The sequence below is a fragment of the Neisseria sp. P0020.S005 genome, assembly GCF_051957055.1.
Classification (GTDB): Bacteria; Pseudomonadota; Gammaproteobacteria; order Burkholderiales; family Neisseriaceae; genus Neisseria; species Neisseria subflava_A.
On record NZ_JBQCWV010000002.1, the window covers coordinates 114,331 to 171,294 of the forward strand.

At 51.6% G+C, this 56,964-nt stretch carries 55 protein-coding genes, 1 tRNA gene and 1 riboswitch (2 of these 57 cut by a window edge); of the genes, 41 read left to right on the top strand and 15 right to left on the bottom strand.

From position 1 onward, the window contains the following. The 33 genes from ACTHTU_RS02580 to murJ form a co-directional block, all read left to right on the top strand. Positions 1-870 carry the 3' portion of an oligopeptide:H+ symporter gene (locus ACTHTU_RS02580; protein WP_440361677.1) on the top strand. The gene continues 588 nt to the left of window position 1, outside the view, so only the last 870 of its 1,458 coding nucleotides appear in the window; its start codon lies beyond the left edge, outside the window; the stop codon is at positions 868-870. A gap of 334 nt (positions 871-1,204) precedes the next feature. Further along, complete coding sequence (locus ACTHTU_RS02585; protein ID WP_003686600.1) at positions 1,205-1,561, top strand: NADH-quinone oxidoreductase subunit A; 357 nt, start codon at positions 1,205-1,207, stop codon at positions 1,559-1,561. Next, complete coding sequence (locus ACTHTU_RS02590) at positions 1,552-2,034, top strand: NuoB/complex I 20 kDa subunit family protein (protein WP_002215610.1); 483 nt, start codon at positions 1,552-1,554, stop codon at positions 2,032-2,034. The genes ACTHTU_RS02585 and ACTHTU_RS02590 overlap by 10 nt, the downstream gene beginning before the upstream one ends. Before the next feature lie 12 nt (positions 2,035-2,046). Next, complete coding sequence (locus ACTHTU_RS02595; RefSeq protein ID WP_049332999.1) at positions 2,047-2,640, top strand: NADH-quinone oxidoreductase subunit C; 594 nt, start codon at positions 2,047-2,049, stop codon at positions 2,638-2,640. Further along, positions 2,630-3,886, top strand: a complete 1,257-nt coding sequence (nuoD, locus tag ACTHTU_RS02600; protein ID WP_049332998.1) for an NADH dehydrogenase (quinone) subunit D — start codon at positions 2,630-2,632, stop codon at positions 3,884-3,886. The genes ACTHTU_RS02595 and nuoD overlap by 11 nt, the downstream gene beginning before the upstream one ends. Continuing rightward, complete coding sequence (gene nuoE / locus ACTHTU_RS02605; RefSeq protein WP_440361678.1) at positions 3,886-4,359, top strand: NADH-quinone oxidoreductase subunit NuoE; 474 nt, start codon at positions 3,886-3,888, stop codon at positions 4,357-4,359. Before nuoD ends, nuoE begins: the two co-directional genes overlap by 1 nt. A gap of 95 nt (positions 4,360-4,454) precedes the next feature. Then, positions 4,455-5,039, top strand: coding sequence for an excalibur calcium-binding domain-containing protein (locus ACTHTU_RS02610; protein WP_315093266.1), 585 nt, complete (start codon positions 4,455-4,457; stop codon positions 5,037-5,039). 183 nt (positions 5,040-5,222) lie between these two features. Further along, positions 5,223-6,524: an NADH-quinone oxidoreductase subunit NuoF gene (gene nuoF, locus ACTHTU_RS02615; RefSeq protein WP_440361679.1), complete on the top strand. Its 1,302-nt coding sequence runs from the start codon at positions 5,223-5,225 to the stop codon at positions 6,522-6,524. Then, positions 6,524-6,961 carry a hypothetical protein gene (locus ACTHTU_RS02620; RefSeq protein WP_440361680.1) on the top strand — a complete coding sequence of 146 codons (438 nt, stop codon included), beginning with the start codon at positions 6,524-6,526 and terminating at the stop codon, positions 6,959-6,961. Before nuoF ends, ACTHTU_RS02620 begins: the two co-directional genes overlap by 1 nt. Before the next feature lie 243 nt (positions 6,962-7,204). Continuing rightward, positions 7,205-7,516 carry a GIY-YIG nuclease family protein gene (locus ACTHTU_RS02625; RefSeq protein ID WP_285070903.1) on the top strand — a complete coding sequence of 104 codons (312 nt, stop codon included), beginning with the start codon at positions 7,205-7,207 and terminating at the stop codon, positions 7,514-7,516. Positions 7,517-7,826: 310 nt separating this feature from the next. Continuing rightward, complete coding sequence (nuoG, locus tag ACTHTU_RS02630) at positions 7,827-10,088, top strand: NADH-quinone oxidoreductase subunit NuoG (protein ID WP_440361681.1); 2,262 nt, start codon at positions 7,827-7,829, stop codon at positions 10,086-10,088. A 2-nt stretch (positions 10,089-10,090) separates the two neighbouring features. Beyond that, complete coding sequence (gene nuoH, locus ACTHTU_RS02635; RefSeq protein WP_002216340.1) at positions 10,091-11,167, top strand: NADH-quinone oxidoreductase subunit NuoH; 1,077 nt, start codon at positions 10,091-10,093, stop codon at positions 11,165-11,167. 75 nt (positions 11,168-11,242) lie between these two features. Next, positions 11,243-11,638, top strand: coding sequence for a GFA family protein (locus ACTHTU_RS02640; protein ID WP_440361682.1), 396 nt, complete (start codon positions 11,243-11,245; stop codon positions 11,636-11,638). Positions 11,639-11,693: 55 nt separating this feature from the next. Further along, a complete protein-coding gene (gene nuoI, locus ACTHTU_RS02645; protein ID WP_002216341.1) occupies positions 11,694-12,173 on the top strand; it encodes an NADH-quinone oxidoreductase subunit NuoI in 480 nt (159 codons plus the stop codon). A gap of 11 nt (positions 12,174-12,184) precedes the next feature. Continuing rightward, a complete protein-coding gene (locus tag ACTHTU_RS02650) occupies positions 12,185-12,856 on the top strand; it encodes an NADH-quinone oxidoreductase subunit J (RefSeq protein ID WP_070602272.1) in 672 nt (223 codons plus the stop codon). After that, the gene (nuoK, locus tag ACTHTU_RS02655; protein ID WP_002215628.1) at positions 12,853-13,158 is read left to right on the top strand and encodes an NADH-quinone oxidoreductase subunit NuoK; all 306 of its coding nucleotides are present in this window, start codon (positions 12,853-12,855) and stop codon (positions 13,156-13,158) included. The genes ACTHTU_RS02650 and nuoK overlap by 4 nt, the downstream gene beginning before the upstream one ends. Positions 13,159-13,160: 2 nt before the next feature. Then, positions 13,161-15,185 carry an NADH-quinone oxidoreductase subunit L gene (nuoL, locus tag ACTHTU_RS02660; protein WP_440361683.1) on the top strand — a complete coding sequence of 675 codons (2,025 nt, stop codon included), beginning with the start codon at positions 13,161-13,163 and terminating at the stop codon, positions 15,183-15,185. Between the two features lie 95 nt (positions 15,186-15,280). Next, the gene (locus ACTHTU_RS02665; RefSeq protein ID WP_440361684.1) at positions 15,281-16,777 is read left to right on the top strand and encodes an NADH-quinone oxidoreductase subunit M; all 1,497 of its coding nucleotides are present in this window, start codon (positions 15,281-15,283) and stop codon (positions 16,775-16,777) included. A 9-nt stretch (positions 16,778-16,786) separates the two neighbouring features. After that, on the top strand, positions 16,787-18,229 hold the full coding sequence (gene nuoN, locus ACTHTU_RS02670; protein ID WP_440361685.1) for an NADH-quinone oxidoreductase subunit NuoN: 1,443 nt from the start codon (positions 16,787-16,789) through the stop codon (positions 18,227-18,229). A 220-nt stretch (positions 18,230-18,449) separates the two neighbouring features. Beyond that, on the top strand, positions 18,450-18,749 hold the full coding sequence (locus tag ACTHTU_RS02675; protein ID WP_003686671.1) for a DUF2818 family protein: 300 nt from the start codon (positions 18,450-18,452) through the stop codon (positions 18,747-18,749). A 175-nt stretch (positions 18,750-18,924) separates the two neighbouring features. After that, the gene (frr, locus tag ACTHTU_RS02680) at positions 18,925-19,482 is read left to right on the top strand and encodes a ribosome recycling factor (RefSeq protein ID WP_049332978.1); all 558 of its coding nucleotides are present in this window, start codon (positions 18,925-18,927) and stop codon (positions 19,480-19,482) included. Between the two features lie 57 nt (positions 19,483-19,539). Next, complete coding sequence (locus tag ACTHTU_RS02685; protein ID WP_070712378.1) at positions 19,540-20,286, top strand: isoprenyl transferase; 747 nt, start codon at positions 19,540-19,542, stop codon at positions 20,284-20,286. A gap of 5 nt (positions 20,287-20,291) precedes the next feature. Continuing rightward, positions 20,292-21,086 carry a phosphatidate cytidylyltransferase gene (locus tag ACTHTU_RS02690; RefSeq protein ID WP_440361686.1) on the top strand — a complete coding sequence of 265 codons (795 nt, stop codon included), beginning with the start codon at positions 20,292-20,294 and terminating at the stop codon, positions 21,084-21,086. Between the two features lie 33 nt (positions 21,087-21,119). Further along, a complete protein-coding gene (locus ACTHTU_RS02695; RefSeq protein ID WP_003747899.1) occupies positions 21,120-21,869 on the top strand; it encodes an SIMPL domain-containing protein in 750 nt (249 codons plus the stop codon). Between the two features lie 117 nt (positions 21,870-21,986). Beyond that, positions 21,987-23,168 carry a 1-deoxy-D-xylulose-5-phosphate reductoisomerase gene (gene ispC, locus ACTHTU_RS02700; RefSeq protein ID WP_440361687.1) on the top strand — a complete coding sequence of 394 codons (1,182 nt, stop codon included), beginning with the start codon at positions 21,987-21,989 and terminating at the stop codon, positions 23,166-23,168. Between the two features lie 131 nt (positions 23,169-23,299). Further along, positions 23,300-24,640: an RIP metalloprotease RseP gene (gene rseP / locus ACTHTU_RS02705; RefSeq protein WP_440361688.1), complete on the top strand. Its 1,341-nt coding sequence runs from the start codon at positions 23,300-23,302 to the stop codon at positions 24,638-24,640. Positions 24,641-24,643: 3 nt separating this feature from the next. After that, complete coding sequence (gene bamA, locus ACTHTU_RS02710; RefSeq protein ID WP_440361689.1) at positions 24,644-27,046, top strand: outer membrane protein assembly factor BamA; 2,403 nt, start codon at positions 24,644-24,646, stop codon at positions 27,044-27,046. Between the two features lie 111 nt (positions 27,047-27,157). Next, positions 27,158-27,667, top strand: a complete 510-nt coding sequence (locus ACTHTU_RS02715; protein ID WP_440361690.1) for an OmpH family outer membrane protein — start codon at positions 27,158-27,160, stop codon at positions 27,665-27,667. A 101-nt stretch (positions 27,668-27,768) separates the two neighbouring features. Next, complete coding sequence (lpxD, locus tag ACTHTU_RS02720) at positions 27,769-28,809, top strand: UDP-3-O-(3-hydroxymyristoyl)glucosamine N-acyltransferase (protein ID WP_440361691.1); 1,041 nt, start codon at positions 27,769-27,771, stop codon at positions 28,807-28,809. Positions 28,810-28,882: 73 nt separating this feature from the next. Next, a complete protein-coding gene (gene fabZ / locus ACTHTU_RS02725; protein WP_003681704.1) occupies positions 28,883-29,332 on the top strand; it encodes a 3-hydroxyacyl-ACP dehydratase FabZ in 450 nt (149 codons plus the stop codon). A gap of 74 nt (positions 29,333-29,406) precedes the next feature. Then, a complete protein-coding gene (gene lpxA / locus ACTHTU_RS02730; RefSeq protein WP_440361692.1) occupies positions 29,407-30,183 on the top strand; it encodes an acyl-ACP--UDP-N-acetylglucosamine O-acyltransferase in 777 nt (258 codons plus the stop codon). A 162-nt stretch (positions 30,184-30,345) separates the two neighbouring features. Continuing rightward, the gene (gene lpxB, locus ACTHTU_RS02735; protein WP_440361693.1) at positions 30,346-31,521 is read left to right on the top strand and encodes a lipid-A-disaccharide synthase; all 1,176 of its coding nucleotides are present in this window, start codon (positions 30,346-30,348) and stop codon (positions 31,519-31,521) included. Positions 31,522-31,530: 9 nt separating this feature from the next. Then, positions 31,531-33,069 carry a murein biosynthesis integral membrane protein MurJ gene (gene murJ / locus ACTHTU_RS02740; RefSeq protein ID WP_440361694.1) on the top strand — a complete coding sequence of 513 codons (1,539 nt, stop codon included), beginning with the start codon at positions 31,531-31,533 and terminating at the stop codon, positions 33,067-33,069. A gap of 81 nt (positions 33,070-33,150) precedes the next feature. Here murJ and ACTHTU_RS02745 read toward each other — a convergent pair whose 3' ends face one another. Beyond that, complete coding sequence (locus ACTHTU_RS02745; protein WP_377073430.1) at positions 33,151-33,564, bottom strand: helix-turn-helix domain-containing protein; 414 nt, start codon at positions 33,562-33,564, stop codon at positions 33,151-33,153. A gap of 121 nt (positions 33,565-33,685) precedes the next feature. Here ACTHTU_RS02745 and ACTHTU_RS02750 point away from each other — a divergent pair, with 121 nt between their 5' ends. The 3 genes from ACTHTU_RS02750 to ACTHTU_RS02760 are packed head-to-tail and all read left to right on the top strand — an operon-like array spanning position 33,686 to position 35,587. Then, the gene (locus ACTHTU_RS02750) at positions 33,686-34,477 is read left to right on the top strand and encodes a M15 family metallopeptidase (protein WP_440345045.1); all 792 of its coding nucleotides are present in this window, start codon (positions 33,686-33,688) and stop codon (positions 34,475-34,477) included. Positions 34,478-34,487: 10 nt separating this feature from the next. Continuing rightward, positions 34,488-34,865 carry a hypothetical protein gene (locus ACTHTU_RS02755; protein WP_101755719.1) on the top strand — a complete coding sequence of 126 codons (378 nt, stop codon included), beginning with the start codon at positions 34,488-34,490 and terminating at the stop codon, positions 34,863-34,865. Continuing rightward, positions 34,865-35,587, top strand: a complete 723-nt coding sequence (locus ACTHTU_RS02760; protein WP_377073427.1) for a hypothetical protein — start codon at positions 34,865-34,867, stop codon at positions 35,585-35,587. Before ACTHTU_RS02755 ends, ACTHTU_RS02760 begins: the two co-directional genes overlap by 1 nt. Before the next feature lie 65 nt (positions 35,588-35,652). Here the strand turns inward: ACTHTU_RS02760 and thiC are convergent, their stop codons facing one another. Beyond that, entirely contained in the window at positions 35,653-37,542 is a 1,890-nt protein-coding gene (gene thiC, locus ACTHTU_RS02765; RefSeq protein WP_440345044.1) for a phosphomethylpyrimidine synthase ThiC, read from the bottom strand. Positions 37,543-37,635: 93 nt separating this feature from the next. Beyond that, positions 37,636-37,735, bottom strand: a riboswitch (TPP riboswitch). Positions 37,736-37,846: 111 nt separating this feature from the next. Here thiC and ACTHTU_RS02770 point away from each other — a divergent pair. Next, positions 37,847-37,923: transfer RNA gene (locus ACTHTU_RS02770), tRNA-Met, on the top strand. A gap of 183 nt (positions 37,924-38,106) precedes the next feature. Here the strand turns inward: ACTHTU_RS02770 and ACTHTU_RS02775 are convergent. Then, entirely contained in the window at positions 38,107-39,237 is a 1,131-nt protein-coding gene (locus ACTHTU_RS02775; RefSeq protein ID WP_440345043.1) for an FUSC family protein, read from the bottom strand. Positions 39,238-39,391: 154 nt separating this feature from the next. Between ACTHTU_RS02775 and rnhB the strand changes: the two genes are divergently transcribed. After that, positions 39,392-39,985, top strand: coding sequence for a ribonuclease HII (gene rnhB / locus ACTHTU_RS02780; RefSeq protein WP_440345048.1), 594 nt, complete (start codon positions 39,392-39,394; stop codon positions 39,983-39,985). Between the two features lie 57 nt (positions 39,986-40,042). On the opposite strand, the gene ACTHTU_RS02785 is transcribed toward rnhB, so the two are convergent. After that, on the bottom strand, positions 40,043-41,047 hold the full coding sequence (locus tag ACTHTU_RS02785; RefSeq protein WP_440345042.1) for a quinone-dependent dihydroorotate dehydrogenase: 1,005 nt from the start codon (positions 41,045-41,047) through the stop codon (positions 40,043-40,045). Between the two features lie 247 nt (positions 41,048-41,294). On the opposite strand from ACTHTU_RS02785, the gene ACTHTU_RS02790 reads away from it, so the two are divergent. Next, on the top strand, positions 41,295-43,304 hold the full coding sequence (locus tag ACTHTU_RS02790) for an OPT family oligopeptide transporter (protein WP_440361695.1): 2,010 nt from the start codon (positions 41,295-41,297) through the stop codon (positions 43,302-43,304). 347 nt (positions 43,305-43,651) lie between these two features. Here the strand turns inward: ACTHTU_RS02790 and waaA are convergent, their stop codons facing one another. The 10 genes from waaA to ACTHTU_RS02840 form a co-directional block, all read right to left on the bottom strand. Then, complete coding sequence (waaA, locus tag ACTHTU_RS02795) at positions 43,652-44,914, bottom strand: lipid IV(A) 3-deoxy-D-manno-octulosonic acid transferase (protein ID WP_440361696.1); 1,263 nt, start codon at positions 44,912-44,914, stop codon at positions 43,652-43,654. 138 nt (positions 44,915-45,052) lie between these two features. After that, positions 45,053-45,484: a plastocyanin/azurin family copper-binding protein gene (locus tag ACTHTU_RS02800; protein ID WP_314591531.1), complete on the bottom strand. Its 432-nt coding sequence runs from the start codon at positions 45,482-45,484 to the stop codon at positions 45,053-45,055. Positions 45,485-45,652: 168 nt separating this feature from the next. After that, the gene (locus tag ACTHTU_RS02805) at positions 45,653-46,420 is read right to left on the bottom strand and encodes an ABC transporter ATP-binding protein (RefSeq protein WP_440361697.1); all 768 of its coding nucleotides are present in this window, start codon (positions 46,418-46,420) and stop codon (positions 45,653-45,655) included. A gap of 10 nt (positions 46,421-46,430) precedes the next feature. Further along, positions 46,431-47,477, bottom strand: a complete 1,047-nt coding sequence (locus tag ACTHTU_RS02810) for a FecCD family ABC transporter permease (RefSeq protein ID WP_049332949.1) — start codon at positions 47,475-47,477, stop codon at positions 46,431-46,433. 117 nt (positions 47,478-47,594) lie between these two features. After that, on the bottom strand, positions 47,595-48,710 hold the full coding sequence (locus tag ACTHTU_RS02815; RefSeq protein WP_440361698.1) for an ABC transporter substrate-binding protein: 1,116 nt from the start codon (positions 48,708-48,710) through the stop codon (positions 47,595-47,597). Between the two features lie 526 nt (positions 48,711-49,236). Beyond that, a complete protein-coding gene (gene ptsP, locus ACTHTU_RS02820) occupies positions 49,237-51,000 on the bottom strand; it encodes a phosphoenolpyruvate--protein phosphotransferase (protein ID WP_440361699.1) in 1,764 nt (587 codons plus the stop codon). Then, a complete protein-coding gene (locus ACTHTU_RS02825) occupies positions 51,000-51,269 on the bottom strand; it encodes an HPr family phosphocarrier protein (RefSeq protein ID WP_004519098.1) in 270 nt (89 codons plus the stop codon). The genes ptsP and ACTHTU_RS02825 overlap by 1 nt, the downstream gene beginning before the upstream one ends. Before the next feature lie 49 nt (positions 51,270-51,318). Continuing rightward, the gene (locus ACTHTU_RS02830; RefSeq protein WP_049335776.1) at positions 51,319-51,747 is read right to left on the bottom strand and encodes a PTS sugar transporter subunit IIA; all 429 of its coding nucleotides are present in this window, start codon (positions 51,745-51,747) and stop codon (positions 51,319-51,321) included. 57 nt (positions 51,748-51,804) lie between these two features. Further along, positions 51,805-52,368 (bottom strand): hypoxanthine-guanine phosphoribosyltransferase, encoded by a 564-nt coding sequence (locus ACTHTU_RS02835; RefSeq protein ID WP_440361700.1) that lies wholly within the window; start codon positions 52,366-52,368, stop codon positions 51,805-51,807. Positions 52,369-52,482: 114 nt separating this feature from the next. Then, complete coding sequence (locus ACTHTU_RS02840) at positions 52,483-54,012, bottom strand: ABC transporter permease (protein WP_440361701.1); 1,530 nt, start codon at positions 54,010-54,012, stop codon at positions 52,483-52,485. Between the two features lie 233 nt (positions 54,013-54,245). Between ACTHTU_RS02840 and ACTHTU_RS02845 the strand changes: the two genes are divergently transcribed. Both ACTHTU_RS02845 and pdxA read left to right on the top strand, forming a co-directional pair. Then, a complete protein-coding gene (locus ACTHTU_RS02845; protein WP_440361702.1) occupies positions 54,246-54,776 on the top strand; it encodes a cytochrome b in 531 nt (176 codons plus the stop codon). Positions 54,777-54,934: 158 nt separating this feature from the next. Further along, positions 54,935-55,936 carry a 4-hydroxythreonine-4-phosphate dehydrogenase PdxA gene (pdxA, locus tag ACTHTU_RS02850; protein WP_440361703.1) on the top strand — a complete coding sequence of 334 codons (1,002 nt, stop codon included), beginning with the start codon at positions 54,935-54,937 and terminating at the stop codon, positions 55,934-55,936. Between the two features lie 191 nt (positions 55,937-56,127). Here the strand turns inward: pdxA and ACTHTU_RS02855 are convergent, their stop codons facing one another. Then, positions 56,128-56,964, bottom strand: partial view of a S49 family peptidase gene (locus ACTHTU_RS02855; RefSeq protein ID WP_440361704.1) — the 3' portion only. The gene runs 159 nt beyond the window's last position; the window shows 837 of its 996 coding nt (coding positions 160-996); its start codon lies off the right edge, out of view; the stop codon is at positions 56,128-56,130.

The window sequence follows — 56,964 nt, forward strand, 5'->3', positions numbered from 1 at the left end:
CTGCTGTGGTATTCGCGCGGCCGTAAAAACCTGCCGCATACGCCGGCTCCCAATCCGTTGCGCCCTGAAAAGGTACAGACTGCAATAGCTGTCGGTGTGTTGCTGGTTTTGGTGTTGAGCAGCGTGATTGCTTCCGGCGCGCTCAATCTTGAGAACTTTTCACGCTGGCTTTTGGGCGTGGTCATTATCACCGTTATCGCTTATTTTGCACGTTTGCTGGGCAGCAGCCAAGTTGAGGCAGCCAATAAACGTTACATCATGGCCTATATTCCGCTGTTTTTGACTATTTGTATGTTCTGGGCGGTTTGGTTTCAGGTGTACACCGTTGCAACGGTTTATTTTGACGAAACGGTTGACCGTACTTTCTTCGGCTTTACCGTGCCTGTTTCATGGAAAGATTCGATACAGGCCATGTGGGTGGTTCTCTTTTCCGGCGTGATGGCCACGGTGTGGACGAAAATGGGCAAACGCCAACCTAAAACACCGTTGAAGTTTGCACTGGCCATGTTGGTAACCGGCGCCTCTTATTTGTGTTTCATTCCGTATATTTCATCCGAGACCCCGATGCCGATTATCGTGTTTATGCTGATGTTGCTGGCAATTACGATAGGCGAGTTGATGCTGTCGCCGATTTCGCTGTCGTTTTCCACCAAAATCGCACCGAGCATGTTTAAAACACAAATGGTTGCGTTGAATTTCTTAGCATTGTCCATTGGCTTTACCTTGGGCGGAGTGTTGTTTAAAGACTACTACAATGCTCAGTCGCCATTGGATTTCTACTGGATGCTGGCCACCATCGGCGCAGTAACCTGCGGTATCCTGCTGGTACTCACCCCGGTATTGAACCGCATGCTCAAAGGTGTCGATTGATTTTTCTATTTAAAATAATGTGATGTACGCGGGCCGTCTGAAAAGAATCAGTTTTCAGACGGCCTGATGTTTTTATTGAGGTTTGGAAAAGGGTGGTTTTCCAGATTTTTGAAGTAAATTGGACAGGCAGAAAATCCAAATTAAATGATACATGATTAAACTGAAATTAAAATTTGGAAATATTAAATAAGAATAAGAATTGTTCTCATTATTTTATTGAATTTATTAGTGTTTTTTTGCTGATTTGCTGATATTTACCTTTAAATGGCTTTTGAAATTCGATAAAATGGTAATCTATTTTTAAGATTTGTCTGTCAACCAGTTAGGTACGACCATGTTGGCCAGTTACTTTCCCGTCCTCGTATTCATCCTCGTCGGCCTTGCGGCCGGCGTGCTGTTTATTCTGCTCGGCACAATTTTAGGCCCGAAACGTCACTATGCCGAAAAAGACGCGGCTTACGAATGCGGTTTTGAAGCCTTTGAAAACGCAAGGATGAAGTTCGACGTGCGCTATTACCTCGTCGCCATCCTCTTCATCCTGTTTGATTTGGAGGTCGCGTTCATGTTGCCGTGGGCTGTCGTGTTCAAAGATTTGGGCGCGTACGGCTTCTGGTCTATGCTGGTGTTTATCGTCGTTCTGACGGTGGGCTTTATTTACGAATGGAAAAAAGGTGCGCTGGAATGGGAATAGAAGGCGTTTTGAAAAAAGGTTTCATCACCACCAGCGCGGATACGGTGTTGAACTATATGCGTACCGGTTCATTGTGGCCGGTTACTTTCGGCTTGGCCTGCTGCGCCGTGGAAATGATGCATGCGGGTATGGCGCGTTATGACCTTGACCGCTTCGGCATCATTTTCCGTCCGTCCCCACGTCAGGCCGACCTGATGATTGTGGCAGGTACGCTGACCAACAAAATGGCGCCCGCCTTGCGCCGCGTATACGACCAGCTCGCCGAGCCGCGCTGGGTATTGTCTATGGGTTCGTGTGCCAACGGCGGTGGCTATTATCACTATTCTTATTCCGTTGTGCGCGGTGCTGACCGCGTCGTGCCGGTAGACGTTTATGTACCGGGTTGTCCGCCGACTGCGGAAGCCCTGATTTACGGCCTGATTCAGCTCCAGCAAAAAATCAAGCGCACTTCCACCATCGCGCGTGACGAGTAAGGAGAGGACGACATGGCAAGCATTCAAAACTTATACGAGACCGTCGTCGGCGTGCTTGGCGATCAGGCAAGCAAAGTCATTTCAGCTTTGGGCGAGATTACCGTCGAGTGTCTGCCCGAACATTATATTTCAGTCATGACCGCATTGCGCGACCATGAAGAGTTGCATTTCGAGCTTCTGGTTGACTTGTGCGGTGTCGATTACAGCACTTACAAAAACGAAGTATGGCAGGGCAAGCGCTTTGCCGTCGTCAGTCAGCTGCTTTCCGTTAAAAACAATCAACGCATCCGCGTACGAGTCTGGGTTTCAGACGACGACTTCCCCATAGTCGAATCCGTAGTCGATATTTACAACAGCGCGGATTGGTACGAACGCGAAGCCTTCGATATGTACGGCATCATGTTCAACAACCATCCGGACCTGCGCCGCATCCTGACCGATTACGGTTTCGTCGGACATCCGTTCCGCAAAGACTTCCCGATTTCCGGCTATGTGGAAATGCGTTACGACGAAGAGCAAAAACGCGTGATTTACCAACCTGTTACCATTGAGCCGCGCGAGATCACGCCGCGTATCGTCCGTGAGGAGAACTACGGTGGCCAATAAATTAAGAAACTACACCATCAACTTCGGCCCGCAACACCCTGCGGCGCACGGCGTATTGCGTATGATTTTGGAGTTGGAGGGCGAAACCATCGTCCGCGCCGACCCGCATATCGGCCTCCTTCACCGCGGTACTGAAAAACTGGCTGAAACCAAAACCTATCTGCAAGCCTTGCCCTATATGGACCGCTTGGACTACGTTTCCATGATGGTCAATGAGCAGGCGTATTGTTTGGCAGTAGAAAAACTTGCCGGTATCGATGTGCCTATCCGCGCCCAGTATATTCGCGTGATGTTTGCCGAAGTAACGCGCATCCTCAATCACTTGATGGGCATCGGTTCGCACGCCTTCGACATCGGCGCGATGACCGCCATCCTTTACGCCTTCCGCGACCGCGAAGAGCTGATGGACTTGTACGAAGCCGTTTCCGGCGCGCGTATGCACGCAGCCTACTTCCGTCCCGGCGGCGTTTACCGCGACCTGCCCGACTTCATGCCTAAATACGAGAGCAGCAAATTCCGCAACGCCAAAGTATTGAAGCAGCTCAACGAATCCCGTGAAGGCACCATGCTCGACTTTATCGACGCCTTCTGCGAACGTTTCCCGAAAAACATCGATACACTCGAAACCCTCCTGACCGACAACCGTATTTGGAAACAGCGTACCGTCGGCATCGGCGTTGTCACTCCTGAGCGCGCCATGCAAAAAGGTTTTACCGGCGTGATGTTGCGCGGTTCCGGCGTGGAATGGGACGTGCGTAAGACACAGCCTTACGAAGTGTACGACAAAATGGATTTCGACATCCCAGTCGGCGTCAACGGCGACTGCTACGACCGTTACCTCTGCCGTATGGAAGAAATGCGTCAATCCGTGCGCATCATCAAACAATGTTCCGAGTGGTTGCGTGTCAATCCGGGTCCGGTCATTACCACAAACCACAAATTTGCTCCGCCCAAACGTACCGAAATGAAAACAGGTATGGAAGACCTGATTCACCATTTCAAACTCTTTACCGAAGGTATGCACGTTCCTGAGGGCGAGACCTACACCGCTGTCGAACATCCGAAAGGCGAGTTCGGCGTTTACATCATTTCAGACGGCGCAAACAAACCCTACCGCCTGAAAATCCGCGCACCCGGCTTTGCCCACCTGCAAGGTATGGATGAAATGGCAAAAGGCCACATGCTGGCCGACGTCGTTGCCATCATTGGTACGCAGGACATCGTATTCGGGGAGGTTGACCGATAATGTTATCCGCAGAATCTTTAAAACAAATCGACATCGAGTTGGCAAAATATCCTGCCGACCAACGCCGCTCCGCCATTATGGGCGCATTGCGTATTGCCCAGGCCGAAAAGGGCTGGCTCGCTCCTGAGACCATCGCCTTTGTTGCAGACTATATCGGCATCTCGCCTGCACAAGCCTACGAAGTCGCTACTTTCTACAATATGTACGACCTTGAGCCTGTCGGCAAATACAAACTGACCGTTTGTACCAACCTACCCTGCGCCCTGCGCGGCGGTATGGCTACCGGCGAATACCTGAAGAAAAAACTCGGTATCGGCTACGGCGAAACCACCCCTGACGGCAAATTTACCCTTGTCGAAGGCGAATGCATGGGCGCATGTGGCGATGCACCGGTCATGCTGGTTAACAACCACAGCATGTGCAGTTTTATGACCGAAGAAGCGATTGAGAAAAAATTAGCAGAATTAGAATAGATCGTCTGAACATATTCGGTTTGTAATCAAACTTATTAGTTATTCCAAAATTTTAAATTGTGATTTAAAAGTAACAATAAAAAGGGAAGCGGTTAATGAAAGGGATAATTGTTAAGTGGGATGATGAAAAAGGTTATGGTTTTATACGGATAGATGGTAGTAAACAAGAAATTTTCTGCCATATTTCTGACTTTTCCCAAAGAAGCCCTCGTCCTGAACTTAATGAGGCGGTTGGCTTTGAAGTATCTGCTAACGGAAAAGGAAAAAATGTTGCTAAACAGATTCGTTACTTGAATCGTGAGGCAAGAGATTTTAAACGGAATCATAACCATCGTTCGAGTGCAAAGAAAAAATCATTTTTTGCCTTAGATTCGTCGTCTTCCATATTGACGAAATTGGTAGGGTTGGCACTTTTCGGGTTAATTGGTTATCAGATATATCAATTCGCCGCAGCAAAATTAGTCCCTAAACAAACTAATGCACCAGTAGAGCTTAATGATCCAGCTACGATACAAGCTAAAAAAAGCAATAGTAATAAATATCGTTGTGATGGCAGGCAATATTGTTCTCAGATGGTGTCATGCGAAGAGGCCAAATGGTTTTTACAGAATTGTTCTGATACCAAAATGGATGGTGATGGCGATGGGATTCCATGTGAAGATAAATGCGGTGGATGGTGATAACTTCAGCAAAGTAGACTAGGTCTATAACCATGAAAACGAAATACAAGGTCGTCTGAAATATCAACTTTAGTGAATCAACATATTTTATTTTAGACGGCATAGAGTCGATATACAAAGGTATATTAGGCCGTCTGAAAACAACGGCTGCAACCTATACGAAAACAAACAGGCACACCAAAAATGGCTATTTACCAATCAGGCGTGATTTTTGACCAAGTGGATACCGCCAATCCCGATTGCTGGACATTGGACGAATACGTCAAACGTGGCGGTTATACCGCCCTGCGTAAAATCCTGTCCGAAAACATCTCGCAAACCGATGTGATTGACGAAGTCAAAACCTCCGGTTTGCGCGGTCGTGGCGGTGCGGGCTTCCCGACCGGTTTGAAATGGAGCTTTATGCCCCGTTCCTTCCCGGGCGAAAAATATGTGGTTTGCAACACCGACGAAGGCGAGCCGGGTACATTTAAAGACCGCGACATCATCATGTTCAATCCTCATGCCCTGATTGAAGGCATGATTATTGCCGGTTACGCGATGGGTGCGAAAGCCGGCTACAACTACATCCACGGTGAAATTTTCGAAGGCTACCAACGCTTTGAGACCGCTTTGGAGCAGGCGCGTGCCGCAGGCTTTTTGGGTAAAAATATTTTGGGTTCGGATTTTGAATTTGAACTCTTCGCCCACCACGGCTACGGCGCATATATTTGTGGCGAAGAAACCGCATTGCTCGAATCGCTGGAAGGCAAAAAAGGCCAGCCGCGCTTTAAACCGCCATTCCCTGCTTCGTTCGGCCTGTACGGCAAACCGACTACCATCAACAATACCGAAACGTTCTCCTCCGTCCCCTTCATTATCCGTGACGGCGGACAGGCGTTTGCCGATAAAGGTATTCCGAATGCAGGCGGTACCAAATTATTCTGTATTTCCGGTCATGTCGAGCGTCCGGGCAACTATGAAGTGCCATTGGGTACGCCGTTTGCCGAAGTTCTGAAAATGGCGGGCGGTATGCGTGGCGGTAAAAAACTCAAGGCCGTTATTCCCGGCGGTTCGTCCGCGCCCGTGTTGCCTGCCGATATCATGATGCAGACTAATATGGACTATGACTCGATTTCCAAAGCAGGCTCAATGCTCGGTTCCGGCGCGATTATCGTGATGGACGAAGATGTGTGCATGGTGAAAGCCCTTGAGCGTCTGAGCTACTTCTACTACGACGAGTCTTGCGGCCAATGTACGCCTTGTCGAGAAGGTACGGGTTGGCTCTACCGCATCGTCCACCGCATCGTAGAAGGCAAAGGCCGCATGGAAGACTTGGATTTGCTGGATTCTATCGGTAACCAAATGGCAGGCCGCACCATCTGCGCCCTTGCCGATGCCGCCGTCTTCCCAGTCCGTAGCTTTACCAAGCATTTCCGTGATGAGTTTGTGCATTACATCGAACACGGCGGACCGATGAAGGAGCATAAGTGGGGAGGATGGTAATGGTGGAAGCTAAAATTTTTATTCTATACGGTGCAGCCAACAAAGGTAAGAGTACGGCACTCAATACGCTTTTTAATCAGATTTGTCGGAAATTTTCTAAATTTCTAGTCTTTTTTGAAAGACATGGAAACGGCTTAGATTTTGTTGCAGTATTTGATCATGAAGGTCAGAGGATTGGTTTTTATTCATCTGGTGATAATGAATACGAGGTTAGGAGAAATTTATACAAACTTTATTTGCATAATTGTGATTTTATTTTTGGCACGTCAAGGACACGGGGTGGTAGTTGCGATGCAGTAGGATGTTATGCAGAGTTATTGCATGGCGATGTAAATATAATTAATTGGTGTGAAAAGTTTGAGCCTACAGATGAAGACAATGAGCGTGCTGTTAAAGAGTTATTTAAGTCATTTAAAAATATAATAAATGAGTTATAGTTTTAGTTGGTTTTATATTGGTTAAAAGTAAAATGCTAAAAATTTAACTTTGCCGTCATTCCCGCGTAGGCGGGAATCCATAGTGGAATTTACAGAACTCTATATTTGAAAAGCAGTTGCCGAAATCCAAAAAATGGATTCCCGCCTACGCGGGAATGACGGCGGGAGTGGGCAGATATTTTCAGATGAAAACGGTTGTAAATGATATTAAAAAAGTTGTTGTTTATATTGCAGGAAAAATGAATGCGAAACCATCCGCTTGCTAGACAACCTGCCGTATATATTTTGGCAAACGGTAAAAACGGAACACTCTATATCGGTGTTACCATGAATTTGCCGGAAAGGGTTTGGCAGCACAAAAATCATGTCAATATTGATGGCTTTACTGCCCGATATGATGTGCATGATTTAGTTTGGTATGAGTTTTTTGAGAATATGCCTGAAGCAGTTGCCAAAGAAAAAACGATGAAAAAATGGCGACGTGAATGGAAGATTAAACTGATTGAAGAACAAAATCCCGAATGGTTGGACTTGTCGGGCGTGTTGTTTGTTTAGTTTTATTTCTGGAACTTTAAAAACTGTCGTTATTCCAGCCCCACCTACGCGAGAACAGGCTACGACGGGAATCAGCGTATAAAGTTAAGAAACCGATGTTTGAAAAACAGTTACCCAAACCAAGAATGGATTCCCGCCTGCGCGGGAATGACGGCAAAGTGGGGTAACGTAGCTGCCAACTAAACTCAAAAGGTCGTCTGAAAACAGCGGCCATAGAGCAAACGCAAATTCAAAAGGCCGTCTGAAACCCATTTTTCAGACGACCTCCAGAAAAGATTATTTATTAAATACCCGTAACTAGGAACGAACCATGTTACAAATCGAAATCGACGGCAAACAGGTATCTGTGGAGCAGGGCGCGACGGTGATTGAAGCCGCGCACAAGCTCGGTACTTATATCCCGCATTTCTGTTACCACAAAAAACTTTCCATCGCCGCCAACTGCCGTATGTGTTTGGTGGATGTGGAAAAAGCCCCCAAACCTCTGCCCGCCTGTGCCACGCCGGTTACAGACGGCATGATTGTGCGTACGCATTCGGCAAAAGCCCGAGAGGCGCAAGAAGGCGTGATGGAGTTCCTGCTCATCAACCATCCGCTTGATTGTCCGACCTGCGACCAAGGCGGCGAATGCCAATTGCAGGATTTGGCGATGGGCTACGGCAAAACCACCAGCCGTTATACCGAAGAAAAACGTTCTGTCGTCGGCAAAGACATGGGGCCTTTGGTTTCCGCCGAGGAAATGAGCCGTTGTATCCACTGTACCCGTTGCGTTCGTTTCACTGAAGAAATCGCCGGCGTGCAAGAAATTGCTATGGCTAATCGTGGCGAGCATTCCGAGATTATGCCTTTTATCGGCAAAGCAGTGGAAACCGAATTGTCAGGCAACGTCATTGATTTGTGTCCTGTCGGCGCATTGACCAGCAAACCGTTCCGTTTCAACGCGCGTACTTGGGAATTGAACCGCCGCAAATCCGTTTCCGCCCATGATGCTTTGGGCAGCAATCTGATTGTACAAACCAAAGACCATACCGTCCGCCGCGTGTTGCCGCTGGAAAACGAAGCGATTAACGAATGCTGGCTGTCCGACCGCGACCGTTTCGCCTACGAAGGCCTGTATCACGAAAGCCGTCTGAAAAACCCGAAAATCAAACAGGGCGGCGAGTGGATGGACGTAGATTGGAAAACCGCACTGGAATATGTCCTCAGCGCGATTGAATGTATCGCCAAAGACGGCAACCAAAACCAAGTCGGTGTTTGGGCCAATCCGATGAATACGGTTGAAGAGCTGTATCTGGCCAAAAAACTAGCCGACGGCTTGGGTGTTAAAAACTTTGCAACCCGTTTGCGCCAACAAGACAAACGTCTTTCAGACGGCCTTAAAGGTGCGCAATGGTTGGGACAAAGCATTGAATCTTTGGCTGACAACGATGCCGTATTGGTAGTCGGCGCGAATTTGCGCAAAGAACAGCCGCTCCTGACCGCCCGCCTGCGCCGCGCCGCCAAAGACCGTATGGCCTTGAGCGTATTGGCCAGCAGTAAAGAAGAATTGTTTATGCCGCTTCTGTCTCAAGAAGCCGCACATCCCGACGAGTGGGCAGGCCGTCTGAAAAACCTGTCTGCCAATGCGGAACATGCCGTTACCGCGAGCCTGAAAAACGCTGAAAAAGCAGCGGTGATTTTGGGTGCGGAAGTGCAAAACCATCCCGATTACGCCGCAATTTACGCCGTCGCGCAAGAGCTGGCGGACGCGACCGGCGCAGTGCTGGGCATTCTGCCGCAAGCGGCCAACAGCGTCGGTGCGGACGTATTGGGCGTGAACTCGGGCGATAGCGTTGCCGAAATGGCAAACGCGCCGAAACAGGCAGTCTTGCTGCTCAACGTCGAGCCGGAAATCGATACGGTTGACGGTGCAAAAGCCGTAGCCGCGTTGAAACAGGCGAAAAGCGTGATGGCGTTTACGCCGTTTGTCAGCGAAACGCTGCTGGACGTGTGCGACGTATTGTTGCCGATTGCGCCGTTTACCGAAACATCAGGCAGCTTCATCAATATGGAAGGCCGTCTGCAATCTTTCCACGGCGTGGTACAAGGCTTCGGCGATTCGCGTCCGCTGTGGAAAGTGTTGCGCGTATTGGGCAACCTGTTTGACCTGAAAGGTTTTGAATACCACGATACCGCTGCGATTCTGAAAGACGCGCTGGATGCGGAAAGTCTGCTGTCTAAACTGGATAACCGCAGCACATGGACAGGGGAGGGCGTTCAGACGGCCTCAGACCGTCTCGTCCGTGTCGGCGGCGTCGGTATTTATCACACTGATTCTATCGTGCGCCGTTCCGCACCGTTGCAAGAAACCAGCCATGCCGCCGTGCCTGCCGCGCGTGTAAATCCGAACACATTGGCACGCTTGGGTCTGCAAGACGGACAAACCGCTGTCGCCAAACAAAACGGCGCAAGCGTATCGGTTGCCGTCAAAGCCGATGCCGGTTTGCCTGAAAACGTGGTGCATCTGCCGCTGCATACTGAAAATGCCGCTCTGGGTGCGTTGATGGACACTATTGAACTGGCGGGAGCTTGATCATGCAAGAATGGTTCCAAAACCTCTTTGCCGCAACGCTCGGTCTGGGCGATTTGGGTATCACCGTAGGCTTGGTGGTATCCGTCATCGTCAAAATCGTGATTATCCTGATTCCGCTGATTCTGACCGTTGCCTACCTGACGTATTTCGAGCGTAAAGTCATCGGCTTTATGCAGCTTCGTGTCGGCCCGAACGTGACCGGCCCGTGGGGTCTGATTCAGCCGTTTGCCGACGTGTTCAAACTCTTGTTTAAAGAGGTAACCCGTCCGAAGCTGTCAAACAAAGCCTTATTCTATATCGGCCCGATTATGTCACTCGCCCCGTCTTTTGCGGCGTGGGCAGTGATTCCGTTCAACGAAGAATGGGTGTTGACCAACATCAATATCGGCCTTTTGTACATCCTGATGATTACCTCGCTGTCGGTTTACGGCGTGATCATTGCGGGCTGGGCTTCCAACTCCAAATATTCGTTCTTGGGCGCAATGCGTGCTTCCGCGCAAAGCATTTCCTACGAGATTGCCATGAGCGCCGCATTGGTGTGCGTCGTGATGGTGTCGGGCAGCATGAACTTCTCCGACATCGTTGCCGCACAAGCCAAAGGTATTGCCGGTGGTTCGGTATTCTCTTGGAACTGGCTGCCGCTCTTCCCCATCTTCATCGTCTATCTGATTTCCGCCGTTGCCGAAACCAACCGCGCGCCGTTTGACGTGGCAGAGGGTGAATCCGAAATCGTTGCCGGTCACCACGTTGAATACTCCGGCTTCGCATTCGCGCTGTTCTTCCTTGCCGAATACATTTTCATGATTCTGATTGCCGCGCTGACATCGCTGATGTTCCTCGGCGGCTGGTTGTCTCCGTTCCCGCAAAGTTGGGGCTTTATCGGTACGCCTTCCGCATTCTGGATGTTCGTAAAAATGGCGGCGGTTCTGTACTGGTACCTGTGGATCCGTGCAACCTTCCCACGCTACCGTTACGACCAAATCATGCGTTTGGGCTGGAAAGTGCTGATTCCGATCGGCTTCGCCTACATCGTGATTTTGGGCGTGTGGATGATTTCACCGCTGAATTTGTGGAAATAGGGCAGGGAGGCCGTCTGAAAGTTTTCAGGTAGCCTGAACCCCAAATTTTTAACCGTTTCAAACCGAGAGAAACCGATGAAAGCTCAATGCCTGTGCGGCGCAGTATCACTGGAAACCGCCGAAAACCGCGAACTCCACGCCTGCCATTGCGGGAAATGCCGCACATGGGGCAGCGGCGCGTCTTTTACTTTGGCCGCCCGGTCGCCCGAAATCACAGGCAGCGAGCACATCGCGCATTATCAGTCGTCCGAATGGGCGCAACGCTGTTTTTGCAAACACTGCGGCACACACCTGTTTGTGCAGGTTGGCAACGATTATTACATGAACGCCGGGCTGTTTGCCGACAACGCGGGCTTTGAAACTACCTCACAAATCTTTATTGATTGCAAAGCTCCGTATTATGACTTGGCCAACGATACCCCGAAGCTGACCGAAGCCGAGTTTTTAGAAATGGTGGGCGCGGCAGGTTAAAAAAACCGCTTTCAGACGGCCTGTAAACAGAACAATCCGAAAAGAGCATCCGAAAATGGCTAATTTAGTAAAAACCTTCCTGCTGGGCGAATTGGTGAAAGGCATGGGCGTAACGCTCAAAAACTTCTTCGCCCGCAAAGACACGATTTACTTCCCCGAAGAAAAAACGCCGCAATCCGTGCGTTTCCGCGGCCTGCACGCGCAACGCCGTTATCCGAACGGCGAAGAGCGCTGTATTGCGTGTAAATTGTGCGAGGCAGTTTGTCCGGCAATGGCGATCAACATCGAATCGGAAGAACGCGAAGACGGCACCCGCCGCACCAAGCGTTACGACATTGACCTGACCAAGTGCATCTTCTGCGGTTTCTGCGAAGAGGCCTGCCCGACCGATGCGATTGTGGAAACCCATATTTTTGAATACCACGGCGAGAAAAAAGGCGACTTGCACATGACCAAGCCGATTCTTTTGGCCATTGGCGATAAATACGAAGCTGAAATCGCCAAACGCAAAGCCGCCGACGCGCCGTATCGTTAAGGAGCAGACGAATGACTTTTTCCGCGATTCTGTTCTATATTCTTGCCGCCATCGTTTTGTACGGTGCGGTTCGTACCGTCACCGCTAAAAACCCTGTTCACGCCGCTTTGCATCTGGTGCTGACCTTCTGCGTGAGTGCAATGATTTGGATGCTGATGCAGGCCGAGTTTTTGGGCGTGACTCTGGTGGTGGTTTACGTTGGCGCCGTGATGGTGTTGTTCCTGTTCGTCGTGATGATGTTGAACATCGACATTGAAGAAATGCGCGCCGGTTTCTGGCGTCATGCGCCTGTTGCCGGTGTGGTCGGCACATTGTTGGCGGTTGCCCTGATTCTGATTCTGGTCAACCCGAAAACCGACCTGGCCGCATTTGGTCTGATGAAAGACATTCCGGCCGATTACAACAATATCCGCGATTTGGGCAGCCGTATTTATACCGACTACCTGTTGCCGTTTGAATTGGCGGCGGTATTGCTGCTGTTGGGTATGGTGGCCGCGATTGCGCTGGTTCACCGTAAAACCACCAATCCGAAACGCATGGATCCTGCCGATCAAGTTAAAGTACGTGCCGACCAAGGCCGTATGCGTCTGGTGAAAATGGAAGCCGTGAAACCACAAACCGAATCTGCGGAAGAAAACGAAGTTTCAGACGACCTCAAGCCGAAAGAGGAGGGCAAAGCATGATTACCTTGACGCATTATTTGGTATTGGGCGCGCTCCTGTTCGGTATCAGCGCGATGGGCATCTTTATGAACCGCAAAAACGTGCTGGTATTGTTGATGTCCATCGAGCTGATGCTTTTGGCGGTAAACTTCAACTTTATCGCCTTCTCGCAACATTTGGGCGATACCGCCGGACAAATTTTCGTATTCTTCGTATTGACCGTTGCCGCTGCCGAATCTGCCATCGGTTTGGCGATTATGGTATTGGTGTACCGCAACCGACAAACAATCAACGTTGCCGATTTGGATGAGTTGAAAGGGTAATCATGAACGACATGACTTTATATTTGGTAATTGCCCTTGTGCCTTTGGCAGGCTCGTTGATTGCGGGTTTGTTCGGCAACAAAATCGGACGTGCCGGCGCGCATACGGTTACGATACTCGGCGTAGCGGTGTCTGCCGTGCTGTCGGCTTATGTGCTGTGGGGATTCCTCAATGGCAGCCGCGCCAAGTTTGACGAAAACGTCTATACCTGGCTGACAATGGGCGGTTTGGATTTCTCCGTCGGCTTCTTGGTCGATACGATGACGGCGATGATGATGGTCGTGGTCACCGGCGTATCGCTGATGGTGCATATCTATACCATTGGCTATATGCACGATGAAAAAGTCGGCTACCAACGCTTCTTCAGCTATATTTCTTTGTTTACTTTCAGCATGTTGATGCTGATTATGAGCAACAACTTCATCCAGCTCTTCTTCGGCTGGGAGGCTGTGGGCTTGGTGTCGTATCTCTTGATCGGTTTCTATTTCAAACGTCCAAGCGCAACATTTGCCAACCTGAAAGCCTTTTTGATCAACCGTGTCGGCGACTTCGGCTTTTTGCTCGGTATCGGTTTGGTGCTTGCCTATTTCGGCGGCAGCCTGCGCTATCAAGATGTATTCGCTTATCTGCCTAATGTTCAGACGGCCACTATCCAACTGTTCCCCGGTGTGGAATGGTCTTTGATTACTGTAACCTGTTTACTCCTGTTTGTCGGTGCGATGGGTAAATCTGCACAATTCCCGCTGCACGTCTGGCTGCCTGATTCGATGGAAGGCCCGACACCGATTTCTGCATTGATTCACGCCGCAACCATGGTTACCGCCGGTCTGTTCATGGTATCGCGTATGTCGCCGATTTATGAGATGAGCAGCACTGCGTTGTCTGTCATCATGGTAATCGGTGCGATTACTGCCCTGTTTATGGGTTTCTTGGGCGTGATTCAAAACGACATCAAACGTGTGGTTGCGTATTCCACCCTGTCGCAACTGGGCTACATGACCGTGGCTCTGGGCGCGTCTGCCTATTCCGTGGCGATGTTCCATGTGATGACTCACGCTTTCTTTAAAGCCTTGTTGTTCTTGGCCGCAGGTAGCGCGATTATCGGTATGCACCATGACCAAGACATGCGCCACATGGGCAATCTGAAAAAATACATGCCGATTACTTGGCTGACCATGCTGATCGGTAACTTGTCGCTGATCGGTACGCCGTTCTTCTCCGGCTTCTATTCCAAAGATTCGATTATCGAAGCAGCGAAATACAGCACCCTGCCGGGTAGCGGATTTGCTTATTTCGCCGTCCTCGCCAGTGTGTTCGTTACCGCGTTTTACGCGTTCCGCCAATACTTTATGGTATTCCACGGTGAAGAAAAATGGCGCAGCCTGCCTGAGCATCATGACGATCATCATGGCGAAGAGCATCACGGCTTGGGCAAAAACGACAATCCGCACGAAAGCCCGCTGGTTGTTACCCTGCCTTTAATTTTGCTTGCCATTCCATCCGTCATCATCGGCTACATTGCCATCGAACCCATGCTTTACGGTGATTTCTTCAAAGACGTGATTTTCGTCAACGCCGACGCGCATCCGACTATGCACATCATGAAAGAAGAATTCCACGGCGCATTGGCAATGGTGTCGCACAGCCTGCATTCGCCTGTACTCTACCTTGCTATTGCAGGTGTCTTAAGCGCATGGCTTTTGTACGTCAAACTGCCGCACCTGCCTGCGAAAATTGCACAGGCGTTCCGTCCGGTTTACGTTTTGTTTGAAAACAAATACTACCTCGACGCCCTGTATTTCAACGTTTTCGCCAAAGGCACACGCGCATTGGGTACCTTCTTCTGGAAAGTCGGCGATACCGCCATTATCGACAACGGTATTGTCAACGGCTCCGCCAAACTGGTCGACGCGATTGCTGCGCAAGTGCGTAAAGCCCAAACCGGCTTTATCTACACCTACGCCGCTGCTATGGTATTCGGCGTATTGGTACTGCTCGGCATGACCTTCTGGGGATTGTTCCGATAAGAATAAGGTTTCAGACGGTCTTAAACCTTCAGGCCGTCTGAAACGAAGAAATATCCACATAAACACATTTTTATTTTAACCACAGGTTAACCACTATGTTTTCCAACTACCTACTCAGCTTGGCAATATGGATACCCATCGCCGCAGGTGTGCTGGTTCTGGCGACCGGTAAAGACAGCCGTGCGCCGCTGGCGCGTGTGCTTGCCTTCATGGGTGCGCTTGCCGGTTTCTTGGTAACGCTGCCCCTGTTTACCGGTTTCGACCGTTTGAGCGGCGGCTATCAGTTTACCGAGTTCCACGAGTGGATTCCGCTTCTGAAAATCAACTACGCATTGGGTGTGGATGGTATTTCAGTGCTCTTTATCATCTTGAATGCGTTTATTACGCTGTTGGTGGTATTGGCCGGTTGGGAAGTCATTCAGAAACGTCCGGCGCAGTATATGGCCGCTTTCCTGATTATGTCGGGTTTGATTAACGGCGCGTTTGCCGCGCAGGATGCGATTCTGTTTTATGTGTTCTTCGAGGGTATGCTGATTCCGCTGTACCTGATTATCGGTGTATGGGGCGGCCCGCGCCGCGTCTATGCGTCAGTCAAGCTGTTCCTCTATACGCTGATGGGTTCGCTCTTGATGCTGGTTGCCATGGTTTACCTGTACTATCAAACAGGCAGCTTCTCTATTGTCGATTTCCAAAACATCAAACAGATTCCGTTGGGCGTGCAACAGCTTTTGTTTGTGGCGTTCTTCCTGTCATTTGCCGTAAAAGTGCCGATGTTCCCTGTGCACACTTGGTTGCCGGATGCCCACGTTGAAGCGCCGACCGGCGGTTCGATGGTGTTGGCGGCGATTACGCTGAAACTGGGTGCGTATGGTTTCTTGCGCTTTATCTTGCCGATTATGCCGGATGCGGCACGCTATTTTGCCCCTGTGATCATCGTGTTGAGCCTGATTGCCGTGATTTACATCGGTATGGTGGCTTTGGTGCAAACCGATATGAAAAAACTGGTGGCGTATTCGTCCATCAGCCATATGGGTTTTGTAACGCTTGGGATGTTTTTGTTTGTTGACGGCCAACTGAATGACTGGGCATTGAAAGGCGCAATCATTCAAATGATTTCCCACGGTTTCGTGTCTGCCGCGATGTTTATGTGTATCGGTGTGATGTACGACCGCCTGCATACCCGCAATATTGCCGACTATGGCGGCGTGGTCAATGTGATGCCTAAGTTTGCAACGTTTATGATGTTGTTCGGTATGGCCAATGCCGGTTTGCCTGCGACTTCCGGCTTCGTGGGCGAGTTTATGGTGATTATGGGCGCGGTTAAAGTGAATTTCTGGGTGGGCGCGTTGGCCGCCATGACCCTGATTTATGGTGCGTCTTATACCCTGTGGATGTACAAACGCGTTATTTTTGGTGCGATCCATAATCCGCACGTTGCCGAAATGAAAGACATCAATTGCCGCGAATTTGCGATTTTGGCGATTTTGGCGGTTGCTGTATTGGGCATGGGTCTGTATCCGCAAGCGTTTATCGAAGTGGTGCATCAAGCGGCAAACGATTTGATTGCCCATGTGGCACAAAGCAAGATTTGAGGTGTGTAAATGAACTGGTCTGATTTGAATTTAATGCCCGCCATGCCCGAAATCGTGCTGCTTGCGCTATTGGGTGTCGTATTGCTGGCAGACTTGTGGATTTGCGATAAAAACCGCTATCTGACCCATCTGATGAGTTTGGGAACGGTCATTATTGTGGCTATTACCCAATTGGCGGTATGGGAGCAGGGCAGTGTCGATGCCTTTCATGGTATGTATATTGCAGACGGCATGTCCCGTTTGGCAAAACTGGTGCTGTATGCGCTGATGTTTGGTCTGTTTATTTACAGTAAACCGTACAACCAAGACCGCCAAATCTTCAAAGGCGAGTTTTATACCCTGTCGCTGTTTGCCCTGTTGGGTATGAGCGTCATGGTCAGCTCGGCACATTTCCTTACTGCGTATATCGGTTTGGAATTGTTGTCTTTGTCACTGTACGCCATGATTGCCCTGCGCCGCGATTCCGGCCGCTCTGCTGAGGCTGCGCTGAAATACTTCGTATTGGGCGCGTTGGCCTCCGGTTTGCTGCTCTATGGTATTTCCATGGTTTACGGCGCCACCGGTTCTCTTGATTTTGCTTCCGTCTTGGCTTCTGCTTTTAATGAACAGGCCAATGAATGGTTGTTGAAATTGGGTATGGTGTTTATTGTGGTCGCCATTGCATTTAAATTGGGTGCGGTTCCATTTCATATGTGGGTACCCGATGTGTACGATGGCGCGCCGACCTCTGTTACCGCCTTTGTGGGTACGGCTCCGAAAATTGCCGCTGTTGTCTTTGCGTTCCGTATCCTTGTTACCGGTATGGGTACCATACATTCAGACTGGGCGCCGATGTTGGCCATTCTTGCCGTTGCTTCTTTGGTTGTCGGTAACCTTGCCGCCATTATGCAAACCAATATCAAACGTATGCTTGCCTACTCCACCGTATCGCACATGGGCTTTATCCTGTTGGCGTTTATGGCAGGCGCAGTCGGCTTTACCGCAGGTTTGTATTACGCCATTACCTATGCTGTGATGGCGGCAGTCAGCTTCGGTATTTTGATGGTATTGTCTACCAAAGATATTGAGTGTGAAGACATCAAAGACCTCGCAGGCCTTAACCAACGCCATGCATGGTTCGCCTTCCTGATGTTGCTGTCTATGTTCTCCATGGCGGGTATTCCGCCGCTGATGGGTTTTTACGCCAAGTTCGGTGTGATTATGGCGCTCTTGAAACAAGGCTATGTTTGGTTGTCAGTGTTTGCCGTCATCATGTCTCTGATTGGCGCATTCTACTACCTGCGCGTGGTCAAAGTTATCTACTTCGATGCGCCGGATCATGACCAGCCGGTCGGCAGCAACTATGCCGCCAAATTTGTCCTGACGGTCAATGCTTTCCTGCTGCTCTTGTGGGGTATCATGCCGCAAACCGTTATCGACTGGTGTGCCAAAGCATTGGAAAATACCCTGTAAGCTTCAAACAAAACCAACGGCGGCTGTTCCAAAGTCGCCGTTTTTGTTAGGATTCGCATTCGGATGAAATATACCCAAAGTTCAGACGGCCTCAAGCCTTTGAACAATCATCAAGCGGGTATCATCAAGATATTGAATATTCCACGGATAATGATGGGCAAGAATGCCCATTTAACATGTTAAAATCACACACAGGCCGTCTGAAAACAGAAAGACCACCATGACCGCATCCATGTACATTCTTTTGTTGTTGGCGCTTATCTTTGCCAACGCACCATTTATTACCACCAAATTCTTCGGCATCATCGCCCTGAAACGCAAACACATCGGCCATCACTTGATCGAATTGCTGGCAGGCTTCCTACTTACCGCGATTCTCGCCTATATCCTTGAATCACGCGCCGGAGCCGTACATGCCCAAGACTGGGAGTTTTACGCGACCGTTGTCTGCCTCTACCTGATTTTTGCCTTCCCATGCTTCGTATGGCGTTACTTTTGGAATGAGCGGAATAGAGAGTAGGATTTGAATAAGGGAAAGGCCGTCTGAAAGATTTTCAGACGGCCTTTATTTTGTTTGATGTTAAATATCGGTTAGAAAACAAGGCTGTTGGGGCGTAAAGCCTTGTCGTGAGGGCGGTTTAACGGTACTATTCTCGGTTAATCCTGTTTTATTCCTATGAAATTGAAAGTATAAGATGATTAATGATATTCAAAAGACAGCTGAAGGCAAAATGCAGCGTTCTCTGGAAGTATTGAAAGACAATTTGGCTAAAGTGCGTACCGGCCGTGCGCATACCGGCCTGCTTGACCAAGTGGAAGTGGAATACTGGGGCAGCATGGTGCCTGTGAGCCAAGTGGCGAACGTGACGCTTTTGGATGCGCGTACGATTGGTGTGAAACCTTTCGAGAGCAATATGGCTTCAAAAGTTGAGAAAGCGATCCGTGATTCCAACTTGGGCCTGAACCCTGCTTCTGTCGGCGATTTGATCCGTGTCCCTATGCCTATGTTGACTGAGGAACGCCGTAAAGATTTGATCAAAGTGGTACGCGGTGAGGCGGAAGAGGGCCGTGTATCTATCCGCAATGTGCGCCGTGATGCAAATGACCACATCAAAAAATTGTTGAAAGACAAAGAGATTTCTGAAGATGAAGCACGCCGTGGCGAGGAAGCGGTTCAGAAGTTGACCGACAAATACATTGCTGAGGCAGACAAGCTCTTGGCTGCCAAAGAAGAAGATTTGATGGCGATTTAATCCTGTGTGCAAACCGTTCAGACGGCCTTTGGACGGTTTGCTCCCTGAAAGGCAGACATGAAAAGCAGTACGCAGACGATTTTGGAACACTCTGCCATCCCCCGACATATTGCTGTGATTATGGACGGCAACGGACGTTGGGCAAAGAAGCGTTTTCTTCCCCGTGTGATGGGGCATAAGCGCGGCTTGGATGCGCTGGAGAACATGGTGAAGCATTGTGCTGAACTGGGTGTGCAGTATTTGACCGTGTTTGCTTTTTCGACTGAAAACTGGCGACGCCCCGAGGAAGAGGTTTCTTTTCTGATGGGGCTGTTTTTGCAGGCTTTGCAAAAGCAGGTGCGCCGTTTGCACGACAACAATATGCGCTTGAGGGTCATCGGCAGCCGTGAGCGGTTTAATGCTGAAATCCTGAAGGGGATTGAGGCGGCGGAGGCGTTGACGGCAAACAATACCGGCTTGACTTTGAGCATTGCTGCCGATTATGGCGGCCGTTGGGATATTTTGCAGGCGGCAAATCAGTTGATTGCCGAGGGTGTAACTGAGATTACGGAAGAGGCGTTGTCGCGTTATTTGATGTTGGGCGATGCACCCGAGCCGGATTTGTTTATCCGAACCGGTGGCGAGACGCGCATCAGTAATTTCCTGCTGTGGCAGATGGCGTATGCGGAATTGTATTTTACGGATACGCTGTGGCCTGATTTTAATGAGAAATCGCTGAACGAGGCGATTGCTTCGTTCCAACAACGGGAGCGCCGCTTCGGGCGGACTTCCGAACAGCTGCCGGTTGAGCAGCAACGGGGTTGAGAATTATGTTGAAACAACGGATTTTGACGGCGCTGTGGCTTTTGCCACTGATGCTGGGCATGCTGTTTTATGCACCTATGTGGCTGTGGGCGGCGTTTTGCGGCCTGATTGCCATGCTGACTTTCTGGGAATATGCCCGTATGAGCGGCTTGGACAAGCTGAAAATCAATCATTATTTGGCTTCAACGCTGGTGTTTGGCGTGATTGCCTATGCAGGCGGTTGGCAGTTGCCTGATTTGGTTTGGTATGTCGTATTGGCGTTTTGGCTGATTGTCATGCCTTGGTGGCTGAAGGCGAAATGGAAGTTAAACGGCGACTGGCAGGCTTATACGGTCGGTTGGTTGTTGGTGATGCCGTTTTGGTTCGCACTGGTTTACCTGCGTCCTCAGCCTGAAGACGCGCTGTCTTTATTGGCGATTATGGGTTTGGTGTGGGTGGCCGATATTGGCGCGTATTTTTGCGGCAAGTCGTTTGGCAAGCGCAAAATTGCGCCGACCATCAGCCCGGGTAAAAGCTGGGAAGGTGCGATCGGCGGCGCATTGTGCGTTGCCGTGTACATGACTATCGTATGGAAAGCCGGTTGGCTGGCTTTTGAAGCCGGTTGGTTAAAAACTATTTTGATCGGCTTGATTTTGACCGTTGTCAGCGTGTGCGGTGATTTGCTGGAAAGCTGGCTCAAACGTGCGGCCGGTATTAAAGACAGCAGCAATCTGCTGCCGGGACACGGCGGTGTGTTCGACCGTGTGGACAGTCTGATCGCCGTTATCAGCATTTATGCAGCTTTTGTATATTTGTTTTAAACCGCCTGTCTGACGTGGTTGAGGGAGCTGATGATGTCCGAACAAAAACAGATTTCATCTTTATCGATCTTGGGCGTATTGTTGGCACTGGGATTGATGGCTGCGGCGTTTATTTTGGGCGTGCAGTTTAAGAATCTGCGCCAGCCGGGGACGATTACTGTAAAAGGTCTGGCGGAGAAAAACTTCCAATCCGACAGCGCGACGTGGAATACGGGTGTGAACGCGCACGGCGAGAGCTATCAGGAAGTTTTGGATTTACTGACGGCAAGACGCAAGAAGCTGTCTAAATTTTTGGGCGAGCAAGGCTTTACGGCGGCTGAAATGAAAGTGGGCCTGCCTGAAGTGTCGCGCGTTTTCAATGAAACCCGCGACGAACTAGGCAACGTAACCCGCACGCCCAACGGCTACGATGGCGACCTCAATATTGTGGTTAACACTAAAAAATTGGACAAAATCCAAGCAGCACAGCGCGCCATTTTGAATTTCCGTGCGCAAAACGAATTTATCCGCTTCGACAATCCGCAATATTTGCTGGGCAATTTGGAAACCATCAAACGCGATTTGATTACGCAGGCGACTGAGGATGCGCAGAAACGCGCGGCCGAATTTGCCAAAACCGGCGGCGGCAAAGTGGGTGCCATGCGTTCTGCTTCGCAAGGCTCGTTCAACATCTATGCCGACACCGGCAGCAGCGAGGATGACGAATACGGCGGTTCTTACGATAAAAGCACCGTCGGCAAACAAGTCCGACTGGTTGTTACCATCGAATACGGCATTGAGTAATTCTTTCAGACGGCCTTTTCAGCTGGGAGGCAAAAGGCCGTCTGAAAATTGGAAACGGCAAAGAAATTTATTTCAAACACAATGAATACTGTTTGCACAGCACATAAAGAACACACCATGACACAACAAGTTCTGACCATATTAGGCAGTACCGGCAGCATAGGCGAAAGCACTTTAGACGTTGTCTCCCGCCATCACGAAAAATTCCGCGTGTTCGCGCTGGCAGGGCACAGGCAGGTGGACAAGCTGGCGGCGCAATGCAAACAGTTCCGTCCGGAATATGCCGTTGTCGGCGATGCCGGTCATGCGGCCGAGCTGGAAAAGAAACTCAAACAAGAAGGCATCAGTACGCAGGTTTTATATGGCGCTCAAGCCCTGATTGATGTCGCCTCTGCCGATGAGGTCAGCGGCGTGATGTGTGCCATTGTCGGCGCGGCCGGCTTGCCCTCGGCTTTGGCCGCCGCTCAAAAAGGCAAAACCATTTATCTGGCCAACAAAGAAACACTGGTGGTTTCCGGCGCATTGTTTATGGAAACCGCCCGTCAAAATGGCGCCACCGTCTTGCCGATTGACAGCGAACACAACGCCATCTTCCAAGTATTGCCAAGGGATTACACAGGCCGTCTGAATGAGCACGGTATCAATTCGATTATCCTGACCGCATCGGGCGGCCCCTTCCTTAACACCGATTTAAGTACATTTGACAGCATTACGCCCGAGCAGGCGGTCAAGCATCCGAATTGGAGCATGGGGCGCAAAATTTCCGTTGATTCCGCGTCAATGATGAATAAGGGTTTGGAATTGATTGAGGCGCATTGGCTGTTTAACTGTCCGCCGGAAAAGCTGGAAGTCGTCATCCATCCACAATCCGTGATTCACAGCATGGTGCGTTATCGCGATGGTTCGGTATTGGCGCAGTTGGGTAATCCCGATATGCGTACGCCGATTGCTTATTGCTTGGGCCTGCCCGAACGTATCGATTCCGGCGTGGGCGAACTGGATTTCGGCGCGTTGTCCGCATTGACCTTCCAAAAACCTGACTTTGACCGTTTCCTATGTCTGAAACTTGCCTATCAGGCCATGAATGCAGGCGGTTCTGCGCCTTGCGTGTTGAACGCTGCCAACGAAGTTGCCGTGGCCGCTTTTTTAGATAAACGCATCAAGTTTACCGATATTGCCAAAGTCGTTGCCCACTGCCTTGCCCAAGATTTTTCAGACGGCCGTCACGATATCGAAGGCCTGCTGGCGCAAGACGCGCAAACACGCAGGCAGGCAGAAGCCTTTATCGGCAAACAATAAAGCTTCAATGACAGGCCGTCTGAAACGTCAACCGCTTGGCATTTAGGCAGACAAAATGGAACAACTGCCTTTATAATCGGTTTTGAGACGGCCTTATCCGTTGATGATCACATTCCACTCAGGGGATTTTTTTGCAAACCTTTTTAGCCTTTATCGTCGCCATTCTGATTTTGGTCAGCCTGCATGAGTTCGGACACTATATTGTTGCCCGCTGGTGCGGCGTTAAAGTCGTGCGCTTTTCCGTCGGCTTCGGTAAGCCCTTTTTCACCCGAAAACGCGGCGATACCGAGTGGTGTCTTGCCCCGATTCCGCTGGGCGGTTACGTTAAAATGGTCGATACGCGCGAAGGCGAGGTGGCAGAGGCAGATTTGCCGTACGCCTTTGATAAGCAGCATCCGGCCAAGCGCATCGCCATTGTCGCCGCCGGCCCTTTGACCAATTTGATTTTGGCCGTTTTGCTTTACGGCTTGAGCTTTTCCTTCGGCGTGACCGAGTTGCGCCCCTATGTTGGCATGGTCGAGCCTGCCAGTATTGCCGCCAAAGCAGGTTTTCAGGCAGGCGATAAGATTGTATCGGTCAACGGAATCTCCGTAAAAGACTGGAGCGATGCGCAAACCGAGATGGTGTTGAACCTTGAAGCCGGTCCTGTAAAAGTTGCTGTTCAGACGGCCTCAAATACCCAAGCCATCCGCATAATTGATGCCGCCGGCACGCCTGAAGCAGGTAAAGTTGCGAAAAACCAAGGCAACATCGGCCTTTTGCCTTTTAGAATTACTAACCGCATCGGCAAAGTCTTGGCTGACAGTCCGGCCGAAAAAGCAGGTTTGAAGGAAAACGACAAACTGCTGACCGCCGATGGGAAGCCCATCGAAAGCTGGCAGGCATGGATGGAACTCTTCCGCGCCAGCCCCGGCCAACGAATCGAACTGACTTACGAGCGCGACGGCAAAGTGCTGGCAACCTCTATCCGGCCGGACAGCGTCGAGCAGTCGGCAGGCGTGCTGGTGGGTAGAGCAGGGCTTGCCGCCCAAGCGGATAAAGAGTGGGATAAAACCATCCGCTACCGTTATACGCCTTCCGTTGTCCAAGCCTTTGAATTGGGTTGGAACAAAACCGTCAACTATTCGTGGACGACCCTCAAATTTTTCGGAAAACTGGTTACGGGCAATGCCTCTTTGAACCATATTTCCGGCCCCCTGACCATTGCCGATGTCGCCGGACAGTCCGCCAAACTCGGATTGCAGAGCTACCTCGAATTTCTGGCCTTGGTCAGCATCAGCTTAGGCGTGTTGAACCTTTTGCCCGTACCCGTTTTAGACGGCGGACATTTGGTTTTCTATACCGCCGAATGGATACGCGGAAAGCCTTTGAGCGAGCGCATACAGGCAGTCGGCCTGCGCTTCGGACTGGCAGCCATGCTTTTGATGATGGCTGTGGCTTTCTTTAATGACATCAACCGTTTGTTTGGATAATTTATGAAACTGAACCAGATTGCTTCCGCTTTAATGGTATTGAGCCTGTCTCCGCTGGCATTGGCTGACTTTACCATTCAGGACATCCGCGTCGAAGGCCTGCAACGCACCGAGCCGAGTACCGTCTTCAACTACCTGCCCGTTAAAGTCGGTGATAATTTCAATGATGCGCGCAGTGAAGAAATCATCAAAAAACTCTACGCAACCGGTTTCTTTGACGACGTACGCGTCGAGACCATGGACAATCAAGTCCTGCTGACCGTGATTGAGCGTCCGACCATCAGCTCGCTCAATATTACTGGCGCGAAAATGCTGCAAAACGATGCCATCAAGAAAAACCTTGAAGCATTTGGTTTGGCGCAATCCCAATACTTCAACCAAGCAACGCTGAACCAAGCCGTTGCCGGTTTGAAAGAAGAGTATTTGAGCCGTGGCAAACAGTCTGTCCAAATCACGCCGACCGTAACCAAACTCGCCCGCAACCGCGTGTCTATCGATATTGCCATTGAAGAGGGCAAATCTACCAAGATTACCGATATTTCCTTTGAAGGCAACGAAGTTTATTCTGACCGCCGTCTGATGAAGCAAATGTCCCTGAGCGAAGGCGGCATGTGGACTTGGATCACCAAGAGCAACCAGTTCAATGAGCAAAAATTTGCTCAGGACATGGAAAAAGTTACCAATTTCTATCAAAACAACGGCTACTTCAACTTCCGCATTTTGGATACCGATATCCAAACCAACGAAGACAAAACCAAGCAGACCATTAAAGTAATCGTCAGCGAAGGCGACCGCTTCCGTTGGGGCAATGTACGCATCGAAGGCGATACGCTGGAAGTGCCGAAAGAAGATTTGGAAAAACTGCTGACCATGAAGCCGGGCAAATGGTATGAGCGCGCGCAAATGTCCAATTTGCTCGAAGCCATTCAAAACCGCATGGGTCAGGCAGGTTACGCATTCAGCGAAATCAATGTCCAACCGATTCCAAATGCCGAAACGCATACTGTTGATTTTGTGCTGACCGTTCAACCGGGCCGCAAAATCTATGTGAACGAAATCAACATTACTGGCAACAACAAAACCCGTGACGAAGTCATCCGCCGCGAGTTGCGCCAAATGGAATCGGCGCCTTACGACTCTGCCAAACTGCAACGTTCTAAAGAGCGCGTTGAGTTGTTGGGCTACTTCGACAACGTTCAATTTGATGCGGTTCCTGTGGCCAATACGCCTGACCAAGTTGACCTGAACATGAGCCTGACCGAACGTTCTACCGGCTCGCTCGACTTGAGCGCAGGTTGGGTTCAGGATACCGGTTTGGTGATGTCTGCCGGTGTGGCTCAAGACAACCTGTTCGGTACGGGTAAATCCGTTGCCTTGCGTGCTTCCCGCAGTAAAACCACAGTAAACGGCTCATTGTCGTTTACCGACCCATACTTCACACCTGACGGCGTAAGCTTGGGCTACGACCTTTACGGCAAGACTTACGACCCGCGTAAAGCTTCTTCCAGCGCGAAACAGTATAAAACCACGACTTTCGGCGGCGGTTTGCGTATCGGTATTCCGGTTACCGAATATGACCGTGTGAATTTCGGTTTGGCCGCAGAGCGTCTGACCGTGAATACCTACAAAGGCGCGCCTAAACGCTATGCCGACTTTATCAACCAATACGGTAAAGGCGACGGCAGCGGCGTAGGCAGCTTCAAAGGCTGGTTGTACAAAGGTACCATCGGCTGGGGTCGCAACAAAACCGACAATGCCTTGTGGCCGACCCGCGGTTACCTGACCGGCGTAAACGGCGAAATCGCCTTGCCGGGTAGCGACCTGCAATACTACACCCTGACCCACAACCAAACTTGGTTCTTCCCGTTGAGCAAAGATTTCACGTTGATGCTGGGTGGCGAAGTCGGTTATGGCAACGGCTACGGCAAAACCAAAACCATGCCGTTCTTTGAAAACTTCTACGGCGGCGGCTTAGGCTCTGTCCGCGGCTTTGAAAGCGGTACGCTGGGCCCGAAAGTTTATGACGAATACGGCGAGAAAATCAGCTACGGCGGTAACAAGAAAGCCAACGTTTCCGCAGAGTTGCTCTTCCCGATGCCGGGCATTAAAGACTCGCGTACTGTCCGTCTGAGCCTGTTTGCCGATGCGGGCAGCGTGTGGGACGACAAAACCTACAACGACGGCAGCAGCAATTCTTATTACACCAATGGCGCGCTTCAAAACGTGTATGGCGTAGGCACAACGCACAAATCGACATTCAAAAACGAATTGCGTTACTCTGCCGGTGCTGCCGTGACTTGGCTCTCTCCGCTGGGTCCGATGAAGTTCAGTTATGCTTATCCGATTAAGAAAAAAGAAGGCGACGAAATCCAACGCTTCCAATTCCAACTCGGTACGACATTCTGATGATGTTTAGGCCGTCTGAAACTGGGTTTGTCCGTTTCAGACGGCCTCATGGCAGATTGGCGGCAAGCTTATTGCAAACCGCCCGTTTGTTTTCAAGCAAGGATTTTTATCATGAGTAAAATAGCCGACACCCTCCGTGTCCTCGCCGTAGCCCTGCCGGGTTTCGTGCTGTTGCCGCAAGCGGCGGCGGATGGCGTGCAGAAAATCGGTTTTATCAATACCGAGCGCGTTTATCAGGAATCCAAGCAGGCGCAAAACATTCAGATGACTTTGGAAAAAGAGTTCAAAAGCCGTCAAACTGCCTTGCAAAAGCTGCAGCAGGAAGGCGAGGCTTTAGAGCGAAAACTGAGCGGCGACAAGCTTAGCGACAGCCAAAGGGAAGCGGAAACCCAAAAATGGCGCAATCTGGTACAGAAATTCCGCAAGCAGCAGGCTGAGTTGGCTGAAGACTACAACCTACGCCGCAATGAAGAATTCGCCGCGCTCCAGCAAAATGCCAACCGCGTCATCGTCGATTTGGCCAAAAGCGAAGGTTACGACTTCATCTTGCAGGACGTGATTTACGTCAACGGCCGCTACGACATTACCGACAGCGTTATCAAAGCCCTAAACGCACACTGACCCTGCTCGGCAGCGAATGTGACCATACAGACAAACCTAAGGCCGTCTGAAACCCAAACCGGCATCTTTCAGACGGCCTGACATCGTGACGGCAGATTATCATGACTTCACAAGCATACACCCTGTCCCAAATCGTTTCCCAACTCGGCGGCGAATGGAAAGGCGAAGACATCGCCATTACCGCCGTCCGTCCGTTGGATCAGGCGCAGGCGGAACACATCAGCTTTTTGGCTAATCCGAAATACAAAGCCGAAGTACACGACAGCCAGGCAGGCGCAGTGATTGTGTCGCCGAAAGCCGCGGACGAATTTGCAGGCCGCAACCTGATTGTGGCTGCCGACCCTTATCTTTATTTTGCCAAAGTGGCACGATTGTTCTCGCCGATTGTCAAAGCACAGGGCGGCGTACATCCGACTGCCGTTGTCGATGCAAGCGCCAAAGTGCCGGCAAGCTGCGAAATCGGCGCGAATGCCTATATCGGCGCGAATGCCGTATTGGGCGAAGGCTGCCGTATTTTGGCTAATGCCGTTGTCCAACACGATTGCACGTTGGGGGATGAAGTCGTGCTGCATCCAAACGCTGTCATTTATTACGGCTGCACTTTGGGCAACCGTGTCGAAATCCACAGCGGCGCAGTCATCGGTGCGGACGGTTTCGGCTTGGCCTTCGCCGGCGATTCATGGTTTAAAATCCCGCAAACCGGCGCAGTCACGCTGGGCGATGATGTGGAAATCGGTTCGAACACTAATATCGACCGTGGCGCGATGAGCGACACGACCGTCGGCAACGGCACCAAAATCGACAACCAAGTCCAAATCGGCCACAACTGCAAAATCGGTTCGCACACCGTTATCGCCGCCAAAACTGGTATTTCCGGCAGCGTCACCATCGGCAATTATTGCATTATCGGCGGCGGCGTCGGCACGGTCGGACACATCGAAATCGCCGATAAAACCACCATCGGCGGCGGTACATCCGTTACCCACAGCATTACCGAAAGCGGCCAGCATCTGGCCGGTATTTTCCCGATGTCGGGCTACAAAGACTGGGCGCGCAATGCCGTTTATATCCACCGTTTGAGCGAAATGAACAAACGCCTCAAGACGCTGGAAAAACAGCTTGCCGACAGCGACGAAGCCTAAAGGCGGCGCAAACAGTCCGCGCCCCGCATCCGAATACGTTTAAACCCAATACAAATAAGGAAAGACGAACATCATGGACGTACAACTCCCGATCGAAGCCAAAGACATTCAAAAACTTATCCCACACCGTTATCCGTTTTTGCAACTCGACCGCATTACTGCGTTCGAACCGATGAAAACCCTGACTGCGATTAAAAATGTCACCATGAACGAGCCGCAGTTCCAAGGCCACTTTCCCGACCTGCCCGTGATGCCCGGCGTGTTGATTATCGAAGCCATGGCGCAAGCGTGCGGCACACTCGCCATCCTCAGCGAAGGCGGCCGCAAAGAAAACGAATTCTTCTTCTTCGCCGGTATCGACGACGCCCGTTTCAAACGCCAAGTCATCCCCGGCGACCAACTGGTTTTTGAAGTTGAGCTGTTGACCAACAAACGCGGTATCGGCAAATTCAACGCCGTTGCCAAAGTCGACGGCCAAGTTGCCGTTGAAGCCGTGATTATGTGCGCCAAACGCGTGGTGTAAAAATGGGACAGGCCGTCTGAACGTTCAGGCGGCATCTTGCAGGCAATACCTGTATCAGACAGCAAGGAGACAGCATGACCCTTATCCATCCGACCGCCGTCATCGACCCTAAAGCCGAACTCGACTCCAGCGTCAAAGTCGGCCCATACAGCATCATCGGCTCCAATGTCCAAATCGGTGCGAATACCGAAATCGGCCCGCACGTCGTCATCAACGGCCATACGACCATCGGTGAAAACAACCGCATTTTCCAATTTGCCAGCCTCGGCGAAATTCCGCAGGACAAAAAATACCGCGACGAGCCGACCAAGCTGATTATCGGCAACGGCAACACCATCCGCGAATTTACGACGTTCAACCTCGGCACGGTTACCGGCATCGGCGAAACCCGTATCGGCGACGACAACTGGATTATGGCCTACTGCCACCTCGCCCATGACTGCGTGGTCGGGAACCATACCATCTTCGCCAACAACGCCTCACTCGCAGGCCACGTTACCATCGGCGACTACGTCGTCTTGGGCGGCTACACGCTGGTGTTCCAATTCTGCCAAATCGGCGACTACGCCATGACCGCGTTTGCCGCCGGCGTACACAAAGACGTACCGCCATACTTTATGGCTGCAGGCTACCGCGCCGAACCGGCCGGCCTCAACAGCGAAGGTATGCGCCGCAATGGTTTCACTGCCGAACAGATTGCCTCCGTCAAAGATGCGTATAAAACCATTTACCATCGCGGCATTCCGTTTGAAGAGGCCAAGGCAGACATTCTGAAACGCGCCGAAACCCAAAGCGAATTGGCTGTATTTAAAGACTTTTTTGCACAATCCACACGCGGCATTATCCGTTGATGGATGGATTGAAGGCCGTCTGAAACTTTTTCAGACGGCCTTTGGATTGCAAAAAACTGCGCAGTAGGGCAGGTTTCCTGTCCGTTTACTGCCGATGCCGTCTGAAAACGGGCGGGCAAATGTCCGCCACAAAATCTTTTAGCTTCCAAACCTCAATAACACATGACCCCCAATTCTTCCCCCCTTATCGCCATCAGCGTCGGCGAAGCTTCCGGCGACTTGCTCGGCGCACACTTAATCCGTGCCATTAAGGCGCGCTGCCCGAATGCGCGGTTTACCGGCATCGGCGGCGAGCGAATGAAGGCGGAGGGTTTTGAGAGTTTGTACGATCAGGAAAAGCTGGCGGTGCGCGGTTTTGTTGAGGTCATCAAACGCCTGCCGCAGATTTTGAAAATCCGCAAAGGGCTGGTGAACGATTTAATCCGCCTCAAACCAAATGTGTTTATCGGCATCGATGCGCCGGACTTTAATCTCGGCGTGGCGGAAAAACTCAAGCAGGCAGGCATTCATACCGTTCATTACGTCAGCCCGTCGGTTTGGGCATGGCGGCGCGAACGGGTCAATAAAATCGTGCATCAGGTCAACCGCGTGTTGTGCCTGTTTCCGATGGAGCCGCAGCTTTATATCGATGCCGGCGGCAAGGCTGAGTTTGTCGGCCATCCGATGGCGCAAACCATGCCGGTGGAAGCGGATAGGGCGGCGGCGCGGCAGAAGCTGGGCGTGCCTGTGGACGTGCCCGTGTTTGCCATATTGCCCGGCAGCCGCGTGAGCGAAATCGATTACATGGCGGCGGTGTTTTTTCAGACGGCCTTATTGCTGCTGAAACGCTATCTGCAGGCACAGTTTTTGCTGCCTGTGGCAACGGCCGCAACGCGCAAACGCATTAGCGAAATTTTGGCGCAGCCCGAGTTTGCCTCTCTTCCCATCACGCTGACCGACAAGCAGTCGGATACGGTTTGCACTGCTGCCGACGTGGTATTGGTCACCAGCGGTACAGCGACTTTGGAAGTGGCCTTGTGCAAGCGGCCTATGGTCATCAGCTACAAAATTTCGCCGCTGACTTATGCGTATGTGAAAAACAAAATCAAAGTGCCGCATGTTGGTTTGCCCAATATTTTGTTGGGTAAAAACGCTGTTCCCGAGTTGCTGCAACATGATGCCGTCCCTGAAAAACTGGCGCAGGCCGTGGCAGACTGGTATGACCGCCCTGAAGCCGTGGCCGCGTTGGAACAGGATTTCCACGCCTTGCATCTGTTGTTGAAAAAAGATACGGCGGCATTAGCGGCGGCAGCAGTATTGGAAGAAGCCGGATTTTCAGACGGCCTTAAAGACAATTAAGGAAAATACATGAATTTATTGGGAGCCTTGGCCAAGGTTGGCAGCCTGACGATGGTGTCGCGCATTTTGGGCTTTGTGCGCGATACGATTATTGCCCGTGCGTTTGGTGCAGGCATGGCGACGGATGCGTTTTTTGTCGCGTTCAAACTGCCCAACCTGCTGCGGCGCGTGTTTGCAGAAGGCGCATTTGCCCAAGCCTTTGTACCGATTTTGGCGGAATACAAAGAAACCCGCTCGCCCGAAGCCACGCAGGCGTTTGTGCGCCATGTGGCCGGTATGTTGTCGTTTGTGCTGGTCATCGTTACTGCGCTGGGCATACTAGCCGCGCCGTGGGTGATTTATGTTTCTGCGCCCGGTTTTGCCAAAGAAGCCGATAAGTTTCAGCTTTCCATCGACCTGCTGCGGGTGACGTTTCCTTATATCTTTTTGATTTCCTTGTCGTCTTTTGTTGGTTCGATACTCAATTCCTATCATAAATTCGGCATTCCCGCCTTTACGCCGACATTTTTGAACATCTCCTTTATTGTCTTTTCCCTGTTCTTCGTACCGTATTTCGATCCGCCTGTTATGGCTTTGGCGTGGGCGGTATTTGTCGGCGGCGTGTTGCAGCTGGTGTTCCAACTGCCTTGGTTGGCGAAACTGGGCTTCTTGAAAATGCCCAAACTCAGCTTTAAAGATGCGGCGGTCAACCGCGTAATGAAACAGATGGGACCGGCTATTTTAGGCGTGAGCGTGGCGCAGATTTCCTTGGTTATCAACACCATTTTTGCCTCGTTTTTGCAGTCCGGCAGCGTGTCGTGGATGTATTACGCCGACAGGCTGATGGAATTGCCGACCGGCGTTTTGGGCGTAGCACTCGGTACAATCTTATTGCCTACCTTGTCCAAACACGCCGCCAGTCAGGATACCGAGCAGTTTTCCGGCCTGCTCGACTGGGGTTTGCGCCTGTGTATGCTGCTGACCCTGCCTGCCGCCGTCGGCCTTGCCGTGTTGTCTTTCCCTCTGGTTACAACCTTGTTCATGTACCGTGAATTTACGCTGCACGACGCGCAAATGACCCAACACGCGCTGATTGCCTATTCCTTCGGCTTGATCGGTCTGATTATGATTAAAGTGTTGGCACCCGGTTTCTACGCACGCCAAAACATCAAAACTCCTGTTAAGGTCGCTATTTTCACACTGATTTGCACGCAGTTGATGAACCTCGCCTTTATTTCGCCGCTTAAACACGTCGGCCTGTCCCTCGCTATCGGTTTGGGCGCGTGTCTGAATGCAGGTTTGCTGTTTTTCCTTTTGCGCAAACACGGCATCTACCGCCCCGGTAAAGGTTGGGCAGCGTTTTTGGTTAAAATGGTCATCTCTTTGGTTGTCATGGGCAGCGGTTTGTGGCTGGCGCAATATTATCTGCCGTTTGAATGGGTGCACGTCGGCGGCTTTAAAAAAGCAGGCCAACTCTGCGTCCTGATTGCCTTGGGCGGCGGCCTCTACTTCGTTTCCCTAGCCGCGCTCGGCTTCCGTCCGCACCATTTCCGCAGAGTGGAAAAATAAGCAACTGTAGTGCGTATTGCTTTGGCTTAAAGGCTATTCACTAAAAAGGCCGTCTGAAACATTTTCAGACGGCCTTTTATTTTATTTCGAACGCAGATTTTCAATCAATTCTTTCAGTAATAGATTTTCATCTATTTTTTGCTGTAGCAGTTGATCTTTGTGCAACATTAATTCTTGTTGATGTTTAATAGTCAGCTTTAATTGTTCAATTTCTGCAGTTAACTCTTGTGAAGGTGTTGCATAGAAAGAAATATCACTGTTGTTGTCGCCTTCATTAATTTGGCATACAAAACCTTTATTTTCGGATTGAAGCAAATCGAGTAAGTCAATATGAAAAATTTCAGCAATTTGCTCCAGGCGTGGTAAGTTCAATCTAGTTTCACCGCGTTCAATTTTTGCATAACCGTTGGTGGAAAGATTTAATTTATCCGCAACCTCTTCCTGTGACCATTGGTTCATTTCTCGCATTAACCGGATTTTTTCATATGTCTTCATAGTTACCACTTTTTATTAATTTCAACCCAAACTTCAGTAGGATTTTATCACTTTTGGTTGCTGGCTTACCAGCAGTTGGTTACATAAAATTATGCCATTATAAATAGATACCTTAAGCATAATGATGGGTTGGAGAACTTTTATTTCCTTTGTGTTTTTCTTAACTATTACCATGCAAAGCCATGCTCGGGAAATTGTGCAACAAGCCGCTGCTCAATGTTTTCAGGCTGCCTATCCGCAAACTGTCAAAGCTACCGGCGCAACTGTTTCGGTTAACGGACAAACATTTGCATTGGCAAAATCGAAATATTCAGATTATTTTAAAAAATTGAATAGCGCAGGTTTATTAGATCAACTGGAACAGATTTATCCTTTGGATTTTTCAACTCCTAAAGTTAATGAAGATGCAGGGCGTTTGCGTGATGATGCTTTCTTTGCTGAAATGTATGGCGAAAATGAGGCAGAGGTAAGAAAAAATTTGGTCCCTATCTATTGGGCTCCGTCAGGAAGAACAGTTATGTTTAACAAAGTAAACGGAGCAGCTGAAAAACTGGAGACAGTTGGTAGAGAGTTGGCGGCTGATTTTAACTTAAAAAGTTATGCTGCCAAAACCGCAGGGACATTTAACTATCGCTTCATTAGTGGAACTAAGCGGCGTAGTGCCCATGCTTTCGGTATTGCCATTGACTTCTCATTGCCTAAAGGCCTAGGTACATATTGGCAGTGGTCAGGCTGTAAAGAGGGTAAAGCCTGTACCTATCCACAAGCTCTGCGCCAAGATGCTATCTTAAAGAGAATGGTTGCAGTCTTTGAAAAGCATGGCTTCATTTGGGGAGGGAAATGGTATCACTATGATTCCGTGCATTTTGAATATAGGCCGGAATTATTAATCAAACAATGTCGTTCACTTTAAAGGAAAACTTATGAAAAAATGGTTAATTTTAGGAAGTATTTTATTATCAACACAAGCTTTCTCATCAGATTATCTATGTTCTTATCGTGCGCGGATATCTCAGAACGATAAATTTAACAGCAGCGGTAATTATATCGCTACGCAATACAGTAAAGATGTTGTTGCTGCTATCATCCGCCAAGAACGTGCCAATTTCCACAAATTTGGTGTGCGAGATAACGAAGATGAAGGCGATTGCGTATTTGCGTCAGCCGAAAATCGTTCGCGCTTAGAACGTTGGTTAGCTTCGGGTAGTATTGGACAGGCTACTATCCGTCGCATTGTTGATGGCAATCCCGTAATTTACGTTGATATTTACCGCAACCGTGTCAGTGTGAGCACCCGTTGATGATTAAAGGTTTGTTATATATCAGTGCAGTAGGTCTGTTCTTGCTATCAGGCTGTGGCTCTAAAAATAAAATTGCTTGTAGTGATGAGAATGGACTACTTGTCTTGAAAAATGTAGTTACCGAAGCTACAGAAAAGCAGTTACGTTCAGAGAATAGTAACTTAACTTTGTCTTCAATCCGTGCAACAATTGCAAAAATCGGAATGTCTTTTGAAGATATCCGCACATCTAAAAATGATCCTAACAGTAATAAAGTTTTTTGTGAAAGTAAGCTCACGCTTAGCATACCTACTGACCTTCTTAGCGATATACAGGTTGCATTAGAGGAAAGTGGACAGAACGATAACATAGAAAAATTTCTGACGAGCTTTAATTATAAGAAATCAGCAACCGCTGCCAATAAATATCAAATTGATCTTGTTTATAATCTTCAGCCGACCGATGATGGGAAACAGATTTATTCTGAAATAGAAGATAGTACCAATGCTGTTGCTGGTATTAGTTCAATGTTGAATTATGCTTTGTCAAAAAACATAATTATCAACCAGAATTTAGAAGAAAAACGTGCTAAGGAAGAAATTGAGAATCAGGAGGCAGCTTACCATAGGTCAGAATGGCAACAACAGTCCTTCGATGAGATGAATCCTGTACAATTACCTGAGACTAACGTATCCAGTCCTGATGAAATAAGGCCTACAGATGAAATGAGCGTAGTGCAATAAGAAAACAACTCCCCAAAAAAAGGCCGTCTGAAACATTTTCAGACGGCCTTTTCTTGCGTTACATTTTAACTGTAAAGCTTCGCTCCTTTTTTGACGAACTCAATCGCTTTTTCTTCCATGCCTTGCCGTTGGGCTTTTTGCTTGTCGGCGTAATCGCGCACTTCCTGCGTGATTTTCATCGAGCAGAATTTGGGGCCGCACATTGAGCAGAAGTGGGCGATTTTTGCTCCTTCGGCAGGCAGGGTTTCGTCGTGGAAGCTCTCGGCGCGTTCGGGGTCGAGGCTTAATCGGAATTGGTCGCGCCAGCGGAACTCGAAACGCGCCTTGCTCAGGGCGTTGTCGCGTAATTGTGCGCCCGGCCAGCCTTTGGCGAGGTCTGCGGCGTGGGCGGCGAGTTTGTAGGTGATAATGCCGGTACGCACGTCTTCTTTGTCGGGCAGGCCGAGATGCTCTTTCGGGGTAACGTAGCAGAGCATGGCTGTGCCGTACCAGCCGATATTGGTTGCGCCTATGCCCGAAGTGATGTGGTCGTAGCCGGGGGCGATGTCGGTAACGAGCGGGCCGAGGGTGTAGAAAGGCGCTTCAAAGCAGTGTTGTAGCTCTTCGGTCATATTTTCTTTGACGCGTTGCAACGGTACATGGCCGGGGCCTTCGATCATCACTTGTACGTCATGCTCCCACGCTTTGGCAGTCAATTCGCCCAAGGTGTGCAGCTCGGCAAATTGGGATTCGTCGTTGGCATCGGCAATGCAGCCGGGCCGAAGGCCGTCGCCGAGGCTGAACGAGACGTCGTAGGCTTTCATAATTTCGCAGATTTCGTCGAAATGCGTGTAGAGGAAGTTTTCTTTGTGGTGGGCGAGACACCATTTCGCCATAATCGAACCGCCGCGCGATACGATGCCGGTGAGGCGGTCGGCGGTCATCGGTACATAACGCAGCAATACGCCTGCGTGCAGGGTGAAATAGTCCACACCTTGTTCTGCCTGCTCGATTAAGGTATCGCGCACCAAATCCCAAGTCAGGTCTTCGGCGATGCCGCCGGTTTTTTCCAAAGCCTGGTAGATGGGCACCGTACCGATGGGGACGGGCGCGTTGCGGATAATCCATTCGCGCGTTTCGTGGATGTGCGCGCCTGTGGATAAGTCCATAATCGTGTCTGCGCCCCAACGCAGCGACCACACCATTTTTTCGACTTCTTCTGTCAGGCTGGAAGTGACGGCAGAGTTGCCTAAGTTGCCGTTGATTTTGACGCGGAAGTTGCGGCCGATAATCATCGGTTCGAGTTCGGGATGGTTGATGTTGGCAGGGATAATCGCGCGTCCGGCGGCAATTTCTTGGCGCACAAATTCGGGCGTGATTTGGTCGGGATGGGTCGGGATATTCGCGCCGAAACTTTGCCCTGCGTGTTGCTTCAAGAGCTTGGCGTATTCGGGTCGTCTGAAAAGCTCGTCCAGCTTCATGCGTTCACGTATGGCGACGAATTCCATTTCGGGCGTGATGATGCCTTGGCGGGCGTAATGGAGCTGGGTTACGTTGCGGCCGGCTTTGGCGCGGCGCGGGCGGGTGATTTGGTTGAAGCGCAGATGGGCGGTTTTCGGATCGTGTGCGCGTTCGGTGCCATATTCGCTAGAAAGCTTGGGCAGGATTTCGGTATCGCCGCGTTCATCCAGCCATGCGGTGCGGACGTGCGGCAGCCCTTGTTTCAGGTCGATGTGTGCCGTCGGATCGCCGTATGCGCCGCTGGTGTCGTACACCGGAATAGGCGGATTGGCTTCCGTACCTTGCGCCGAGTAGGTGTCGTCCTGACGGATTTCGCGTAAAGGCACGCGGATGTCGGCGCGGCTGCCTGGGATATAGACGCGGTCGGAATTTGGATATTGGAAGCGGATGCCGATGTCTTCGCTCAAGTCGGAAAGACGGCGCGCCTCATCGCCGGTTTTTTTAGCGGTAGTCATAAAAATTGCTCCTGTTTTTCGGTTATGAAATGGAAACAGGAGCATTGCTTTTTTTCAGACGGCCTTGTGTATATCTTCAATCAACCGTCTAAAATCACATTTGCCGAAACTCCCCACGCAGGTATTATCCTGTTCGGGTGTAAAGGGTATTTCTCAGCCGCTCGGTTTGAAAGCAGCACCCCTGTTTCTTTATTAACGAAAAATTAAACCATGCGGATGGTTTTTTGTAAAGCGACGTTTTTCGTATTTTCGGTCAAAAACGCTTGACAGTGACTCCGTCTTTCCGTATAGTTACAACTTCTGACGCGGGATGGAGCAGCATGGTAGCTCGTCGGGCTCATAACCCGAAGGTCGTAGGTTCGAATCCTGCTCCCGCAACCAAATATAAAAATCCCCTGCAATCGCAGGGGATTTTGCTTTATGCGGTATTTATTGTTGATTGGATTGATTGAAAGGCCGTCTGAACCATTGGGTTTCAGACGGCCTTTTTATTGGCCGATGTTATCGGCGGCTAATTCGTTTTTGTCTTTTATTTTGGGTTTGCGTTTTTCAGACGGCCTATTGTTACTCCGGATCGGTATCGTTGCGCAGGTATTCTTTCAGGCGTTGTAACTCTTTTTTGTCCAACCATTTATTGCGCGAACGTTGCAACAGAATTACCAATGCGGCGATTTCGTTACGCATATTGGTACTGAGCCAGAGGAAGCCTTGCCAGTCGTAATGCAGGCGGGCGGCCGGTTTGCTTAGTTCGGTATTGAGCGAAGTATCGATGCGGATGCGGCGGGCGTAGTGGCCTTTGATGAGACGAACGGTCAGGCGCAGCTCGCGTTGGAGTTGGTTGAAATGGCGGTCGAGCAGGCGGATTTCGCTTTCGTTGAGCGTGGGCGCGCGCAGTTTGGCGGCAGTAGTCAGGAGCAGCTCGGTGGTGGTGACGATTTTGCGGTGGGCATGTTGCATGGCTTCCATCATATTGCTGCTGATGTGGCTTTCGCCGGATGTGGCGGCCAGATGACTGCGGCTTTTGACCATGCGGGCGTTGATTTTGCGCATTTTAATCATGTTTTGTTCCAAACGCTCGCGCGTCATGCGCTTGCCGTTGCTGATTTCGGCAATCATTTTGGCGCAGTCGGTGAGGTTGTCGGCAAGCATGAAGCGCCACATGAGTGTGGAGCGCAGGGGCATGAGTTTGGCGGCGGCAATGGCGATGGCGGCACCAATCAAAACGTTCATGGCGCGCATCAGGCCGCTGTCGAGCCAGTGGTGGCTGCTGTCGCCGATGAGCATGCACATGGTCAAACCGGCAAGCATGGCGACATAGCCGTTTTTGCCGACTGCCGACCAACCGGCTATTGCGCTGGCGGCACCGATAATCAGATAGAAGAAAACGCCGTCTTGCAAATAATGCTGGTTCAACCATAAAACGGCCAACCCGACACCCAAACCGATGGCCGTGCCGAGCATGCGTTCGACTGCTTTGGAGTAAATCGCGCCTTGGAATTGCAGCATGCCGAGGACGACAAATACGGTCATGCCGATCCATTCGCCGTGTTGCAGGTGGAAGACTTTGGCCAACAGGGTGGAGAACACGATTGCCAAGCCGAGGCGGAAGGCGTGGATATGGCGGCGATAGCGGTAGCGTTCGTAGGCGTTGAGCCAGCGTTCGGAAAAATGGAGGCGTTCGGATTGGGCAGGCATGTTGTAAGACGTATCGGTATGTGGGGATGTAAATTATAACTGATTGGTAAAGCAGATGAAATTTGAACCGCTCCCAAACGGCTTGTCCTATTGCGGATTTTATCTGCCGCAAGAGGATATAATGGCGGCTTTGAATCAGACAGGCGGTGAAGAAATGGCGACGGTTTTAAGCGCAGGCGTGGACGAAGCGGGACGCGGCCCTTTGGTCGGCAGCGTATTTGCGGCGGCAGTGATTTTGCCAGAACATTTTGACCTGCCGGGTTTGACCGACTCAAAAAAACTGAGCGAAAAAAAGCGCGATATGTTGGCGCAGATGATTAAGGAACAGGCGGTTGCGTGGAGCATTGCCTTTGCCGACCCCGACGAAATCCTGCAACTGAACATCCTGCACGCAACCATGGCCGCGATGAAGCGCGCAATCGAGGGGCTGTCGGTCACTCCCGACAAAGTGTGGATAGACGGCAACCGCGTGCCGAAAGATTTGAATGTCCCTGCTGAAGCCGTGGTCAAAGGTGACAGCAAAATTATTGAAATCTCCGCCGCTTCGGTTTTGGCCAAAACCGCGCGCGACGCAGAAATGTATGAATTGGCGAAACGTTACCCGCAATACGGGTTTGACCGGCACAAAGGCTACGGCACGGCGCAACATTTGGCCGCGTTGAAACAATACGGCGTATTGCCGGAACACCGCCACGATTTCGCACCGGTCAAAACCTTATTGGCACAAGGCAATCTGTTTGAAGAATGAAAGCATATCAAAAGGCCGTCTGAAAGATTTCAGATGGCCTTGTTTTTTAGGAAAGTATCATTTCAACGCAGCCAAACACTCTTTAATCAACTCAGGGCCGCGATAAATCAAACCGCTGTACACCTGAACCGCACTGGCACCCAAGCGGATTTTTTCTGCCGCGTCCGCGCCGTTCATAATGCCGCCTACGCCGATAATCGGCAGCTTGCCGTCAATGCGTTCCGCCAAAAGTTTCAACACCTGATTGCTTTTCTCGCGTACGGGCAAGCCGCTCAAGCCGCCTTGTTCGCCTGCGAGCGGATGGCTGCCCAAGCTTGATTTGTCGATGGTCGTGTTGGTGGCGATGATGCCGTCCATTTCCACAGATTTGACCACATGGGCGATGTCGTCGATTTGCGCTTCGTCCAAATCCGGCGCGATTTTGACCGCCAGCGGCACATATTTGCCATGCACGGCCGCCAGTTGCGCCTGTTTGTTTTTCAAGGCTTCCAACAAGGCGCTCAATTCATCGCCGCCCTGCAAGGCGCGCAGGTTTTTCGTATTGGGGGAGGAAATATTGACTGTGATGTAGCTCGCGTGGGCGTAGGCTTTTTCCAAGCAAATCAGATAATCGTCGGCCGCGTTTTCAATCGGCGTAACGGCATTTTTGCCGATGTTGATGCCCAAAATGCCTTTAAAGCGGCTGTTTTCAATGTTGCGGATCATCGCGTCGATGCCGTGGTTGTTGAAACCCATGCGGTTGATGATGCCTTGGTGTTCGGGAACGCGGAAAAGGCGCGGCTGCGGATTACCCGGCTGCGGCTTGGGCGTTACCGTGCCGATTTCGACAAAGCCGAAACCCAAAGCGGCAAACGCATCGATACACTCGCCGTTTTTGTCCAAACCTGCCGCCAAGCCGACCGGATTGGGCAGCTGCAAACCCATCAGCTCGGTTGGACGGGTGTTGCTGTCCACCTTGGGCAGCAGGCCGAGTTTTTCGATAGAACGCAAACTGTTGAGCGTGAAATGATGGGCTTTTTCTGCATCGAAACGGAACAGGATAGGGCGGACGAGTGAATACATGGTGGCGGCTTTCTGAACGGTTGATGAATTTGGCGTTATTCTACCTGAAACCGTCAAACTGCCCCAAACGTCTGTATCGATATGATTTTATGGTTTGGCGTCAAATGAAAATAAATAGGGTTTTGCGTGTAGTCGGATAGTTCATTAAAATGGTAAAAGAGAGGCTTTTCAGACGGCCAGATGGATGTATCAAAAGGCCGTCTGAAAAGTTTTGATTTGATTGTTTACCTGATACAGGAAGATTTTTATGAAACAGGCGGTTGATCCTTATGCGAATTTCCGTGAACTGACGCTGCGGGGGATGATACTCGGCGCGTTGATTACGGTGATTTTTACAGCATCCAATGTGTATTTGGGCTTGAAGGTGGGCCTGACTTTTGCGTCTTCGATTCCGGCTGCGGTGATTTCGATGGCGGTTTTGAAGTTTTTTAAAGGCAGCAATATTCTGGAAAATAATATGGTGCAGACTCAGGCTTCGGCCGCGGGGACGCTCTCCAGTATTATTTTTATTCTGCCGGGTTTGCTGATGGCCGGTTATTGGGCGGGCTTTCCGTTTTGGCAGACTACGCTGCTGTGTATGTCCGGCGGTATTTTGGGCGTGATTTTCACTGTGCCTTTGCGTTATGCGATGGTGGTGAAGAGTGATTTGCCTTATCCGGAAGGTGTAGCGGCGGCCGAGATTTTGAAGGTCGGCGACCATGATGCGGACCAGCAGGAAGGCGGCAGCGGTATCAAGGAATTGGTGTCGGGCGGCGCACTGGCGGGTTTGATGAGCTTCTGCGCAAGCGGTTTGCGCGTGGTGGCGGACAGCGCGAGCTTTTGGTTTAAAGGCGGCGCGTCGGTGTTCCAAGTGCCGATGGGCTTTTCGCTGGCTTTGTTGGGCGCGGGTTATTTGGTCGGCCTGACCGGCGGTATCGCGATTTTGCTGGGTATCTCGATTGCCTGGGGTGTGGCCGTACCTTATCTGTCGGCACATATTCCGCAACCTGCCGATATGGAGATGATTCCTTTTGCGATGTCTTTGTGGAAGGAAAAAGTCCGTTTTATCGGCGCGGGTACGATCGGTATTGCGGCTATTTGGACGCTTTTGACTTTGATGAAACCGATAGTCGAGGGTATGCGCCTGTCTTTCCGCAATTTCGGCGGTGCGCAGATGACCGAACGCACGGAACAGGATTTGTCGCCTAAGGCGATGATTGCCTGGGTGTTGGCGATGATGCTGGTGTTGGGCGTGTCTTTCTTCCACTTTATCGGCGACTCGCATATTTCCGGTGGTTTGGCTTGGCTGTTGGTGGTTGTATGTACGCTGCTGGCTTCGATTATCGGCTTTTTAGTGGCCGCGGCTTGCGGTTATATGGCCGGTTTGGTCGGTTCGTCTTCCAGCCCGATTTCGGGTGTGGGCATTGTCTCTATCGTTATCATTTCGCTGGTGTTGCTGTTGGTCGGCGAATCCGGTGGCCTGATGGCGGATGAGGCAAACCGCAAATTCCTGCTGGCGTTGACGCTGTTTTGCGGCGCGTCTGTGATTTGTGTGGCTTCGATCTCCAATGATAACCTACAGGATTTGAAAACGGGTTATCTGGTAAAAGCGACACCTTGGAAACAGCAGGTTGCGCTGATTATCGGCTGCGTTGTCGGTGCCGTGGTGATTTCTCCTGTATTGGAGCTTTTGTATGAAGCCTACGGCTTTACCGGCGCGATGCCGCGTGAAGGCATGGATGCGGCTCAAGCCCTTGCCGCGCCTCAGGCAACTTTGATGACCACCATCGCCCAAGGTATTTTCTCGCACAATCTGCAATGGGATTATATTTTCACCGGCGTGGCCATTGGTGTGGCGTTGATTGCGGTTGATTTCACATTGCGCAAATCTTCCGGCGGCAAGCGTGCTTTGCCGGTATTGGCCGTGGGCATGGGCATTTACCTGCCGCCGTCTGTGAATATGCCGATTGTGATCGGCGCGGTATTAGCGGCGGTGTTGAAATCCGTTATCGCCCGCCGTCAAGAAAACCGTGAAGGCCGTCTGAAAAATGCGGAGCGTATCGGTACGCTGTTCTCTGCTGGTTTGATTGTCGGCGAGAGCCTGATTGGTGTGATTATGGCGTTTATCATCGCTTTCTCCGTAACCAACGGCGGTTCGGATGCACCTTTGGCCCTGAACTTGGAAAACTGGGATACGGCCGCCAAATGGCTGGGCTTGGCGTTTTTTGTTTTCGGTATGTTCGTGTTTGCACGCCGCGTGTTGAAAGCAGGACGTTAAGTTTGTAGGTTGAGAAAAGGCCGTCTGAAACCCAAAAAATTGGGGTTTCAGACGGCCTTTTTAGTGGAAATTTGTTTGGAATGATTTTAGGAAGTTTGGGTATAATTATCGCGGGGCTGGTAGCAAAAAAGCCCCATTGCAGTGGGGCTTTGTGCTGAAACCGCCCTAGAAAGGATGGTTTCAATCATGAAACATACCACTCGCACGGGTCGTTCATGGCTGAGACTGCGAACAGTCGTGAAGATTATCTTAACCCTGTTCCTACTCTTAGTCAATTAAACGGCTGAAAACAAAAAACTGTTTTTCAGTTTCCGCCTGTTTGTCATGAACGGGCGGTTTTTTATTGTTTAACGCTGATTCAAACAATCTGCAATTGCTTTGGCAATTTTGGCACTGGCGCCTTGGTGTTGCGAAATGAATTGCTTGGTGTGGCTGATCAGCTGTTGGCGCAGCGTTTCGTCGTCGAGGTATTGGCGCGTGGTTCTGTACCAGGCTTCGGCGGTTTCGACGCGGACGGCGGCTTTGGCTTCGACTGCGCCTTTGCAGGCTTGGGCGAAGTTGTAGTTGGAGTAGCCGAAGAGGGTGGGGACGTGGCAGGAGATGGGTTCGATGATGTTTTGGCAGCCGGCATCGACGAGGCTGCCGCCGACGAAGGCGATGTCTGCGCTGAGGTAGTAGGCGGCAAGCTCGCCCATGCTGTCGCCTATCCAAACCTGTGTATCGGGGGAAACGGGTTGTCCGTCGCTGCGTTTTTGTACGGTATAACCAAGCGATTTGGCGGTATCGTAGGCCGTCTGAAAGTTTTCAGGGTGGCGCGGTACGATGACCAGCAAGGCATTGCCGCGGTAGCCCTGCCATGCTTTGAGGAGCAGTTCGGCTTCGTCTGTGCCTTTGTACACGCGCGTGCTGGCGCAGACAACGACAGGGCGTGCGCCGATGCGTTCTTTAAAGGCGACGGCAAGCGGGCGCAAGTCGTCGGGGGGCGCGATGTCGTATTTGGTGTTGCCGCAGACGTGGACGTTGGACGCGCCGATAAGGTGCAGGCGTTCGGCATCGGCGGCGGTTTGGGCAAAGCAGCCGGAGAGGGTCTGCATGGCAGGCTCGACCAGCTTGCGGATTTTGAGGTAGCCGCGTTGGGATTTTTCGGAGAGGCGCGCGTTGGCCAAAAAGAGGGGAATGCCTGCTTCTTGGCAGCCGTGCATCAGGTTGGGCCAGATTTCGGTTTCCATCAAAATGCCGCAGATGGGGCGGTGTTCGGTTAAAAATCGGGCGACCCATTCGGATTTGTCGTAAGGCAGGTAACGGCATTGCGCATCGGGGAACAGGGATTGCGCGGTGGCGCGGCCGGTCGGCGTCATTTGGGTAATCAGAAACGGCGAGTCGGGAAAATGGCGGCGCAATGCCTGCACCAAAGGTTCGGCCGCACGCGTTTCGCCGACGGATACGGCGTGTATCCAAATCGAGTGTTGTACAGGATTGGGATACGCCTGCCCGAAACGCTCGCCCCAATGCTCGAGATAGGCTGGGGATTTGAGGGCGCGGCGGCGCAGGTGGCGGCGGATCAGGAAGGGGGCGAGGTGCCACAGCGTGGCGTAAAGGCGGCGTATCATGCTTACGGGTCTTGTGTCGGAATAGGCCTATTTTATCGGAAACTGAAACGGAAGATATAGCTTTGATGCGTGTTTTACGCAAAGGAAACAGGCCGTCTGAAAGGTTTCAGACGGCCTTTAATACAGGTATAAACGCGTTTATTTCACTTGCGCCATGTATTTTTTCAGACGGCCTTTGCTTTGCATGGCGCGGTTTTCCATTTCATCGACAACGGCTTGCGCTTTGGCTTTGTTCACCGGTTTGCCGACCTGAATCACGCCGCTCATGTTCATCATGCGGTGCGGCGGGCAGGTATAGACGTATACGCCTTCTTTGTCGAGTTTGAGAGTGAAGTCTTTGCCGTCTTCGGAGAGGAAGTCGGCAACGCCGTCGGGCAGGGCTTTGCTTTGCACCCAGTGGCCTTTGTTGGCGGCTTTGAAGGTTACGGTGTCGCCGACCTTGGCGTTGACGTAGCCGGGTTCGAACACCATGCTGCCGTCTTTGCCGTTGTCGAGCATTTTGACTTCGTGGTTGGCGGCGTATGCGCCGAGGGAAGCGGTCAGCATTAGGAGGAAGAGGGATTTTTTCATGGAGAAAGTCCTTTCTAAGGATAAAAAATATGGGGCGGGCTGATGAGTCGGAGAGGCAAGCCTTGGGCTTACCGCCCTCTCCCTAACCCTCTCCCGCAGGAGAGGGGATAAGTTGCAGGGAGTTTGCAGGCCGGATGCTCAAATCCGACATTTGCAGGAGCGGTTAAGTTACGCACTCTTCCGCATCGGGCGGATAACGGGCAGGCCTTTGCTGCAGTATAAAAGCTCGATGTCCACTTTATACAGCCTGCCGATTATGTCCGCCTGCAATACGTCCTGCGGCGCGCCCTGCGCCTGTACTTTGCCTTCGCCGAGCAGAATCACGCCGTCTGAAAATTGCGCGGCGAGGCTCAAATCGTGCAACACCATCAGCGTAACCAGATTGTGTTCGTGCGTGTATTGCACCACGCGTTCCAAAAGATTGAGCTGGTGGCGCATATCCAGCGCGCTGACCGGTTCGTCCAGCATCAGGATTTCGGGACGGCGCAGCATGACTTGGGCAAACATGACGAGCTGCCGCTGTCCGCCGGAAAGCCGCATGACGTCGCGGTGCGCCAGATGGCCGATGCCCAGCTCCGCCATGATACTTGCGGCTTCGTGCAGCAGTTCGTCGCCGACGTGCATGTGCAGCGCGTCCATGCGGCCAAGCAACACGACTTCCAGTGCGGTCAGCGAGGCCTCGGCGGCGGTGTCCTGCGGCATATAGCCTATGCGTTTGCGCCAGCTTTGCAGGTGGATTTTGCTCAACACTTCGTCACCGTAGCGGATGGTGCCTTTGTGCGCCACTTCGCCGAAAATCGTTTTCATCAGCGAGGATTTGCCCGTGCCGTTGGGGCCGAGCACGGAATAGACTTTGCCTTGCTCCAGCGTCAAATCGATACTGTCAGCGACGACATAATCGCCGCGCCGGATATGGACATTTTCAAGTTTCAACATTTCAGACGGCCTATCGTTTCGTTAATACAATCCAGAAGAAGAACGGCACGCCGACAAACGACGTAACGATGCCCACCGGAAACAGCGCACCCGGAATAATCACCTTGGACAACACGCTGGCGACCGACAAAAACGCCGCCCCCGCCAGCATCGCGCCGGGCAGGAAGAAACGTTGGTCTTCGCCCAAAAGAATCCGCGCCACATGCGGCGCAACCAAGCCGATAAAGCCGATTACGCCGACAAAACTGATGGCCGTCGCCGTCATCACCGCCACCAATACCAGCGTTTTCAGGCGCAAAAATTGCAGATTGATGCCCAGCCCGACGGCGCGTTCTTCGCCCAAGCGCAGCGCAGTCAGCTTCCACACATCGCGCGAAAGCAGAAACACGCATACCGCCGTAACCGCCGCCGTAACGATGACCGTTTCCCAAGTCGCCTTAGTCAGGCTGCCGAACAGCCAAAAAAGAATCTGCTGCGAAATCTCAGGCGCGGCGATAAACTGAATCAGCGACAAAATCGACTGAAACAGAAACAACAGCGCAATCCCCACCAGCACCAACATCGCCGAGTTGAAGCGGCGCGCTGAGGCAAACAGAAACAAGATGCCCGAAGCCAGCATGGTCATCACAAACGCGCCGATGGGAACGGCGACCGTTTCAGGCAGCCCGAAACCGCCGAACGCAATCACCGCTGACGCGCCCAAACCCGCCGCCGCCGCCAAGCCCAGCGTATAAGGGCTGGCCATCGGGTTGTTCAGGAGCGTTTGAATTTCCGCACCGCCGACACCTAAAGCCGCGCCGACCACCAAGGCCATCACCGCAATCGGCAGGCGCAAATCCATCACAATCAGGCGGTTCATTTCATCGACTTCGGGTTTGCCCAGCAAAACATTGACCACTTCGCCGACGGGCAGCGTGTCCGTCATCGCAGGGCCGGTGGCGATGTCGAATAGGAAACTGACCGCTGCGATGACTAAAAACATCAACACAATCAACCAACGCTTGCCTTCCAACTTGCGCTGGTTTTTCACAATCTCGGCGACAACCGAATCATTCATGTTTCAAACCTTTAAAAAAGAGTGTTGTGAAAGGGGAGAAACAGGTTTGCCTTTTTCTTCCGTAAAAATTTCAGACGGCCTTCCGATTTAAAAGGCCGTCTGAAAATCTAAATTACCTTATTGTCCTTTCGGATAGAGGTAGAACGTACCATTTGGTACAACAGGCAGGTTTTGACGGTAGAAGTCCATATAGGTCTTCTCAGGGTTGAAATCCTTAAACAACTGCGGATAAATCGCTTTGGCCATAAACTGAATCGATGCGCTGTCGGACAGCGTGCGCGAGTTAGCGTGGTAGGCGGCGTAGAGGCGGTTGTTTTTAATCGCAGGTAGGTTTGCCCAGCCGGCGCGTTTGGCAAAGCCTGCCAAGCGTTTTTCCGCTTCGGCTTTTGGAATGCCCCAGCCCATGACCATGGCGGCAGGGTTTTTCTTCAATTCGGTTTCGCGGCCGGTAATCACGATCACGTCGGGTTTGGCGGCGAGGACTTTTTCAGGATTGATCGGGCCGTAGAATTCGACCGTAGAAGCGGCGATATTGTTGCCGCCGACCAGTGTCGCCATCGAACCCCACATGCTCTTGCCGAAGGTAACGCTGTGTTCGGCAGGGCCTTTGTTGCCGAACTCGATATAGACTTTAGGCTTGGGCAGGTTGGCTTTTTGCACGCGCGCTTGGATGGTGTCGGCAACGCGTTTGTAATCCGCCGCCAGTTTGTCGGCTTTTTGCTGCTGTCCGGTCAATGTACCGATGAGTTTGGTCGATTGAACGTGTTTGGCCACTGTTTGCGCGTTGTAGTCCAACACGACGATGGGGATGCCGGCTTTGTTGATGCGGTCGAGATCGGAACCCAAAGCCTTGTATTGCCATTCGGCCAAAACCAGCAAATCAGGTTTCAGCGCCAATACTTTCTCAATCGAAAAAGTGCCGACTTCCACTTCGCCCACGTCGGTCAGCTGATTCAGTTTAGGCACGGCTTTGCTGAATGCTGCCCAGCTTGGCGGCGCCCAGTCGGCCCAAACTGCTTTGGAAAAACCAACGACGTTGTCCAGCGCGGTTTTGCCGCCGATGGCCATGTAGTCTTGGTAGTAGAAGCCCAACACCACGCGCTTGGCAGGCAGGTCGACAGTTACCTTACGGCCGAGGATATCGGTCAGCTGAACGGGTTTGGCAAAAGCGGATACGGAGCCGATTGATAAAGCTGCGGCGGCAATCAAAGCAGAAAGTTGCGTAAATCTCATGAATCATTCCTTTAAAATATGATGATAATTACTATCTTTTTATAAATTTACAAGGTATTGAATCTTTTTTCAAGTGAACGAGTGAGTAGACATATTTCGAAATAAAAAGTTTCATCATTAAAACGAAGGGATAGTGTTTATATAGGGCTTGGGTGTGCTGAAGACCTAGTAAAAAGGAATGATATGGGGTACCTAAAGCATAGTGGGCAGTAGCTGGAATGGATAGGTAAAGGGTTTTTTTTATTGCAAAAAAATAAAAGGTATTCGGTTGAAAACAAGGCCGTCTGAAACCTTGCAATCAGGGTTCAGACGGCCTTTGGTGTGGGCATAAAAACTTTTATTTCACTTGCGCCCTATATTTTTCAGACGGCCTGTAAGCAGTGTTTGGGAAAAGTGAAAAAGGTTGGTTTTTGAAATGGCGAAATAGGGAAGATCTGAGGGAAATCGGGTGTCAACCCAAAATGGGGAAAAATAAAAAGGGCGTGTTCAATACGCCCTTGTGTCGGTTTCGGATATTTTGTGAATTTCAGACGGCCTGTGATTCCGCCTGTTCGCTTTGGTTGAGGATTTTAATCAGTTTCTCGGCTTTTTCCGGGTCTTCGCAGCGCAGGATTTTGGCGGCATCGTTTTCGAGATGGCCGGTGTGGCTGTGCAGGATGATGTTTTTAACCGAAAGCAGGTTGTTGGGGTTCATGGAGAAGCGACGCAAGCCCATGCCGAGTAACAGTCGGGTGAAGACGGTATCGCCGGCCATTTCGCCGCAGATGGATACGCCTTTTTCCATGCGGTTGGCGGTGCGGATGATGTGTTGCAGCGTTTTGAGGACGGCAGGGTGGCCGGGTTGGTAAAGGTGGCTGACGCTGTCGTCGCCACGGTCGACCGACAAGAGGTATTGAATCAGGTCGTTGGTGCCGATAGAGATGAAATCGACGAGCTTGAGGATGCTGCCGACGGTCATGGCGGCGGACGGGATTTCAATCATACAGCCGATGCTGACCGGGCCGAAGGTTTCGCCTCGTTCGGTCAGCTGGCGTTGGGCCGTGTCCAGATGGATAAGGCATTGGCGCACTTCGGAAATGGATGTGATCATCGGCCACATCATGCGCACGGGGCCGTGGGCGGCGGCGCGGAGGATGGCGCGCATTTGGGTGCGGAACATGACCGGCTCGGCGAGACACAGGCGGATGCCGGTCAGGCCGAGCGCGGGGTTGAGGCTGCCGTTGGGCGTGCTGTTTTGGCCGAACCAGCGCGGATTTTTATCGACGCCCAAATCGACGGTGCGAATGGTGATGTTTTTGCCTTTGAGTTTTTTGACGATGCCGGCATAGACTTCGTATTGTTCGTCTTCGGTCGGCATGTTGTCGCGGTTGAGATAAAGAAATTCGCTGCGGAACAGGCCGACGCCGTCTGCGCCGAAGTTGTGCAGGGCTTTGATGTCTTCGGCGGATTCGATGTTGGCCAAAAGTTCGATGTTGATGCCGTCGGCCGTGGTGGCGGCGGTTTTTTTGATTTTGTTGAGTTCGCGCTTGTGGCTGCGGTATTCGCGAGCGAGGCGGCGGTATTCGTTGAGGACGACTTCGTCGGGATCGATGATGAGGACGCCGTTGATGCCGTCGACGATGACGATTTCGTTTTCGGTAATGAGTTTGCGGGCGTTATGCAGGCCGATGACGGACGGGATGTCGAGGCTGCGGCCTAAGATGGCGGTGTGGCTGGTCGGGCCGCCGGCATCGGTTACGAAGGCAGTAATGTGCTGCTCTTTGAATAGTACGGTATCGGCAGGCGAGAGGTCGTGCGCGATGAGGACGGTGTCGTCAAGCAGGTTGCCGGTGAGGTTGATTTCGTTGCTTTGGCCGACAAGGTTGTTGTGGATGCGGCGGACGACTTGGAGCATGTCCTGTTTGCGTTCGCGCAGGTAGTCGTCGTCGATGCTGTCGAACTGGGCGGCGAGCTTGTCGCTTTGCAGTTTTAATGCCCATTCGGCGTTGATTTTCTGCTCGCGCAAAATGTCGATGGGTTCGCGCGAGAGGGTGACGTCGGTCAGCAGCATCAGGTGCAGGGAGATGAATGCGCCCAATTCGGTCGGGGCGTTTTCGGGAATTGCGCCGCGCAGCTGTTCCAATTCTTTGCGCGTGGCTTTGATGGCGTTGTCGAAACGGGTAACTTCGGCATCGAGTTTGTCGGGATCAATGTCGTATTGAGGGACTTCCGCCGTGCCGCGCGTGATGAGGTGGGCGTGGCCGATGGCAATGCCTTTGCCCGCGGCTACACCGTGTAGGACGATGCTCATTATTCGCCCTCGCCGAAGTAGTCGTTGATGAGGTCGGTCAACGCCTGCATGGCGGCGGCTTCGTCTGCGCCTTCTGCTTCCAGCTCAATCACGGTGCCTTTGGCGGCGGCCAGCATCATCAGGCCCATGATACTTTTGCCGTTGACGCGGTTACCGTTTTTGGTGACCCAGACTTCGCTTTGGAATTGGGAGGCGGTTTGGGTGAATTTGCTGGAAGCGCGCGCGTGCAGGCCGAGTTTGTTGATGATTTCGATTTCTTGTTTGAGCATGGATGTCCCCTAAATGTAATGTTCGTAAAGTGAATGTTTTCAGACGGCCTTAGCCGTGTTCTTTGCACACCAGGTCTTCAGGTGCGGATGTAATGGCGAAAATGCCCCGGATGGCGGCTTCTTTGACGGTTTCGGTGAAGTCGGAGAGGTTTTCGGCTTGTGATGAGTATTGGATGGCTTTAATCATCATCGGGGCGTTGAGGCCGGTCAGGATGGCGGATTTGTTTTCGCGCACCAGCCGGCGTGCGGCGTTGCACGGGGTTGCGCCGAAGATGTCGGTCATGATCAGCACGCCGCGGTTGTTGGGAAATTCCTGCAACGCGGCGATGGCGTTGTTGATGATGTCGTTTTGATCTTCGTCGGGCTGTACGCCGAGGATGTGGAGATTTTCGGGGAAGCCGTTGGGAAAGAAATGGTCGGCCAAACCGCGATAGGCTTCACCTATGGTTTCATGTGTAATGATTAACAAACCTATCATGATGTGTTCCTAGCATGGGGTTGAGGCCGTCTGAAAATTTTTCAGACGGCCTTTGTTTTATTTATTGTTTAAGGCGTAGATTTCGCCGAGATTGCGCCAACAGCCGGCGGCATCCATACCGTAGCCGAAGACGTAGCGGTTGGGTACGTCCAAACCGACATAATCGGCTTTGGTTGGTTTTTCTTTGTCGATCAGTTTGTTGGCAAATACGGCCGCACGGCAGCTTGCTGCGCCCATTTCCAACAGTTTTTCCTGAATGGCGGCCATGGTGTGGCCTTCGTCCAGAATGTCGTCCAAAACGACTACATGACGGCCTTTGATTTGCTCGGGGTCGGGCATGCGTTTCCAGTTGAACGCGCCGCCTGCGAGCTTGTCGCCGTAGCGTGAAACGTGGACGTAGTCAAAGTCCAAAGGAAAGCGCAACAGCGGCAGCAGCTGCCCTGTAAACACCACCGCACCACCCATGACAGGCAAGAGCAGGGGGTATTTGTCGCCCAAGTCGCGGGTGATGTCGTCAGCAACTTTTTGCAAGGCCGCGCGGCATTGTTCTTGGTCAAACAGCAAGTCGGCATTGTCCAGCATGGCTTGGGTTTCAAGGCGTTTGGTTTCTAAGTTGGTCATGATAGGTCGTGTTGAGTGCGTTTAAAAACAAATTATATAGCGGATTCAATCAATTTTCGATACAAGGCGCGGCAATAGTGTAGTGAAAGTGAAGGGGGGTTGAGCCGACCACGTTCAGACGGCCTTTTGTCCTTCCGCTTCGTCCACCAGCAAAAATGCCGTTAAAGCCAAAGCGGTCAATACTGCCGTCAACACCATCGCCCGTCCGTAATTGTCTGCACCGGCGCGTCCGAGATAATCGTAAATCAAAGTGGTCAGCGTCTGCCATTCGGGACGCGACAGGAATAATGTGGCCGCAAATTCGCCGATACACGTTGCCGAAGCCAAAGTCAGGCCGCGCCGCAAAGCCGGTTTCAATAAAGGCGCGGTGACATAACAGGCCGTCTGAAAAGCGTTTGCGCCCATGGTGCGCGCCACCGCCGCGTAATCTTTGGGCAAACCGTCCCATGCGGCCAGTACGTCTTTGGCCACAAACGGATACGCCAACAGCGCGTAAGTCGCCGTCAGTAGCCACAGCGAAGCCGTCCACTGCGGATAGAGCAGTAAAACGCCGAACGCAATGCACACGGGCGACACCATAAACGGCAAAAACATCAGCGCGCGCAACCACGCCATTTGTCGTGCCGCCGCCGCATACAGTACGCCCAATACCGTCGCCGCCGCCACGGCAGCCGCAGAGAAACGGACGGTGTTCCACACCGCCGCCCAAGTCTGCGCTTCCAGCAAGACTGCCCACGAAGAGCCTGCCGATACCGCCTTGAGCCACACCGCCGCCAAAGGCAGCAGGCAGCACACTGCCAACATGGCCAATACTGTTGCCGTCAGCCATTTTTCCCAAGCCCATATCGGCGCACGCGGAGGCAAAGGCGAGACCGACTTATCCACAGCCACGCGCCTGCTCCAATACGCATACAAACCGCCTGCCGCCGCCGTAACCGCCAGCACCAGCCACACCAACACCGACGCACGCGCCATGTCCAACTCATACGCCACCAGCCGGTAGATTTCCACTTCCACTGTTGCAAAACGTTCGCCGCCGAGCAGCAAGGCCAGCCCGAAGCCTGAAAAACAATATAAAAATACCAGACACGCACCACCGGCAACCCACGCGCGCACCACCGGCCATTCGACCCAGACAAACCGCCGCCACGCGTCCGCGCCCAAAGATTGTGCCGACAGCAACCGCGCCTGAGGTACACGCACAAATCCCTGATACGCCGAGCGCACCAAAACCGGCAGGTTGAAAAACACGTTGCCGTAAATCAGCAGCCACGGCGTATCCTGCCAACCTGCCGCCAGCATACCGTGTGCGCCAAACAAGGCCAGCACGCCCATGCCTGCCACCAAAGTCGGCATCACAAAAGGCAGCATCAGCAGGCGCAAAACCGTGCGCCGTCCGGAAAAGTCCATCCGTGCCAGCACCCACGCCGCAGGCACGCCCAAAGCCGTGACCAATACGCAGGTCAAAACTGCCTGCGCCACTGTCCAGCCCAAGCGCAGGCGCATATAGTCATCAGCCACCACTTCCGCCCAAGCGCCTTCGCCGTCGTAAAACGCCAGCGACAGCAAAGGCGCGGCCACCATGACCGCCAAGAAACCTAAAGGCAGAAGCAACAGCGCAAACCGCCGAATCCAAACCTGCATCGATGCGTACCCGAGAATAAAAACGCCTATTTTAGCCCGAGTTCGGCATAGAAGGTGGTATTCCTGCCCTTGTTTTCAGACGGTCTGGGCAGCCTTGCGGATAAAACCGCCATTTCTTCAAATTTTCCAAACATTTACGAAATCTCTTCAAAAAGGCAACATAATTGGTTGGGCATTTTTGTTACAATGCCGCCGATTCAAAAAACCAAACAAATCAAAAACAAGGAAACATTATGACCGCTACACGCCCACAAACCTACGATGCCGTCGCGCGCGCGTTGCATTGGCTGACCGTACTCGGTTTCATCGGCATCCTCTCCACCATTACCGTTTGGACCATCTACGATGGCGAAGAATGGGTCAAATCGCTCTTCGGCGTACATAAATCCATCGGTTTCATCACGCTGCTGGTGATTGCCGTGCGCATTGTTTGGGCCTTGCTTAATGCATCCAAACGTCCTGCCGCCGACAGCTTTGCCGCCAAAGCAGGCCACCTTGCCCTTTACGTCCTCATGCTTGCCGTTCCCGTTATCGGCATGATCCGCCAATACGGCGGCGGTCGCGGCCCATTGAAAGTATTCGGTGTCCAAGTGATGCAGGGTTCGCCAGAGAAAATCGAATGGATGTCCAACCTCGGCAATATGGCGCACGGCAAACTCGGCTGGCTGCTTTTTGCGCTTGTCGCCGGCCACATTGTCATGGTTGTTGTCCACCGCATTCAAGGCCACGACGTTTTGTACCGCATGATCGGCCGTCGTTCTTAAGTGTAAAACGGTAAACAACCAAGGCCGTCTGAAAACAGTTTCTGCTTAGTCAAACTGTTTTCAGACGGCCTTTTTGTATTTGTGTTAATCTGAAAAAAGTAGGGCAGGCATTTTGCCTGACTGTTGTCCAAATACTGTAAACCATACCGAGAAACACCATGACTGCTCCCATTCTCGCCATCACCTCCGGCGAACCGGCCGGCATCGGCCCCGACATCTGCCTTGATTTGGCTTTCGCCGACCTTCCTTGCCGCCCCGTTGTTTTGTGCGACAAAAACCTGTTGGCGCAAAGGGCCGAACAGCTCGGCAAATCCGTCATCCTGCGCGACTTCCAAGCCCAAGCGGCTGATCCGTTGCCCAAGGGCGAACTTGAAGTCCTGCATATTCCTTTAGATGCCGAGTGTCGGGCGGGCGAACTCAATCCTGCCAATGCCGCGTATGTGCTCCGGCTGCTGGATACGGCGTATCAGGGCATTTCAGACGGCCTGTTTGCCGGTATGGTGACCGCGCCGCTGCATAAAGGCATCATCAACGATGCCCACGCAGGCAACGGCTTTTTCAGCGGCCATACCGAATACCTCGCCGAAAAAAGCCATACCGAACAGGTCGTCATGATGTTGACCGGCGGCGGCCTGCGTGTGGCATTGGTCACCACTCATCTGCCGCTGAAAGATATTTCCGCCGCCATCACAAAGCCTTTAATCAAGTCGGTTGTCCGCATTCTTGAACACGACCTGCGCCATAAGTTCGGCATAGCCAAACCGGTCATCCTCGTTACCGGCCTCAATCCCCACGCGGGCGAAGGCGGCCATTTGGGACACGAAGAAATCGACACCATTATTCCGGCGCTTCATGCCCTGCAGGCCGAAGGCATAGACGCACGCGGCCCTTATCCGGCCGATACTGTGTTCCAACCCTTCCTGCTCAAAGATGCCGACGCCGTCCTCGCCATGTATCACGACCAAGGACTGCCGGTGCTCAAATACGCCGGTTTCGGCGAAGGTGTGAATATCACCCTCGGCTTGCCCTTTATCCGCACCTCCGTCGATCATGGCACGGCCTTGAACTTGGCAGGCACGGGCAAAGCCGATTCCGGCAGCCTGATTACCGCCGTCCGCGCCGCGCTTGATATGGCGCACAATATGCAGCAGGCCGTCTGAAGCGTGAAGGTTTAATCGTTCGCAGGCGTAATGTGTTCCTGTAACAGCATCATCAGGGAGCATCTGCCTGCCGATTTGATGAAGCCGATGGATGTTTGGACAATAATCAGCGTTTTATTTTAAAAATCATATAAAAAAGGCCGTCTGAAACCCCATATTTTGGGTTTCAGACGGCCTTTTAGTTTTTTGGTTTACCAAATTTCAGACAAAGTTTCTTTGACTTTGGCCTTCACTTCCGCACCGAAGCGACGGCTGAGCATTTTGCTGAAATCGTCTTGCGGCGTGTAGTTGACCAGCTCGGGGGCTTTGACAACATCGCGGGCAACGCTGTAAATGCTGCCGAAGTCGTCAATCAGGCCGACCTGTTTGGCTTCTTTGCCGGTGTAGATGCGTCCACTGAAAACATCGGGATACTGTTTGTCTTTCAACCTTGCACCGCGGCCTAGTTTGACGGCTTTGATAAATTCTTGGTGGATATCGCCCAACATACTTTCCCAAATTTGGGTTTGTGCCGGGGTTTCAGGCGTGAAAGGGTCGCCCATGCCTTTGTTGCTGCCGGCGGTTTTCAGACGGCGTTTGACACCGGCTTTGTCCATCAGGCCGGTAAAGTCGAAACCGCCGCCGATCACGCCGATGCTGCCGACAATGCTGGAAGGGTCGGCGTAAATTTTGTCGGCTGCGGCAGCAATGTAGTAGCAGCCGGAAGCGCACATGTCTTCGGCAACGAGGTAAACAGGGATGTCTTTGTGTTCGGCTTTGAGGCGGCGGACTTCGTTAAAGGCGGTGTTGGACACGACAGGCGAACCGCCGGGGCTGTTGGCGCGAATGATGATGGCTTTGGCGTTGCCGTTGTTGTAGGCGGCTTCCATGCTGTCGCGCAGGATTTGGACTTGGTCGTCGATGTCGTTGCCGATTTCGCCGGTCAGGTCGATAACGGCGGTGTGTTCGCCGCGTGCATGGATGCTCGTGGTTTTTCCTTCTTCTTCCGCAAGGCCGAAGATCAGGCTGAGGAAGATGAGGACGGCGAC

Excerpts from the sequence above, each read along its gene's own strand:
- ACTHTU_RS02755 (WP_101755719.1), top strand. The coding sequence starts at position 34,488 with ATGAAAAAATGGTTAATTTTAGGAAGTATTTTATTATCAACACAAGCT.
- ACTHTU_RS02800 (WP_314591531.1), bottom strand. The coding sequence starts at position 45,484 with ATGAAAAAATCCCTCTTCCTCCTAATGCTGACCGCTTCCCTCGGCGCA.
- fabZ (WP_003681704.1), top strand. The coding sequence starts at position 28,883 with ATGGACGTACAACTCCCGATCGAAGCCAAAGACATTCAAAAACTTATC.
- ACTHTU_RS02830 (WP_049335776.1), bottom strand. The coding sequence starts at position 51,747 with ATGATAGGTTTGTTAATCATTACACATGAAACCATAGGTGAAGCCTAT.
- ACTHTU_RS02845 (WP_440361702.1), top strand. The coding sequence starts at position 54,246 with ATGACCGCTACACGCCCACAAACCTACGATGCCGTCGCGCGCGCGTTG.
- waaA (WP_440361696.1), bottom strand. The coding sequence starts at position 44,914 with ATGATACGCCGCCTTTACGCCACGCTGTGGCACCTCGCCCCCTTCCTG.
- bamA (WP_440361689.1), top strand. The coding sequence starts at position 24,644 with ATGAAACTGAACCAGATTGCTTCCGCTTTAATGGTATTGAGCCTGTCT.
- ACTHTU_RS02640 (WP_440361682.1), top strand. The coding sequence starts at position 11,243 with ATGAAAGCTCAATGCCTGTGCGGCGCAGTATCACTGGAAACCGCCGAA.
- nuoL (WP_440361683.1), top strand. The coding sequence starts at position 13,161 with ATGAACGACATGACTTTATATTTGGTAATTGCCCTTGTGCCTTTGGCA.
- nuoH (WP_002216340.1), top strand. The coding sequence starts at position 10,091 with ATGCAAGAATGGTTCCAAAACCTCTTTGCCGCAACGCTCGGTCTGGGC.
- ispC (WP_440361687.1), top strand. The coding sequence starts at position 21,987 with ATGACACAACAAGTTCTGACCATATTAGGCAGTACCGGCAGCATAGGC.
- ACTHTU_RS02595 (WP_049332999.1), top strand. The coding sequence starts at position 2,047 with ATGGCAAGCATTCAAAACTTATACGAGACCGTCGTCGGCGTGCTTGGC.
- nuoI (WP_002216341.1), top strand. The coding sequence starts at position 11,694 with ATGGCTAATTTAGTAAAAACCTTCCTGCTGGGCGAATTGGTGAAAGGC.
- ACTHTU_RS02840 (WP_440361701.1), bottom strand. The coding sequence starts at position 54,012 with ATGCAGGTTTGGATTCGGCGGTTTGCGCTGTTGCTTCTGCCTTTAGGT.
- ACTHTU_RS02750 (WP_440345045.1), top strand. The coding sequence starts at position 33,686 with ATGATGGGTTGGAGAACTTTTATTTCCTTTGTGTTTTTCTTAACTATT.
- rnhB (WP_440345048.1), top strand. The coding sequence starts at position 39,392 with ATGGCGACGGTTTTAAGCGCAGGCGTGGACGAAGCGGGACGCGGCCCT.
- ACTHTU_RS02610 (WP_315093266.1), top strand. The coding sequence starts at position 4,455 with ATGAAAGGGATAATTGTTAAGTGGGATGATGAAAAAGGTTATGGTTTT.
- ACTHTU_RS02690 (WP_440361686.1), top strand. The coding sequence starts at position 20,292 with ATGTTGAAACAACGGATTTTGACGGCGCTGTGGCTTTTGCCACTGATG.
- ACTHTU_RS02825 (WP_004519098.1), bottom strand. The coding sequence starts at position 51,269 with ATGCTCAAACAAGAAATCGAAATCATCAACAAACTCGGCCTGCACGCG.
- lpxB (WP_440361693.1), top strand. The coding sequence starts at position 30,346 with ATGACCCCCAATTCTTCCCCCCTTATCGCCATCAGCGTCGGCGAAGCT.
- ACTHTU_RS02715 (WP_440361690.1), top strand. The coding sequence starts at position 27,158 with ATGAGTAAAATAGCCGACACCCTCCGTGTCCTCGCCGTAGCCCTGCCG.
- ACTHTU_RS02590 (WP_002215610.1), top strand. The coding sequence starts at position 1,552 with ATGGGAATAGAAGGCGTTTTGAAAAAAGGTTTCATCACCACCAGCGCG.
- ACTHTU_RS02585 (WP_003686600.1), top strand. The coding sequence starts at position 1,205 with ATGTTGGCCAGTTACTTTCCCGTCCTCGTATTCATCCTCGTCGGCCTT.
- lpxD (WP_440361691.1), top strand. The coding sequence starts at position 27,769 with ATGACTTCACAAGCATACACCCTGTCCCAAATCGTTTCCCAACTCGGC.
- ACTHTU_RS02665 (WP_440361684.1), top strand. The coding sequence starts at position 15,281 with ATGTTTTCCAACTACCTACTCAGCTTGGCAATATGGATACCCATCGCC.
- lpxA (WP_440361692.1), top strand. The coding sequence starts at position 29,407 with ATGACCCTTATCCATCCGACCGCCGTCATCGACCCTAAAGCCGAACTC.
- ptsP (WP_440361699.1), bottom strand. The coding sequence starts at position 51,000 with ATGAGCATCGTCCTACACGGTGTAGCCGCGGGCAAAGGCATTGCCATC.
- ACTHTU_RS02835 (WP_440361700.1), bottom strand. The coding sequence starts at position 52,368 with ATGACCAACTTAGAAACCAAACGCCTTGAAACCCAAGCCATGCTGGAC.
- ACTHTU_RS02620 (WP_440361680.1), top strand. The coding sequence starts at position 6,524 with ATGGTGGAAGCTAAAATTTTTATTCTATACGGTGCAGCCAACAAAGGT.
- ACTHTU_RS02650 (WP_070602272.1), top strand. The coding sequence starts at position 12,185 with ATGACTTTTTCCGCGATTCTGTTCTATATTCTTGCCGCCATCGTTTTG.
- ACTHTU_RS02775 (WP_440345043.1), bottom strand. The coding sequence starts at position 39,237 with ATGCCTGCCCAATCCGAACGCCTCCATTTTTCCGAACGCTGGCTCAAC.
- ACTHTU_RS02805 (WP_440361697.1), bottom strand. The coding sequence starts at position 46,420 with ATGTTGAAACTTGAAAATGTCCATATCCGGCGCGGCGATTATGTCGTC.
- nuoG (WP_440361681.1), top strand. The coding sequence starts at position 7,827 with ATGTTACAAATCGAAATCGACGGCAAACAGGTATCTGTGGAGCAGGGC.
- nuoN (WP_440361685.1), top strand. The coding sequence starts at position 16,787 with ATGAACTGGTCTGATTTGAATTTAATGCCCGCCATGCCCGAAATCGTG.
- ACTHTU_RS02760 (WP_377073427.1), top strand. The coding sequence starts at position 34,865 with ATGATTAAAGGTTTGTTATATATCAGTGCAGTAGGTCTGTTCTTGCTA.
- nuoF (WP_440361679.1), top strand. The coding sequence starts at position 5,223 with ATGGCTATTTACCAATCAGGCGTGATTTTTGACCAAGTGGATACCGCC.
- ACTHTU_RS02625 (WP_285070903.1), top strand. The coding sequence starts at position 7,205 with ATGCGAAACCATCCGCTTGCTAGACAACCTGCCGTATATATTTTGGCA.
- ACTHTU_RS02745 (WP_377073430.1), bottom strand. The coding sequence starts at position 33,564 with ATGAAGACATATGAAAAAATCCGGTTAATGCGAGAAATGAACCAATGG.
- ACTHTU_RS02685 (WP_070712378.1), top strand. The coding sequence starts at position 19,540 with ATGAAAAGCAGTACGCAGACGATTTTGGAACACTCTGCCATCCCCCGA.
- nuoE (WP_440361678.1), top strand. The coding sequence starts at position 3,886 with ATGTTATCCGCAGAATCTTTAAAACAAATCGACATCGAGTTGGCAAAA.
- thiC (WP_440345044.1), bottom strand. The coding sequence starts at position 37,542 with ATGACTACCGCTAAAAAAACCGGCGATGAGGCGCGCCGTCTTTCCGAC.
- murJ (WP_440361694.1), top strand. The coding sequence starts at position 31,531 with ATGAATTTATTGGGAGCCTTGGCCAAGGTTGGCAGCCTGACGATGGTG.
- nuoK (WP_002215628.1), top strand. The coding sequence starts at position 12,853 with ATGATTACCTTGACGCATTATTTGGTATTGGGCGCGCTCCTGTTCGGT.
- frr (WP_049332978.1), top strand. The coding sequence starts at position 18,925 with ATGATTAATGATATTCAAAAGACAGCTGAAGGCAAAATGCAGCGTTCT.
- pdxA (WP_440361703.1), top strand. The coding sequence starts at position 54,935 with ATGACTGCTCCCATTCTCGCCATCACCTCCGGCGAACCGGCCGGCATC.
- ACTHTU_RS02790 (WP_440361695.1), top strand. The coding sequence starts at position 41,295 with ATGAAACAGGCGGTTGATCCTTATGCGAATTTCCGTGAACTGACGCTG.
- ACTHTU_RS02785 (WP_440345042.1), bottom strand. The coding sequence starts at position 41,047 with ATGTATTCACTCGTCCGCCCTATCCTGTTCCGTTTCGATGCAGAAAAA.
- ACTHTU_RS02815 (WP_440361698.1), bottom strand. The coding sequence starts at position 48,710 with ATGAGATTTACGCAACTTTCTGCTTTGATTGCCGCCGCAGCTTTATCA.
- ACTHTU_RS02675 (WP_003686671.1), top strand. The coding sequence starts at position 18,450 with ATGACCGCATCCATGTACATTCTTTTGTTGTTGGCGCTTATCTTTGCC.
- ACTHTU_RS02810 (WP_049332949.1), bottom strand. The coding sequence starts at position 47,477 with ATGAATGATTCGGTTGTCGCCGAGATTGTGAAAAACCAGCGCAAGTTG.
- ACTHTU_RS02695 (WP_003747899.1), top strand. The coding sequence starts at position 21,120 with ATGTCCGAACAAAAACAGATTTCATCTTTATCGATCTTGGGCGTATTG.